Source organism: Nitratireductor sp. (assembly GCF_017794765.1).
Taxonomy (GTDB): domain Bacteria; phylum Pseudomonadota; class Alphaproteobacteria; order Rhizobiales; family Rhizobiaceae; genus Nitratireductor.
Window position 1 is genome coordinate 1,655,367 of record NZ_CP051236.1, and the last position, 57,671, is coordinate 1,713,037.

Consider the following 57,671-nt stretch of genomic DNA (forward strand, 5'->3'; position numbering starts at 1 on the left):
GACGTATCGATCTTCAGCTCCTTCAGCTCACGATCCGTAGAGAACGGCTCGAAACAGAACTGATCGAGGGCGAGAGTGTCGATTTTGATGCAGCGCTGCAGGGACGCCCCCTGGCCGGCCACGCAGCGCAATTCGTGCGGGATGAGCGGGCGATATTCGAAGCCCGCCGCAACGCCTATGAGCGCCAGCGCAACGCGCTCGACGAACTCGGTACGCTCTTCCGTGAGGAAATCCGGATTCTTGGCGAGAAGATGGTGGCGCAGGATCGGCAGATAAAAATCGCCGAGGAAGAACTCGGCAATGTCGCTCAACTGGTCAAAAGAGGCACCGTCACGAAATCGCGCGAAACCGGCCTTGAACGCATAGTGGCCGACCTGCAGTCCAGTCGGCTCGACCTTGCGGTGGCCTCGATGCGCGCCCGGCAGAGATTGAGTGAAACCGATCGTGATGCGCTCAGTCTCGAAGGCTCGCGGCGCACGGAAATCGGCGCCGAGCTGCAAAGGGTCAACCTGGAAATCGACGACCTGGAACTGCGCCGTGGAATGACGGAGCAGCTTCTTCAGGCAACCGGGGCGTCGATCCTGCGTCGTGAGGACAGGGCGTTCGAGCAGCAGCCGCTGCGGTTCAGCATCCTGCGCGGCGGTAGTGACAAAAAGCGTGTGGACGCGCTTGAAACGTCCGGGCTCGAACCCGGTGATGTCCTGGACGTGCAGCTGGATCTGCTGCGCGCCTCGATGCCGCGCGCTTCTCTTGAAAGCGAAATGAGACAGGCGCGGTCGCGTTAGAGAATTTTACAGCCAGACGGGCGGGGCAAACCATGGTGGTTCAGGAAATCAGGAGGCTGACCGGGACGGAGATGGCGTCCAGGGAAAGCGGGCGGCATGAGGACTATATTTCCTTTCGCGATATCTGGGCCTTCCTGCAAAGGCACTTTCTGGTCCTTGCCCTTGCGTCGGCCGCCGGCGTGGCGCTTGGCGCGCTCTACATCGCAAATACGGAACCTACCTATACCTCCATCGCCCGCATCGTCATCGATCGCGAGCAGGCGCGTATCGCATCGCAGGACGCTTCCACCGGCACCATCATCATCGAAACCGCGGAAATTGCCAGCGAGGTCGAGATCGTCAAATCGGAGGCAATTGCCCGCTCGGTGATCAGGCAGCTCAATCTGACCGAAGACCCTGAGATCCAGACGAGCAGCTCCTGGCGATCGGTCGTGCGCGGCGCGCTTGCAGCGACGCTCTCCATATTCGACCCGGTGACAGAGGACGGGGCGGAGATGGCGGGCGAGCCGAACGAAGAAGAGATCATGCGGCGCACCATGGCGGGTTTCCTGGGACGCGTATCCGTGCGCCGCGTGGGGCAGTCCTATGTCCTTGAAATCGGCTACACCTCCACCGACCCGGGCAAGGCAGCGCGCGCCGCAAATGCCATCGCCAACACCTACATGCAGTCAAGTCTCGATGCCAAATCGCAGATCATCGCGCGCGGAGCGCAATGGATCGAGGATCGGCTCGTGGAGATTGGACGACAAGCACAGGAAGCCGCTCTCAGTGCCGAGCAATACAGGAACAGCAACGATATCGCCCAGGTCGGTTCCTCTGGCCTTGATCAGCAGCAGCTAGCCGAGATCAGCAGCCAGTTGCTGGCGGCGCAGGCTGCGACCGCAGGCGAGGAGGCGCGGCTTGCCACAATCAACCGCATGCTGGCCGGGGAACTGCCTGACAGTTATGTAGGCGATGCGTTGAGCAACACCGAAATCAACCGTCTGAGAGCGGAACTCGGAGCGGCGCGTACGCGGCTTGAGACCTTGCAGACCCGCTATGGCTCCAATAGTGAACCGACCCTGGCGGCAAAGTCGGAGATCGCGCGGCTGGAAGCGCAGATCAACACCGAACTCGTTCGCATTCAAGGTGTCTACAAATCCAATCTCGACACCGCGCAGGCCCGCGAGGAACTGCTCAGGGAGCAGCTTCAGGCGATCAAGGGCAGTGTCACCGAAAAGAACCTGGCACGTGTTCAGCTTACTGAGCTCGAAAGCCGGGCAACCACCTATAGGCGCATGTATGAAAGCGTCCTTCAGCAACTCATCACGACACTGCAGAAGCAATCCTTCCCCATCGGTGATGCCCGCATGGTGACGGCGGCGACACCCCCGCTTGCGAAGAACTGGCCGAAAACCACGCTCATCATCCCCATGGCCCTGATGCTCGGTTTTGCCGGCGGTCTGGGGCTTGCGGGCCTGCGCGATGTGCTCGACCGACGCATCAGTTCGGGCGAGCGTCTGAGCCGTGAACTGGGCCTGCCGACACTTGGCCATGTTCCCTTCACCCGCTTTCAGCTGCCCGGCAGCAAGGGCGCCCTTCGGTTCGTGCTGGACGCACCCTATTCAGGTTTCTCCGAGGCGCTGCGTGGCGTGAAGAGCTCTATTGACGCGGCATTTCCTTCAGGTGGGCCGATCGTCGTGGGGCTCACTTCAGTCAGCGGCGACGAAGGAAAGAGCACCATCGCGGCCAATCTGGGCCAGCTCTATGCCAATGAGGGGCTGCGTGTGGTACTCGTCGATGCAAATTTCCGGAATCCGTTCCTGAGCTTGCAGGCGGCAAATTCCGGGCCAAAAGCTGGCCTTTCCGTTTATCACGGTGACGAACAGCCCGGTGACCCACCACCTGAGAAACGCAGGAAGGAAAAGCAGACTCCGATGGAGGATGGGTTGATCCTCCCGGTGCTTACCGTGGAGCAGATCCGAAAAGCTGCGCATCCGGGACATCGCTTTGGGCATCTGCCGGCTCTCAGGAAAAAGATCGAGGAACTCCGCCAGAACTACGATGTCATCATCGTCGATCTCTCGACCTTCGCCACATCGGCAGACACGCGGGCAGCCAGCGCCCATCTTGACGGTATCCTTTTGGTTCTCGGCAACCGGCGCAAGATGACCGTCGAATGGCTGGCGAGCGCACTCGCGACATTCGGCAAATCCCGTGTTGGAATTCTGGGTGTCGTCTTCAACAAGCGCAAAACCCGACAGTGGTGGCCTGCGATGGGGAGAAACCGGCTCGAAGCAGGAGGCCGTCATGCCGTTTGAACGTTATCCGGGCCGGACCGATCTTCGCATAGCAGTCGGCATCGCCACCACCGGGCGCAGGAGAATACTTCATTCGGTGGTGCCGCATCTGCTGGATCAGTCGCGTCTGGCCGATTGCATCGTCATATGCGCGGCAGACCGTGATGACGTGGACGCCGATGCGTTGGGCGCATTGCTTGATCGCACACGCATCGTGTTCGCCGAACGGGGGCTATGCCGGCAGCGAAATCGCATTCTCCAGGACATGGAAGACGTCGACATTCTGCTTTTTCTCGACGATGATTTCCTCATCGCACCGAACTATCTGGAAGAGACCGTGCGCATCTTCCGATCCTACCCCGACGTCGTCATGAGCACAGGTACGGTCGATGCCGATGGCATTCTCGGGCCGGGGATCCCGCTCGAAGATGGTTTGCGCATCATCCGTTCGCATTCGAAGACAACACCCACTGGCCGCGAAAAGCAGGTCTATAGCGGTTACGGTTGCAATATGGCGGTGCGCCTGTCGACCGTCCGCGGATATGGCCTTCGGTTTGACGAAAACCTGCCACTCTATGGCTGGCTCGAGGACGTGGACTTCAGCAGGCAGCTTGCGCGACACGGACGGATTGTAAGTTCTGAACGCCTCCACGGTGTTCATCTGGGCACCAAGTCAGGGCGAACCTCCGGCCTCCGGCTGGGTTATTCGCAGATTGCCAATCCCGTTTATCTGATGAGCAAGAAGACCATGAGCCCGCGTCATGCCGCTCCGCAGATCATGCGCAATCTCGTAGCCAACGCCGTCAAGTTTATCCGGCCCGAACCATGGGTGGATCGGCGCGGCCGGCTTCTCGGCAATATGCGGGCCGTCGGTGACCTGGTGCGCGGCCGCCTCTCACCCCGGAACGTGACCGTTCTGGAATAGGGGGGATCATGCGTCCGGGGCGGGTTGTCCTCATTAATGATCGGTCGGCGGAGATTGGCGGGGCGTCGAACCTGTCCTGCCTGGCTGCGCGGATACTGCGTGAGGCCGGCGTGCCGGTAACCTTTTTTGCTGGGGATGAACCTTCAGGAATGACGCAGCCGCAAGCGATTCATCTCAATGGAAAGCCGCTCGTTGAGCGTGGGCGTCTGTCTGCCCTTGCGGGCGGGCTTTATAACCGGGATGCCTACAAAGCCCTGAGGGGCTGGGTCGCCGGACACGACAAACCTTCGACCATCTATCACGTGCATGGATGGTCCAAGATTCTGTCGCCATCCATCTTTCGCGCCCTGATGCCCGTGCGCGAGCGGGTGGTGCTGCATGCACATGATTATTTTCTCGCCTGTCCCAATGGCGGCTTCATCAACTATCCGGCATCGTCCATTTGCACCCTCGATCCCATGTCGCTTCGCTGCCTGACAACCCAATGCGACAAGCGTGGCTATCATCAGAAGGCCTGGCGCTCCACGCGGCACCTGCTGATGCAGCGCTTCTTCGCACTGCGCAGCCGGCCCGCCAATATCGTCCTGGTGCATGAGCAGATGCGGGGCTTCTTCAAACGCGCTGGAATTGACGACAGTCGCATGGCAACCATCCGCAACCCGGTCGCGCCGTTTCTGTCTTCAAGGACCCAGCCGCACACAAAACACGATTTCTTCTTCATCGGCCGGCTGGAGCCGGAGAAGGGATTCGAAGACGCAGCACGGGCCGCGCGCCTCGCCGGCGTTCCCCTGCAAGTGATCGGCGAGGGCGCTGGCCGTGCGCTTCTTGAGGAACGCTATCCGGAGGTGACGCTTCATGGTTGGTGCAATCGTGCCCAGATGGCGGACCGCCTGCGCGATGCACGATGCGTCATTATCTCTTCACGGGTACCCGAGCCGTTTGGCCTTGCCGCGCTGGAGGCGGTGGGGAGCGGCATCCCGGTGGTGCTTCCGTCCCATGCTTTGTTGGCTGCTGAACTGGCGGAGGCAGGCGCGGCATTCACGTTTCCCACGGGGGGCATCGAGGCTCTGGCTGCCAAGCTGCGCCGATTGGCCGACGACGACGATCTGGTCTTGGCGATGAGTGAAAGAGCCCGCTCATGCGCGCCGCATCTCGCCAACACGACGGAGAGCTGGCTGGAGGCGCTGTTGGCTCTCTATGCCAGGATTCTGGATGACGCGATCAAGGCACGGGCGCCGACGCAGGCGCCGAAAGAGCGAACGGGTGCGCAAGCTTTCGGAACAGCCGGCACCGCCCGGGAAGCCGGGGCTTGATTCTAATGCTTTTGGCCACGCAGCCAGCCAGTCAAATGAAGCCGGTTAGTCCGGCTGCGCTGCAGGGGTAGTCATGGTTCGATTGTGCGGTGGATTGCACCTAAATGGCCCCGCCCAATACCCCGATGGAGTTATATCACGGGCTTTGCGGGGCCTTATAATGATCGACGGCGAGGCAAACAAAACACCCAGGGGCGGGTTCATGCTGTACGCATATGATGATTCCGTAAAGCAGGGACTGGAGCTGCGGAAAGTCAGGCATTTCCGCTCTTACGTCATTTTGAAGAGAACGTTCGATGTTGCATTCAGCATCCTCGTGCTCATCATTCTTCTCCCTGCGATTGCGCTCATTTCTCTTGGCATTCTGATCAGCGACGGACGGCCTGTCTTTTATCGGCAGAAGCGGATCGGACGCGACGGCAAGGTGTTCGACTGCTTGAAGTTTCGCACCATGCGACGCGATGCGGATCGCTTGCTCAGAGAGCTACTCGACCAGAACCCGGTTCTTCTCCAGGAATGGCGCGCCTGTCAGAAGCTGCGTAACGATCCGCGCATTCATCCCATCGGCCATCTTCTGCGGATGTCGAGTCTCGATGAGTTGCCGCAGTTCGTGAACGTGCTGCGCGGTGAGATGAGTGTGGTCGGTCCGCGCCCGATCGTCGAGGACGAGATGGTACGCTATGGAGAGCGGATAAACGATTATCTGTTGATGAAACCCGGCATCACCGGTCTTTGGCAGGTGTCAGGACGCAGCGACACGTCTTACGCCGAGCGGGTTCAACTCGATGTCCAGTATTTTCACGACCGCACGACTTGGCTCGATCTGAAGATTGTCTGGCGCACCGTCGGTGTCTTTCTGTTCGACCGCAATGGCTGCTGACGAAAGGTAAGGCGCAGAGAGGATGACCCTCTAGAAAAGGAAGAACAGCAAAACGGCCAGCCAGACGACGAGGCAGAAAACAACAACGAACCAGCGTATTGAAACCTTGGCGCTGATTGCCTTGAACGGCCGCGCAAGGAAACCATGGTTCAACTGGTCTTGTTTGCTTGCATCTCGCACTGGCTGCTCATTGTCCGCCACAAAGCATCGAAACTGGAAACCAGACTAGGGAAAACACACAAATTCGCGTCCCCGCATCGGGCATTAGGCCGTATCGAGCCTCGTCATCCACACGGCCGCACACTCATGAACCCCATCGTCAAGGACGACGAATCATCAGTGTTCCAGAGGAAATCGTAGCGGAAGCGCCGGCACAGGTGAATAGCGGCAGGGGGGAAGGCAACGTGAAACCGGATCACAAACCACCGCAACATGATACACAACCGGGTGGATTTTTCGGATTGTCGGTCTCGACGCTCCTCGGCGGTGGCGTGTGGGTCATGGTGGCGCGGCTCTTTTCGCAGGTCGCGCAACTGGCGGCCTTTGTGGCCGCTGCCCGTGTTCTTTCGCCGGCCGAGTTCGGCTTTTTTGCGTTTGTGTCAGCCATCGCCTTCCTCTTTGTCGTCGTGAGCGAAGGAGGATGGGCGGAATTCATCATGCGCGCCGATCATGGTGAGCAGCGATTGCCGCAACTCACTGCGATTGCGCTTGCCAGCGGCTGTGGTTTCACCGCTGCCGGGCTGACTTTGGTTGTTCTCGTGGGCGCCTTCTGGTTCCCGGCCTGGCAGGCATGGCTCTTCGCGCTGTTTGCGCTCTGGTTTATACCTGCGGCACTCAACGCGGTGTACGACGGAATGCTGGTACACCGGAATCTTCTCAACAGACAGGCGGTGATCCGCATTTTTGCGGAAACGGTGGGGCTTGCGATAACACTGTTTGGCCTCTGGGCCGGGTGGAACATCGCCGCACTCGTGGTCGGGCGGCTGGCCACGCACATCTTGAGTGTCCTTGGCGGGGTCTGGGTGATCGGCTGGATCGCACCGAAAATCCCGAGCCGTGCGGTGTTCGCCGAGGTGATCCACTTCGCGCGCTATATTCTGAGTGTTCGGATCATCGTCTTTGCGCGATCCTATTCCGGCACGCTGGCGGTCGGCGGCTTGCTCGGCCTTGCGGATGCTGGCTACTACCGGGCGGCGGAGAGGATCGTGGCCGCCTTCTCGGAACTGGTTGGCGAGCCGGCCAGACTGCTTGCCTGGGTTGTTTTTCGCCGCGCAAACAGCCGGAACGCTCCTGCCACGGCAGTTGATCCGGTCACCCGTGCCGGCAGCTTTTTCCTCCCAGTTCTTTTCGCCATCGCAGCACCCGTTTATCTCGGTCTGGTTCTCGTCGCCGGGAATCTGGTGGACATTGCCCTCGGGGCAGCCTGGGCGCCGGTGGCACTGGTCGTCAAAATCCTCGCGATCCGCCAGCTCCTGATGTTCCAGGGATATGTAACGGAGCCGCTACTGGCGGTTCGCGGCGAGGTCAAACGGCTTTGGCCATTGTCGCTGTTCATCAGCTTCGCCTCGATCCTTATGATCGTGGTTCTCGCACCCTTTGGGCTTGTGTATGCGGCGCTCGGGCAATGCGTGGCGGCTGCCTTCGCGGGGGCGCTGTCGGTCTGGTTCCAAATACGCTACGGAAAGCTCGACTGGATGGGGATCTCCGCCAATAGTGGTCTCATCATGCTGGCGGCCGCCGTGATGTTCGTCGGCGTTTCGTCCCTTGCTCACTGGCCCACCGAGGCTCACATGCCGGCCTATTCGCAAATGGCGATGCAGGTTCTGGTGGGTGCACTGATTTATCTGGGCGTTCTTTATGCAAGCTGGAGATGGACAGGCTGGCTCAAGTCCGGCCGATAAAGCGCTGTCTGCTCACCCGAGAAGTCGCTTCTTGAGATGATCGGCAAGGCGCAGCGTCATGGCGATGATCATCAGTGTCGGATTGGCGTGGCCGGGGGTTGGGAAAACCGAGCTGCCGGCCACAAAAAGTCCTTCGATCCCGTGAACCCTGGCGTTCGGATCGACAACGCTTGTCTTCGGGTTCTCCCCCATGCGCGTGGTGCAGGCCGGGTGGGCCATGTCGCTGAAAGGGGCGTTCGCGAAATCTTCATCCAGGACCCAGGGTTCGAGTTTGGGCTGTGGCAGGCCGACCCGCCAGAATTCGGCCGAAATGAGTTCGGCGAGCCGCGCGAGACTGGCGGCTTCCGCCCAGCCGATCTTCCAGTCCACACGCGCCAGCGGTACGCCCAGACGATCACGTGCCGATGAGAGCGTTACGCGGCTGTCGCGGTCGGGCCTCTGTTCGGCCATGGCGTCGAAGCGCAGTTCGGTGAGCTGGCGTGGCAGGCCCCGTTTCATGATGAGCCGGCGGTGCAGGCCGGCTGCCAGTCCGCCGGGGGCCGCAAGTGCGGTCCTGAGATCATCGAGCCGAAACCGTCTCCTGCTGGAGTAAAATCGCTTGAGAGCCAGCCATGGGTCGTTCGGAGCCAGCACCTGCACCGGATAGGTGGCGCAGTTGAGCAGGCCCTCACGCGCCTGCAGACGCGGACTGAGGGCCAGTCCTCGCAGATAAAAATGCGTGCGACGGTTGTGACTGAGCCCGTAGAAGCCGAAATGCTCGGTCACATCCTGCAGCGTGTCTTTTCCAAAGCGGGCGATCACGGTTCGCGGATGGTCAGCCAGGTATCGGCCCACGCAGTCATGATCGTTGCCGATGCCCTGTGTGGCCACATTCGTGGATGCCAGGAGCATGCGCACATTTTCAATGCCGCCACCACACAGCACGATCACCGGTGCCCGTATCAAGGCGTCCACCCCGGAAAGGCTTCTGACATCGAGTGTTTCCGCCTTCCTCCCGCTTTCACATAGTCCAATGCCGGTAACGGTCGCATGTGTGAGAATATCAATGTTGTCCGCTGAGAGTCCTGCCGGGAGCTCCGAAAACCGCAATGGCTCGTGGCTCTTGGGCTTATGGCTGAATTGCCAGAAGAAAGTGCGCAGCAGGTTGTCATTGAGATCGATTTCAGCAGGCGGCGATTTCAGTCGGCGGAAAAGTGCCTTGTCGTAGATATTGGGACCGAGGTTGAGCAGCTTTGCTGCCCGGTCGAGCACATCCGCCAGATCGCGCCGTTGCAGAGGCCAGCCGGAATCGGGAACCCATTGACGCGCGTTGAAGTCGATCTCGTCGAATGCGGCGCATTTGCCAACCCAGGTGTGCGTGCTGCCACCCACCATCCGGTTGCGCAGTTCGAATGCTGGAATGTCGTTGAGCCAGGCGAGGTCACCTGTGTAACCTCGTTGAAGAGGCATGGTGCCCCGAGTGTTCGGTTCGCCGATATTTTCGACTCGATTGAGGAGCTGGATTTCGGAATCAAACTCCACGCCGCCGCTTTCGATCAGGAGTATCTTGAGACGTGTATCGGCAAATTCCCGCGCAAGCGTCAGTCCGGCCGGACCCGCCCCGACAAGAGCGAGATCGGTGTCAAACCGTGTGCCGGATGGCACGCTGCGCAAATCTAGAATGGACACACTGCCCCCTGAGCGGGCTACCAGAGCAACACGTCAGTTGCGAAGGAGTGAGTTCGCTGCGTCGTAAAGCCCCGACAAAAGGCTATCAAAATCCAGCGCCCGGCCGAACTCATCCAAATTGCATAGAAGGGGCAGCTTGCTAAGGGTTTTGGCCATTGCCGGGTAGGGCAAAACGCACTGCCGCTACATTATTGGATTATTTGAAAACCCCATGGCCCGGGCATACGCTTCAGGGACAATTGGGGCGCCGCGGGCGTGGCTCGCCCGTCGGCCAAGCGGGAAAACACCATGGCAAAAGTTGGTTTGCGTGAGTGGCTGGCCATCGGCGGGGTCATCGCCTCGGGGCGTCTTGCCCGATATGGTGGCCCCGGCGAGGGGCCGCTCGACCGGTTCGAAAAGGCCTTTTCCGAAAAGTTCGGCGTCAAACATGTGTTGACGGTCAGCAGCGGCACCGGCGCGTTGATCAGCGCACTGGCGGCCTCCGGCGTGGGGCCCGGCGACGAGGTACTCGTGCCCGCCTATACATGGATTGCAACGGCCGCTTCCGTGCTCGCGGTGGGAGCTGTCCCGGTCATCGTCGATATCGACGAGACGCTGACCATGGATCCCGAAGACATTGCGCGCAAGATCACCCCGCGCACCCGCGCCATTCTGCCGGTGCACATGGCCAACATGGTCTGTGACATGGCGGCGATCACAACACTCGCCCGTCAGAATGGGCTGATGGTCATCGAGGACGCCTGCCAGGCGGTGGGGGTGAGCTATCGGGGGCAGCGTGCCGGCACGATTGGCGACATTGGCGCTTTCAGCTTCAACCAGTTCAAGAACATGAACATCGGCGAGGGTGGTGCGGTGACCTCGCAGAGCGACCGGTATTTCGCCCGCGCCCGTATGTATCACGATGTGGGTGAACTCTTTCGCGGGCATCTCGACAACTACAACGAGCCGAGCTTTTTCGGCGTGAACTTCAAGGCCAGCCAGATACAGGGTGCGATGCTCAATGTGCAGCTTGGAAAGCTGGATCCCATGCTGCGCCGTATGCGCAGGCGGCATCAGGTCATGTCGCACATCCTGTCGGGCAGCGATGCCTTCCGGCTCGGACCGCACAACGACCCGCAAAACGCCGTCGGCCTCCATGTTCTGTTCGAGACGGAAGGCGAGGCCAAGGCCTTTGCTGCACGGAACCGGCGCGGCGTCTACCGTGTTTTCGATTCAAGTCGTCACGTCTGCACCCACTGGACTCCGATCCTGGAGAAGAGGGCATTCCATCCGGCCATGAACCCCTATGGCTGGGCTTCGACCGATGTGGAGTACGGGCCCGACATGTGTGCCCGCTCGCTGGATATTCTGAAGCGCACTTGCCGCATCAGCCTGGGCGAAAACTATCCCACGGCGCTGATGGCCTATCTCGCCCGCCGCATGGCCGGACGGAAAACGCCGGAAAGGCGGCTGTCCTATGCAGCTTAAACCCGTCAGCATCGGCGCCAGCACGATCGATATTTGGCAATGGTCCCTGGACGTATCCCTGGATGCGCTTCCACCGCTCGTCTCGGCACTCAACGAGGCGGAGTTCGCACGTGCCTCGCGTTTCGTACACGAGCAGCACCGGTTGCGGTTCATCACCGGGCGAGGTCGGCTGAGGGCGATCCTCGGGTCCTATCTAGGCGTGGCGCCAAACCGGCTTTCCTTCTCATACAATGTCTTTGGCAAACCCCGGCTTGCCGGGCGCGGTGAACCGCCGCTTCATTTCAATCTCAGTCACAGCGGCCCGACGGCGGTTCTCGCCGTTTCCGATCGCTATCAGCTCGGCATTGATATCGAGCGCGTCCTTCCGTTCCGGGAAAATCTCGCAGAGCACTTCTTCTCAGTGTCTGAGAATGAAGCGCTCAGGGCGGTGCCGGCGCAGGATTATCTGGGAGCATTCTTTCGCTGCTGGACGCGAAAGGAAGCGTTCGTGAAGGCGCACGGTGCGGGGCTTTCGCTGCCGCTTGAGTCCTTCGATGTGACCATCGATCAGACCGGCCAGCCGCGGCTGCTCAGGCTCGATGGCGTGGACGATGCGCCGGACCAGTGGCAGTTTCTCAACCTCACCCTGCCGCGCGGTTATGTCGGCGCGGTCGCGGCGCTCACGGCCGGCAACGCCGTCGCGCTCAACTATCGCGGCGGCACGCTTCAGCCTGCCCGGCGAGAAAGGCGCGGAGCCTGGCGGCCCACCGCGCGCATCGAGCACCATCAGGCGTTGAGCCGCGCATCCAGAATATAGCGTGAGCCGCTCGCATCGAAATGATGACAGCCGGTCAGCCCCGGTTTGAAATCGGGCAGAATGCGGCGCACGCATGTTTCCCGATAGTCGTCGATGTCGAGCTGCTCGATCTCCATGATATTGAGGCCGTAGCCATAGATGCCGTGCGCATTGTATTGCGCCGGTCGATAAAGCCGGCGATGGCGCGAGAAGATGCGGCCGCCATTGCGTGCCGTGGCGCTGCCCACCACCACGGGATTGAGGCGATGGGGAACGATCCGTTTCAGTTCCGGCCCGTCAACCTGAAACGCATAGAGCGCGGAACAGTGATCCTCGAACGCATGATGCTCCGAGAGATTGGTGAAAAGCCACCACTGTCCGCGATGTTTGAAAAGGGTGCTGTCGGCAGTCGACCACCCTTCGAAGGCCCGTGAATAGGGCTCCCAGATCAACGGAAAACTGACCGCACGCCAGATCTCGATACGCTTCCTCTGATGTGTTTCAGGCATAAGGAAGATCTCGTCGCCTTCCCGGAAGACGAAGGGAAAGGAGAGGTGCTCGTTGCCACCCAGCGCGATGCCTATTGGTTCGAAGCCGTTGCGCGTGATCTCGCCCACCGCGATATGTGCCCGTTCATCGCCACGCGCATAGTTCTCGTAGAAAAGGTAGGTTCGTCCCTCATGATGAAACAGGAAGGGGTCGGCCTTGATCGCCGTATCCGTCGGCGGGATCTCTATGGCTTCGCTGGGATCGAAATCGTCAATCGCGCCGCGCCCGCTGAAGAGTGTCCATACGGCGGTTTCCTGATGCGAGGCGCGGCGCATGCTTTTGAGCAAGCGCTGTGCGATGTTTCTTGTCAGTGAAGCCGCATAGCGCCCGGTCTTCAAAATGCCGGGTGGCCTCAGTGTGCGGACGGCATCGGGGGCGTTGATCGGTTTGGGCAGCCTGCCGGTTTCCGCCGCGCGCCTGAGTTCGCGCACGAGAAGCAGAACGGACTTTTCCTTGATGAAGGCGGAATTGCGCGCTGCGCTGAACTTCACGTTGAACTCGGCTTGCGCAACGACGTGTTTTTCTGGTTGTCGCGCCGTTTCGAGAAAAAGCGACAGTCTGCTGGTCGGAGTGCCAGCGGCGACGTCTGAGATTCCGTCCCAGCTGGCAGATCCCGACTGCGTGAAAACGTGGCTGAGCGACCACACACCAAGCGGGAGTGCATGAAGGATTGCTTCAGGCAATACTGCATTGCAATGGCGAAGGATCATGTCGAGTTGCAGTCCGTGCCGGTCGCCATTCTCCACGGCGTCGGCCAGCGGGATCATGAGTATGGCTTTTCGTGCGCGCTCGAACCGTTTCGCGCTATAGTCCGACTGGCGCGCGAAAAGCGCAGCGTCGAGCTGTGCCACCATTTTGGTGATCATGCTGGCCTTTGCGCCAGCCGGTTTCGAAGTTTCCAGGAACGCAACCAGACGGAAACGGCGGTCCGCAATCAGCCGTTCGATGAGCTGAAGTTCCCAGTTTTCGAACGGCTGCCCGGCCCGTCGCATGATGCCGATGCGCAAGGGGCCAGGCGCTGGCCTTTGCTTGCCCTTATGTTCAGGAGTGGTGTTCAGCGGTGCCTCCCAGTTCAAGACGTTCGCCGAGCACGGATGAAAGCTTGTCGATCCCCATTTCGCTGAGCGAATCCTCGTGCCAGCCACTGAGATCGAAAACCGACGATTCATCCGGCACGAAACCACGCCACCCGAACAGAAGCCGCCTTGCGCGCCGGTGCGTGGCCTGACTGCGGAAGAAGAGAACGGTTTCGCCGGAAAGCGCACGCGGACTGTAGCGCCGGGCCGCACGAACGAGATACTGGGTAACCGCTTCGGTGGTTTGCTCTTCCTCGTTCATGGCACGGGCAGGTGCGAAGCGCTCGACCAGCTTCAGCGAAAGGCTGAACTCCTTCAGGTAGGTAATCAGCGACATGCGCCCGCGTAAAAGCTTGCCGGTGAAATAGACGAGACGCTTTGCCCGTTTCTCGGTGTTCCAGCGCCAGCGCGTCATGGCCGGTTGCGAACGCACATAACCGGGTGCCCAGCTGTCGATCAGTGCGACAAAACTCACATCATGACCCTCAACACGAAGCTGCCGGGTCATCTCGGCAGCCAGGATGCCGTTGACGCACAGTCCCACCAGCGCGACGGTTTTTGGTGTGTCGCCAAGCTGCATGGCGTCCACCGCATCGCCGGCGATCTTTTCCAGCGGAAAGCCTTCGGTTTCTTCATCGATCCTCGCGTTGAACATGTGAAGATTGACGACGGAGGCATGGCCGGGAAGCGACTTCGCCATTCGGTAGTAGAGGAAGGGGTGATTGAGCGTATAGACCGCGCAGTCTCCGCTGCCCTGCCGGTAGATGGTGGTTTCCCACTCGACCGCAGCCAATGGAGAGATGTTCGGTTCTTCGATGGACGCAGTCTGAGAGCCAAAGATAGCGGACGCGAAGCCCGAGAGCGTCGGCTCCCTGAACAGGAGGGCGAGGTCAGGCTGGATGCCGAAGGCCTCGCGCACGCCGGAGAACATTCTGAGAGCCAGAAGCGAATGACCGCCCAGCGCAAAAAAATCGTCGTTTGCATCCACCCGCGGCACGTCGAGCACACGCGCCCAGATCCGGCCAAGCTCCGCCTGCCTGTCTGCCGGCGGGGCCGGGCTTCTGGCAGTAACCGGGGCAGGGACATTGACCGTGGGTGGCGGCACAGGAGAGGATACCGCCGGCAATTCCACTGCGCCGTCCGCCCGTCTCGGCAGGGAAAGAAGAACGCTGATTGCGGCGGGTAACTCTTCCTCTGGCAGCCGTTCTGCCAGATAGGCGTTCAGTTGTGCTGGAAGGGTCTCGAGCGGCACCATGAGCCCTGCACTCGGCACGACGAACGCATGGGACCGGCTGGACGGGCCGTCTCGCCGGACCGCGACATCGGCGACATCCGGGTGCGCGAGAAGCAGCGCTTCCAGCCGCGATGTCGGTTTCTGCTGCGCTTCTTTCGGCAAACTGCCGTCGCGAACCGGTCCTGACATCGCACTGATCTTCGCCTGTGGATCGTCGAGCGCAAAGGCATAGGCCTTCTGCCACAGATCGAGCAGCTCCCGCGCCGTCGCTTCGTCGAAGAGATCGGTGTTGTATTCCACCGACATGCGCCAGCCGGTCGGCCGGCCGATCATGATGAAGTTGAGATCATAGATCACGCCCGGCGATTGCGAGGGCGCGCTGATCAGCTCGAAATCGCCATAGCGCGTGTCTTCCAGAAAAGCCTTCTGCTGGTTGAAGTTGATCGAGACGAGTGGGTTGCGGGATGGATCGCGCACCGGGTTGACCAGCTCGACAAGATTGTTGAACGGCATCTTCTGGTGGTTGAGGGCAGCCCCCACGGTAGCGCTGACCCTCGAGAGGTGATCGGCAAAGCTCGACTCGTCGGCAATATCGAAACGCAGCACAAGATTATTGATGAAAACGCCGATCAGGCTCTCCAGGTCCACATCCTCGCGCCCCGCGATCTGCGTCCCGAACAGCACTTCGCGCTCGCCCGAATAGTGGTGAAGTGCAGCACTGATGACCGCCGCGCCATAGCTGAACAGCGATACGTGATGCGCCCGCGCCGCCGCCTCGATCCGCTCGCCGAATTCCAGCGGCAGCACGGCGGAAAAGATCTCCCCCCGGCTGGTTTTAACGCGCCCGCGCGGCCGGTCCGGCCTGATCTCGAAATAGGGCGCATCGCGCAACTGTTCTCGCCAGTAGGTCTTCTCCGCTTCGAAACCGTAGCTGTTGCGGTATTCTTCCTGCCACAGCGCGAAGTCGCCATACTGCAGCGCCAGCTCTGGCAGGTGCGGCGCGCGTTTCGCGTCGATGGCCGCTGCGAGTTCTCCCACTTCGCGGCCCAGAACGCGGATCGACCAGCCGTCGAAACAGCTCTGATGCGCGGTGATAAGAATGAAACCGCGCCTGTTCTCCACCATTAGCAGCGTGACGCGGAAAAGCCCCGGTTGGCCAAGGTCGAAGGGCGCTGCCGCCGTTTCCCTGCTTATCGACTGGATGCGCGCCTCGCGTTGGTCTTCCGGTACGTGGCGCAGGTCGATGACCGGCATGCGGAACTCGACCCCGCGCACCACTTGCTGCCGGGGTTGTCCATCCGTCTCCACGAAACGCGTGCGCAGGATCTCGTGTCGCCTGATGATTTGTCGGAAAGCCTCTTCGATGCTCTCGGTTCTGAAGTTCCCCCGAATCTCCCACCGCACGGCAACGTTGAGCGCGGGGCTTCCCGGATTAAGGCGATCCAGGAACCAGCAGCGCATCTGCGTCTGCGTGCAGGGAAACTCGCCGATGATGTCGCTCGCGGCGAATGCCTGCGGCCTGTGTTCAATGTCGCTCATCCGTGTGCCTCCATGCGGCGGCGCGCGCCGTGCCGGAAATCTTTCAGCGACGGCACATGCGGCTTGATCCCGTTGACCAGCTGGCTGCCCGCTTCATCGGCGATCAGCGCCAGCTCCCCGATCGTGGGGTGTTGCAGGAGGTGCCGCGCTTCCAGCGGCAGGCCGGCATCGATCATCCGGGCTGCGATGCGGAAGATGCTGAGCGAATCCGCCCCCAGCGCGTAGATGTTCTCCTCCACGCCGATTTCGGGAATGTTGAGCACGTCGCGCCAGATGGCCGAGAGTTTCTCTTCCATGGGCGTGCGCGGCGCGGTGCGGATGATGGCCGCCTCCTGCCGCGGAATGCCCTCCTTTTCCAGCGTCTTGCGGTCGAGCTTGCCATTGGCCGTCTGAGGCAGTGCTTCGGTATGGACCCAGAATGCGGGCACCATGTGGCCGGGGAGATGCGCCTTCGCATGGGCGCTCAGCGCCTTTGGGTCTGGTGGGTTCGCCGGATCATCAGGCACGGTGTGACACACAAGCTGCCGGTCGCCATTGCGGTTCACGGGGGCGACAACGGCGCACTGGCGCACGCCCTCGGCTTTTGCGATGACCGCCTCGATGTCGCCCAGCTCGATGCGGAAACCGCGCAGCTTGATCTGGTTGTCGCGGCGCCCGAGAAGCTGGAGCGACCCATCGGCCAGGCGCCGCCCCACATCTCCCGTCTTGTAGAGCCGCTGCGGAACACCACCAATCGACACATTGCGGAAAGCGGCCTGCGTCTGTTCGACATTGTTGAAATAGCCGAGGGCGAGCCCGTCGCCGCCGATGTTCAGTTCACCCGTTACGCCCACGGGCGCGAGCCGGTTGCGCGCATCCAGAATGTAAAGCTGCGTGTTGGCGATGGGGCGGCCGATGGTGATCGGCGCATCCGGATCGTCGATCCTCGCGACCGACGACCAGATCGTGGTCTCGGTCGGCCCATACATGTTCCACAATTCGCCGCCCAGTGCGCTCAGGCTCTGCGCCAGCGCTGCGGGCAGCGGTTCGCCGCCGCACAGCATCTTGAGAGATTTCCTCTCGCCGAGCCCCGCTTCGACAAGCATCTGCCAGAGCGTCGGCGTCGCCTGCAAAACCGTTGCGCCGCATTCGTCGAGACGCTCAACCAGCCGGAACCCGTCCTGCACCTCGATCCGGTCGGCGATCACCACGCGGCCACCGCAGATCAGCGGCAGGTAGAGTTCCAGCGCGGCGATGTCGAACGAAATGGTGGTGACGGCAAGCAGCGTGTCGTCTGCGGCAAAGCCGGGCTCCTTCGCCATGGAGGTGAGGAAGTTCACGAGCGCATTGTGCGGAACCTCCACGCCCTTGGGCACGCCGGTCGAGCCGGACGTGAAAATGATGTAGGCCGCAGCCTGCGTGCCATGAACCCGCTCCTCGAGCGGTGTCGCATCCCTGGCGGCAATGGCATCCCGTTCGTCATCGAGCATGATCGGGAGAACGTCATCACCGGCAAGGTCCGCGATCTTTTCATTCTTGCAGATCACCGCAGAGATTTTGGCTGCCTCCATGGTCTGCCGCAGGCGCGCTTCGGGATGGTCCGGATCGAGCGGCACATAAATGTGGTCGGCCTTCATGATCGCCAGCAGCGTCACCAGCATGTCTATCGAGCGGTCGAGCGCCACCGCGACACGGCAGCCGGGCACGAGCAGCTTTTCCTGGAGCAGGCGTGCCATTTGCCAGCTTCGCGCATCGAGTTCGCCATAGGTGATGCTTTCCTCGCCATGAGTGGCGGCAATGGCGTCGGGCGTTTCCGCCGTGCGGTCGCCAAACAGCTCGAAGGCAAAGCGCTCGTCGTCATAGGCGGCCTGCGTCTGGTTGAGCTCATAGGCAAGCCAGTCCATCTCGTCCTGAGACATGAGCGGCAGGCGCTCGATGGGCGTGCTCATATCCTTCGCAAGGGCCTCGGCGAGCGTAGCGAAATGGCCGAGCCAGCGTTCGATGGTCTCGGGATCGAACACGTCGCCATTGTAGTCGACATCGATGCGGATGCCGTCCTCGCTCTCGATCATGTTGGCGAACATGTCGAAATTCGAAAACGCCTTGGGGTTGGGGACGACATCCGCGGAAAGCCCGCCAAAATCCATTCCCTTCGTCACCCGCTCGAGGTTGAACTGAATTTCCGTCAGGGGCAGGCGGCTCGGATCGCGCTTCAGGCCAAGCTTCCGCACCAGCGTTCCATAGGTAAAGTCCTGATGCTCGAAAGCCTGAAGAACCAGTTGCTGCGTGCCCTTCAGATGCTGGGCGAAGGACCGTTCTTCATCAAGCGCCTGCCGCAGGGGCAGAAGGTTGACGCAATGGCCGACCAGCGTTTCGGCATCAAGCAGGCTCTGGCCTGCCGAAGGCACGGCGATCACGATGTCGTTGCTGCCCGAAAGCCGCCCGATCATCACTTGCATGGCTGCGAGCAGGGTGGAAAACAGTGTCGCGCCGTTCTTCGCGCCGGCCTTTTTAAGCCGCCTGTAGACATCGCCGTCGATATACGCGGTCACGGTGCCGCCGGCAAAGCTGCGCTGTTCTGGGCGCGGTCGGTCTGTCGGCATGTCCGGCAGGTCTGGCACGGTCTCGAATTGCGAGAGCCAGAACCGCTCCGTTTCTTGATTGTCTTCCGTCCGGCTCGCGCGCGTTTGCGCATAGGTTGAAAAAGCCAGTGCCGACGGCAGGTCAGGTGTGTCGCCCCGAGCAAGCGCGCTATAGGCCGTTGCCAGTTCATCGATCAGGACATTCGCCGACCAGCCATCGCAGACGATGTGATGGGCCGTGAAAACAAGCACGTGCCGGTCGTTTGAAAGCCGAACGAGTTCTGCGCGCGCCAGCGGACCGTTGACGAGATCGAAGGGGGTCCGCGCCTCGCGCTCAACGATCTGTGCAAGCGCTCCGCCATCAGAAACCTCCGTCAACGGCATGTCGATGCGGAAGTCAGGCGTCACCTCGAAATGCTTGCCCGTCCGCGCAAAACGGATGTGAAGCGCATTGTGTCGCGCAACGATAAGATCAAACGCCTTGCGGAATGCCGCTTCATCCAGCGCGCCATCGAGCGTGAGATTGAAGGATTCATTGAAGGAGCAGGAGGCTTCGTCACCGGCCTGGGCTGCAAGCCAGATTTCCTTCTGCGCTTCGGTCAGCGGTGCCTGTTGCGGCGTCTCCTGCACGGGCCTTGCGGTGGGGCGCTCCGCCCGCCCGTCATCGGCGGTCAGAATGCCGGCCCCCTGAAGCGCGTCGAGCGTCTCGCCGAAGACCGTTGCAATGCGCGAAAAGTCCTCTTCCGAATGCGCGGTCGTCAGGAAACAGGGGTAGCCGTCCTGGACATGCAGGCCCTGCATCCGCGCATAGGGATAAAACAGCGCGCCGAGCGGGTCGGCATTGCCAAAATCTGTCACGAACCAGCTCTTGTAGCCATGGATCTGCGTCGCAATCCCGCGATCCGAAAGCTGGCCGTTCAGCTCCGTGACGAGCGCTTCCGTACGGGTGGCCACCCCGTCGTAGAGCGCACGGCCTTCGCCCTTGATGTGCTCGAGCACGGCGCGTGTCGCCGCCAGCACGACAGGATGGCGCACGAATGTGCCTGCAAAGAAAGTCGGCGCGACCATTGGCACGCTGTCATCGCCATAATCCCAGTGACCGCCATCGAGCGCATCCATATACCGGCTGTTGCCGGCCAGAACGCCGATAGGCATTCCGCCGCCCAACACCTTGCCATAGGTGGCGAGGTCGCCGCGTATGCCCCAAACGGCCTGCATGCCGCCGGGGTCGACGCGGAAGCCCGTCACCACCTCATCGAAGACCAGCGCGAAATCGCGTTCCGTTGCGAGCGCGCGCAGCGCACGCACGAATTCGACCGGCTGCAGCTCCGGATGGCGGCTCTGCACCGGCTCGATGATGACGGCCGCAAGCTCGTCCGCATTGGCGCGGATCCAGTCGAGGCTCTCGACCGCGCCATAGGGCAGAACCGTGATGTTCGACAGGGAATCTGTGGGAATGCCGGCGGCTATGGGCAGGGTGCGATGCTGCCCCGCACGGCTGCGGCCCTTGACCAGAACCTCGTCGAACTGGCCGTGATAGTCGTTGCCGAAAACGACGACGCGGTTGCGGCCCGTCACGGTGCGGGCAACCCGCATGGCGGCCATCACCGCTTCCGATCCGGTGTTGCAGAAGGTGACGCGGCTGTGCCCGGTCAGTTCACTGATCAGGTCCGCCACCTCGCCGGCGAGCGGTGTCTGCGGGCCAATGGCAAAGCCCCTGTCGGTCTGGGCGCGGATCGCTTCGACCACGAAATCGGGGGCGTGGCCGAAGGCGGTTTGCCCCATGCCGTTCACGAGATCGATATATTCATTGCCGTCGATGTCCCAGATGCGCGATCCCTTCGAGCGGTCGGAGACTATCGGAAAGACCAGTTCCTTCCAGTCGGCGCGAAAGCCGGAGGCCGCGCGTGGATCGGCCAGATGCGACCGGTGTTCCTGTGTGAACGCTTTGGAGCGGGCGTTCCTCTCGCAATAGCGGGCAACCAGATCGTTGATGAAGGCGCGTTTTTCCTCCGTGAGCGCCTGTTCGCCGGCCTGCGCACCGGGCTTGTACACGCGGATGCGGCCGCCGCCGATCTCACTCTCGTCACCGCTCGTGTCCGGCGCAGGCGCGGCGGCTGGAGCCGGTGCAACCTGCGGCGCCGCCGCCGGCACGGAGCCGCCAAGCGACTGGATAGCCGCGAACTGCTGCGCGAAAAGTTGCTGCGCCATCTGCAACTGGGACTGGAAAAGCGCCTCGAGCCCATGAGGTGCCTGTGGAGTTCCATTCGCCACTGAAGATGGCGCAGCAGACGCGACGTCCGGCGTGGGGGGGACCTGAGCCACCGGAGAAGGTGACACCGCCCGCACGGCATCCGCCGGCAGTTCGGTGTCGAGGTGTCGCGCCAAATCATGAATGGTCGGAATGTTGCCGAGCAGTTCGCGGAAGGAGAGCTTGATCCTGTATTCCTTCTCTACTTTCTGAGCGAACTGGCCGATGAAGAGGGAATCGAAGCCAAGCTCCAGAAAGGTCGCTCCGGCTGCATCGTCTGGCAGGTCTTCGCCTGAAAGGTCTGAGAGCAGGGCGGTCAGGGCGCGTTCCAGTGTGGCGCGCCGGTCGGTTGTCGCAGGTGCAGCGGTCATTGGGCTCATTCCGTCTGTCGGGATTGCTTGTACCGGTGTTTCGGGCAGCGTATGGGCAAGTGCCGCATGCGCCCGGTTCTCCGGCGTCGGTGCGTCGATCCAGTGCATCTGGCGCTGGAAGGGATAGGTCGGCAGCGGAATTTTCCGCCGCGCGGTCTCTGGCAGGGCCGGCCAGTCGAGCTCGCAGCCGGCGATCCACGACCGCGCATGGGCTTCGGCGAAAACCTCCTCACCAAAGGATGCGCGGTCGTGTTCGGGCAGGGACTGGATGATGGCGGCGATGTCATCGCGCTTCAGCGTCTGCGCGGTGAAGACAGAAAGCGTGCGGCCGGGGCCGACCTCGATGAAGACGGGCCTGCGCTCGCGCGCAATGGTCGTGATGCCGTCGGCAAAGCGCACCGCATCGCGGCAGTGGCGCGCCCAGTAGGCGGGCGAAGCGCCCTGGGCGTCCGTCTGCCAGTCGCCGCTCACACAGGAAATGTAGGGAATGGTGGATGGACCGTATTCGACCTTTGCCGTCTCTTCTTCGAGCGCCCTGGCAGCCTCATCCATCATGGCCGAATGGAAGGCATGGGAGGTGTGCAACAGGCTATAGGCGATGCCCGCGGCGTCAAGCGCTGCGCATGTCTCATCCATCGCGTCGAACGTGCCGGAGATGACGCTGAGCTTCGGTGCATTGATGGCGGCGATTTCTACCCCGTCGCAAAGATGCGCGGCCACCGTTTCCGTATCCGCTCGCACGGAAACCATGGCGCCCGTCGGCTGGCTCTGCATCAGCCGCCCGCGCGTTGCGACGAGCCCGAGCGCATCCTCGAAGCGCATCGTGCCCGAAAGCGTGGCCGCAACGAATTCGCCCACGCTGTGGCCGATCATGGCGTCGGGTACCAGGCCACGGCTCATCCAGAGCTTTGCCGTCGCATATTCGACGAGAAAGAGTGCGGGCTGGGCAATCTGCGTATCGCGTAGTGCTTCGGAAAGCTCTTCCGGCGCGTCGCCTTCCGGCAACCGGATGAAATCGCGAATGTCGCGGCCAATCAGAGGCTCAAGAAGATCAGCACCCTTGTCGATCCATTCGGCAAAGACCGGTTCGGTCCCATAAAGCGCGCCGCCCATGCCCACATGCTGCGCGCCCTGTCCGGGAAACATGAAGACCACGGGCGGCGCATCCTGTGCTGCCTCGCCGCTGATCGGGCGTTCTGCTTCAAGCGCAGCAATCGCTTCGTCGCGCGTGCACGCAATGACAGCCGTTCGGTGCGAAAAAGCATGCCGCCCCTGCTGCAGCGTGTGCGCCACGGTGGCGAGCGGCTCTGTGCTCTCGCGCAGAGCTTCGGCCAAATTCTTGCGCATGGCGGCGAGCGCCGCCTCGTTTCGCGCCGAAAGCGGGAGAATGACCGCTCGGCCGGGCGATGTCTCCGAAAGAACATCTCTGTCGGGCGCCTGTTCGAGCACCACATGTGCATTGGTGCCGCCCACCCCGAACGAGCTGACACCGGCGCGGCGCTTTGCGCCCGCCGCTTCCCACGCTACGAGTTCGGTTGGAATGCGGAACGGACTGTTTTCCAGTGCCATATGCGGGTTGGGCGACACGAAATTCGCCACCGGCGGGATTTCGCCGTCGCGCACCACGAGTGCCGCCTTGATCAGACCCGTCACGCCTGCGGCTGCATCCAGATGGCCGATATTGCCCTTTACGGAGCCGAGCGCGCAGTGGCCTTCAGTGCCATCGCCGCCAAAAGCGTTCATCAGACCGTTGAATTCGATGGGGTCGCCGAGCGGCGTGGCAGTGCCATGGCATTCCACATAACCGATGCTTTCGGGGTCTATGCCTGCACTCGCAAGCGCGCCTGCAATCGCGTCGGCCTGTCCCGAAACGCTGGGTGCGGTATAGCCCACCTTGTCCGCGCCATCATTGTTGACGCCATAGCCGCGAATGACGGCATGGATCGTGTCGCCTTCGTCGATGGCGTCTTCGAGCCGTTTCAGAAGCACCACGCCGCCGCCGCTGCCGAAAACCGTGCCGCCTGCCTGCGCATCGAAGGGCCGGCAGAAACCGTCCGGCGAAACCATGCCGCCTTCCATGTGGATATAGCCGCGTTTCTGCGGCACCGAGATCGACACGCCGCCCGCCAGCGCCATGTCGCAGCCATAGGTCAAAAGGTTCTGGCAGGCCTGCGTCACCGCCAGGAGCGATGTGGAACAGGCCGACTGGATGGTGAAGGCCGGCCCTTTCAGGTCGAGCTTGTAGGCCACACGCGTCGCCAGCGTGTCGTTGATCGCGCCCACCAGTTCGTTGAACATGTCGACCTGATAGCCGGAGGTGAAGGCTTCGGCCTTTTTCCGGTCCGACAGGATGTTGTTGATGAGATAGGTGCTCATCGCCGAGCCGGCGAAGACGCCGATCGACTGTTTCGCGGCAAAAGGATCGCAGCCCGCGCTTTCCAGCGCTTCCCAGCAGATTTCCAGAAACAGCCGGAACTGCGGGTCGAGCACCGCCGCCTCGCGCGGATACATGCCGAAGAATTCCGCATCGAACATGCCCACATCGTCCAGATAGGGGCGGGAGGGCACATAGTCCGGCGAGGCGCGCGTCGCCTCGTCATAGGCGTCCTCGATTTCATCGGCTGCAAAGGTGCGGAAGGCGTGTCGCCCCTCGCGCACCATCTGCCACAGCGCATCGACCGAGGGCGCACCGGGAAACCGCCCGGCCATGCCGATGATGGCAACGCTGCCGATGCCCTCATCCAGTTCCGTCTCAGTCCCCATCGGCTGAGGCTGCATTGGAATATGCTCGCTCATTGTCTGCTCCGACGAAACTGCGACATGCCCCGTTTCTGCCGCGCAGCGCGGCTGCGGGCAGCAGCGCTTTGTTGAACGCTACCGGGTGTATTCTCGAGGAACCGCGCCAGACTGCGGATTTTCGGGTGTTCGAAAACGCTCACCACGTCGATGCTGCGGCCAAGCTCCTGTTCCAGCGCCGCATGCACCCGCATGAGCTGCATCGAGGTCCCGCCGAGATCGAAGAAATTCTGATCCAGGCCGCCCGTGTCGATGCCAAGCACCCTGCGCCAGTGACGCGCGATGATGGCTTCCATCCCTTCTGCCGCTGCCATCGCCGCCGGTGCTTCGGTCGGGGCCGGCAGGCGGGAGCGGTCGACCTTGCCGGCGCGGTTCATGGGGAATTCCTGCAGGACGATGGCCCGGCCCGGCACCATATGGGCAGGCAGGACACCCTTCAGACGTCGAAAAACCGCCGCGGCAAGATCAGTCTCGTCGAGCCCGGCCACAGTCTTTGGACGCAGATAGGCGACCAGTCGCTTTGCCGATCCGGCCTGATGGCACTCGACCACGGCATCGGCCAGATGGCCGTCGCGGCGCAGCGCATTTTCAATTTCATCGAGCTCGATGCGCTTGCCGTCGATCTTCACTTGTCGGTCACGCCGCCCTCGAAAATGCAGAAGTCCGTCCGCGTCCATCACGGCCCTGTCGCCGGTCAGATAACAGCGCAGGCTTTCGCCATTCTTCGCGGTAATCGCAACGAAACGCTCCTGCGTCAGCTCCGGTCGGTTCAGATAGCCGATGGCGAGCCCGTCGCCGGAAACTGCAAGCTGCCCTTCCTGTCCCGCCGGAAGTACGTTGAGGTCATCGTCGAGAATATGCGTCCCGTTGTTGGCGATGGAGTAACCGATGGGAACGGTATCCCCCGCGAAATCTGCCGGAATTTGGAATGCCGAAGCCATGCATGAAACTTCCGTCGGACCGTAGACATTGGTGAGAACGCAACCGGGACGGGCCGAAAGAAACCTTCGCGCATGATCGCTCGAGGCCACTTCTCCTCCGAAAAGGACATGCCGCAGCGAGGTAAGCTTTCCGCTGGGATGATCGACGAGAAGGTTGAAGAGCCCGGTGGTGAGCAGCATCACCGAGACGCGCTCCCTGTCGATCGTATCCGCGACGCGTTGCATGGAAAGCGTGCGGTCTGCGATGCCTGCGAGCCGCGCTCCGTTCAGGAGCGCTCCCCAGATCTCGAACGTGGCAGCATCGAAGGAGATCGTCGCCGTATGCAGCACCACGTCATTCGGGCGGAATTCGACAAAGTTCTGGTCGCACACCAGCCGCTGGATGCCGCGATGCGGTATGACGACGCCTTTTGGACGCCCCGTCGAGCCCGACGTGTACATCACATAGGCCGCGTCCCCGCCGCCGATGGATGGAAAAGCCACTCTCAGCTCGTCGCCTGCCGGTTCTGAAAGCGCATTGTCCGTATCGACAAGGGAACCTCGCGCTATAGGCAGACTGGCAGCGAGTGAAGCACTGTCCCGATCGATCATGAGTGCGCGCGGCGCGCTGTCCTCGACCATGTAGGAAAGGTGATCGACGGGATAGGCCGGGTCGAACGGGGCATAGGCTGCCCCCGCCTTGAGGATCGCCAGCTTGGCGATCAGTGTCTTTGCGGCACGGGGCAGAAGAAGACCGACGATGTCCCCCTTGCGCACCCCCATGGCGATAAGGCGGGCAGCGAGTTTGGAAGCCGTACGGTCAAGCACGCCATACGTCATCTCCACACCGCCGAACGAGATGGCCGTCGCATTCGGTTTGATGCGCGCGATCTCCGCCACGATGTGGTGCACCGCGACATCGCGGTCATAGGCGCGGCGTGCCGCTGGCCGTGTGGTGTGACCGGTGCCATTGAGGCCCGGTCGCTCAGCGTGTTGCTGTTTGTGATGCATGTAGACGCCCCGCCCGAAAAAGCCCGCGCCTATGTTTCAAGCATCCGAAAACGCTCACTGATTATAGGGGAGGCGCGGGAAAGAATTGGTTCTCATGCCTTCGAGAAGAAGGATTTCACGCAGGTCGACAAAGAGACAGATGGCCATCTGGATGATCTGCGGGTCGACCGGATGTCTTGTGCTTTTGTGCGTATAGACCATTCGGCGGGGAGGGTATTGGGAGACGGACGATGCCTATCCCAAAGCATTAGAAATCTCAGTCGAGGCGGTAAGCCCGCACATAGTCGACGATCATGTGCGAAGGGTCTGGAGTGGCGTTCTTCGTTGGTCCGTCCACCAGGGCGAGATTGAGTAGAATATAAAGTGGCTGCCTGTGTTCCGGCTGGGTCTCTGTCTTCCAGAGGAATTCACGGTCGAAGTAAAAACGGATCCAGTCGGGGTCCACCTTCACCCCATATGTGTGAAACGCCCTGGGCATCGCCTCCACGAAGACCGCGTTGCGATGAAAGCGCGAATAATGGCGTCCGTCCCGATGCCACACATGCACCACCGAGGAATAGCCGTCGGGTTTGTCGCCGTAGAACTCGAAAATGTCGATCTCAGCAGTTGCCTTCGAGCGATCCTTGCCAATAAGCCAGAAGGCTGGCCAGACACCCGGCCCCTCTGGCAATTGGGCGCGCATTTCGAAATAACCGTATTGCTGTGAAAACCCGTTGCCGTCCGGGTCCACCGAGGCGAGCAGTCCCGATTGCCAGTCGCCTTCCGGATCCCGCTTTGCTTCAATGCGCAATTTGCCGTCCACAATACGGAACGGCGATCGCTCACCGGGATTGGCAAAGCGCGCGCCGCCGAAATCTCCCGCCCATGGTGTGTGTGCGATCCAACGCGTACCCGGTCCCCAGGCCGAAACGTCAAGTGTGGAGAAATCCTCGTCGAAGGAGACCTGCATTGCCCCCACATTCAACATGTCAGCCGGGGTTGGGAATTGATCCTCGGCGCGGGACGAGGCTGGTGCAATTGCGGTGACAAGAGGCACGCTTAAAACCGCCGCGCCGCCGACGAGTGCGCGCCGGCGTGTGAGACGAGGCGGTTTTCCGGTGGCGAACGGCAATGCAGCTACCTCCTGTCAGACAGAATAGCATTGCCCTGGTTCGCCTCGGAACTCGTCCAAATGCTGCCCTACTGGCCATAAGTGGTACCCGGCACAACGGGACGCTCAATCGCTTGCGTGGTATTCTTAGCCGGTTTTACGCCGCCTTTGCGGCTAAAGGCGAGGCGCCCCATGCGCATCGAACTGTTGGGATTTTTATCGCTGTTTCTTGGGGCGGTCGTGCTTGTTTCACCGCCTCGGCTGGCCTTTTACGTCATCGTCGTGTCGACCCTGTTTGGTGCTGCAGCCGCTTTCAGCGTACCGGGTCTGGGCGGGGCTTCGATTCTCGTTCCCAGTCTCCTGCTCGCCTTTTATTGTCTGCGTTTTTTCATGGCTTTCGGCGAAAAACCGGTTTTTGCGGCGGTATCTTCGGCGTCGCCCGGCATCTGGTTGTTGCTGCTCACCGTCTACGGGGTGTTCTCGGCACTTTTTCTGCCCCGTCTGATGGAGGGCGTGACGGACACGATGATCGTGCTTCGGTCCTCGGCTGGCCACCGGATCATCGATCTCACGCCGTTGTCATTCTCCAGCAACAATATCACCCAAACGATCTATGCGCTGGGCGGCCTCTTCTGCTTCGCTTTTACCTTTGCCTATCTCAAATGCGGCGGCACCGCCCGCGACGTGATCAACGCGATGCTGTTTCTCGGTGTCGCCAATCTCGTCTTTGCGGTTCTCGACGTGGTTACATACCGAACAGGCACGGCGCATTTATTCGATTTCATTCGCACCGCCAATTATGCCCTGCTGACCGGGTCGGAGAAGGCGGGTTTCAAACGCATATCCGGGACGTTTCCCGAGGCCTCGGCCTTCGCCGGTTACACCATTGTGCTGTTTGCATTTACAGCCAGTTTGTGGATCGACCGTATGCGCACGGTGGCTACCGGGCTTGTCGCCGGATTGCTCTTGCTTGCACTTCTTCTCTCGACGTCGACAACGGCGTTGGTCAGCCTCGCCATGGTGCTGGTCTTTCTTGTCTGGCGGGCATTGCCGGCGTCCTATGGAAGACATGCCACTGGCCGCCCTGCTGCCATTGCACTTGGGCTTCTGGTCGTGCCGCTCTCGTTCATGCTGGTTCTCGTGCTGATGCCGGAGTTCGCGAAGGCCGTGCAGGAATTTCTCGATGAGACGCTTTACTCCAAACTCAACAGCCAGTCTGCGCGTGAGCGCATGCAATGGAATGCGGTGGCTTTTCAGGTCTTTCTCGATACATGGGGATGGGGTGCGGGGCTCGGCAGCGCGCGTGCCTCAAGCTATGCGCTCGTACTCCTGTCGAATGTAGGCTTGATCGGCACTATCCTGTTCGCCCTTTTCATAGGCAACACACTGACAATGAAGAGCGCCGGCGGGGCCCAGGAGCACACCACGATGCGGGCCGCCAAGGCGGGTGTATTCGCGGGGCTGTGCGAGGCGATGATCTCGGGAACCGTCTACGATCTGGGGCTTCTCTTTTTCGTTCTGGCAGGCAGCGCCGCTGCGCTGCGCTGGGTGCCTGCGGAAGCACGGGGACACCGACCGGGCGCGGCGGAGGCGGTGCCATGAGGATCGTCATATTCAATGTCCGGTACCTGTCTCTTATACACATCTAGATGTGTATAAGAGACAGATCTGGGGCTTCTCTTTTTCGTTCTGGCAGGCAGCGCCGCTGCGCTGCGCTGGGTGCCTGCGGAAGCACGGGGACACCGACCGGGCGCGGCGGAGGCGGTGCCATGAGGATCGTCATATTCAATGTCCGGTACAGCCCAAATCTCGGAGATGGAATTCTGGCCGAATGTCTGGAGCGGCAATTGGGTTTTGCTTTGCCCGGCGCTGAAATCGAAACCCTGGATCTGGCCGGGCGCACGTCCTACGGGGCTGAGGACACGGGGCGTTCGCAAGCCCTGCGCCTCTTGCAGACCATGCCTCCGCCCCTCCGCCGCATGGTCGTTGAGCGCGTGATCGGTTCAAGGTTGTCCGCTCTACGAGATATTTGGCGGCAAAAGATTGCCGGGGCTGATGCGGTGATCATCGGGGGCGGCAATCTCTTTCAGGATGATGATCTGAATTTCCCTTTGAAAATCGCGCAGGTGCTGGAGCTTTGCTGTGAGGAGGGGCGCCCGGTTGCGGTTCACGCCGTCGGGGTCGGGAGACACTGGTCGCGCCGTGCTGCCATGCTCTTCGAAACGCTCCGCAGATGCAGACTCATTCGTGTGACCGTGCGCGATCCTGGGGCGCGGCAGAACTGGAAGGAGCATTTTCCCGACTGGCCAAGTCCGGGCATTGCGCCCGACCCGGCACTGACGCTGGCACCGGCACGTTATGCCGTGCGCACGCACGTTCGTCCGCTGGTCGGTTTGTGTGTGACGAATCCACTTGTTCTCAAGCGGCACGCCGGCCCGAGGCGGGATGTACCTCTGGCGACCGTGGCGGACTATTTTGCTCTGGCTGACACACTGCTGGGTGCTGGGTGCGATGTGCTTTTTTTCACCAACGGTGCGGTGGAGGATCAGGCCTGTCTGGAGCAGATCGAGAACAAGCATGCCCAAACGGAAGTCGCAGGCTCCGCCCGATGCCGCTTTGCCAGGCGGCCGCGCACCCCGCAGGAACTGATGGCCCTGATCGGCACACTCGACGTGGTGGCTGCCCACCGGCTGCATGCCTGCATCACGGCCTATGCGCTGGGTATTCCTCCGGTCGGTCTCGGATGGGATGAGAAGGTGGAATCCTTCTTCCGGATGATCGACCGTGAACCTTTTTTCGTCCCGGCGCACAGAGGAGGGGTAGGAAACATTTCTGAGCGCGTTCTGGCAGTGTCAGGACAAAAAGGTGATGCTCTCTTCCGGCACCACTGCAAGGAAAAAGCAAGGGAGGCAATCGAGTGTCTGGCAGAAGAACTGAAGCGATCGTCCCGCAGGCCGCAACGTGAAACGGCGTGAGGATCAAGCACCGGATTGGGTGGGTGACGGCGAAGCCGTTGCGCACGAGAACATCGTTTGTCGCTCAAGTGATGCTGGTTCGTGTCGTCCACGTTGCAAGCCAGCTAACGTATTTGTGATTTGGGCAAAGAGCTGTGTTGTCTAGTGTTATTCCGGTCCCGGTGCAGAATTTTCTGGAGTATTATCGACCGCTGGGGACTATAAGCAGAGCTGGGGTTCTTGATGGAACATCTAAACCTCGGGTATTTGTCCCATGAGTACTTCGGGTTGCAACGGTAGCAAATCCGCGAGTGGTCGGGCGCGCAGGATGCGGGGTAGTATGCCGGTTGGGGGCACCGAAAATTACAGGGAGATCCTGCATTATCTGGAGGCCGAAACGGCTCGCGGCATGTTCGGCATGGGGGCGAACAAGTCGAGCCGCTCCGGATTGCGCAAGCGCATCTACTCAAGCGGTGACACGATTGCTGATATGGATGGCCAGAAGCGCGCCGTCCTTCTGGTGGTCTCTGGCTGGGTTTCCAACGGGAAGGAGCTTGAAGACGGCTCACGCACAGTTGTCGACTTTTCCCTGACCGGTGATGTCATCACGGTCGGGACCACCGAGTGGGCGCGAGAGGAGGTGAGGGCACTTACGGCCGTCACACTCTTTGAATTTCCTGGCGCGATCTACGAGAATCTGTCGACCTACCCGCGTCATGTGCGCGAGTTCGTTCTCAAGGGAATGGCGCGGCGTTACGCACGCGCGGCGGAACATTTTGTCAACATCAGCCGGCGTGGCGCGTTCGAGAGAGTGGCGCATCTTCTTCTCGAACTCTCGTTTCGCGTCGGCGTGTATGAGGGGCAGGGCGCGAGCTCCTTCGCCTGCCCTCTGACTCAGGTGGACCTGGGTGACGCTCTCGGTCTCTCGGTCGTGCACGTCAATCGTGTTTTGAGGAAGCTTCGCGAAAGCGGCTACGTGTCCTTCCGCAGCGGCGTGGTGACGTTTCAGAACCGCGCGGGGCTGATCGAGGCCACAGGCTTCGAAGGGTCCTACCTTGCGATTGCTGATCCCCTCGTGTCCTGAAATCTATTCTTTATCTCGACAGTATAACTGGTTATATCAGCTTGAATGAAATGCCTGTGATTACACCCTCTGGGTGCTTGCCAGGCCTGACGCGGCTTCATGTAGACTGTAAAAACCGAATACAGATGCGGTGCTGAGTGGCCAGAAAACCAGCCTTTGCAGTCAAACCGGGCAATATATTCCGGAGATATCCGGATTTTTCAATTTCTGATGGCAAGTTTCGCGCTGCACAACTTTAATAAAGTAATTCGCAGTTATAATCATATTGAATGATTCCTGCATAAAATTGATCCATGTTAATGCAAAATGTCCCCAATCGTGGGGATAATAAATCTCCAAGTGATAATCCTGTTGAGGGCCTCTGAGAGGGGTTCGCGCCGCCGTTAAACTTTTCGGTGGAGGGTGGGTCGTGCGATAAGAACAAGAATGCGCTTCTCCAATATCACTGGGGTTTGTCTTGGGTGAGTGTTGGGGAGCATAGTCATGGAACATGCGAAGATAGGACAGAACAGCAGCAATAACCTACACGGAATAATGAAAGCATCGGCTGGCGCGCTGGCAGCGCCCGCCCCGGAAGAGTGGGACGAAGCACGAGACGAAAAGGATCGGGAACTCGTCCTTTTGATTGACCCCAGGGTGTTGGACAGGGAGTGTCTGGCCCGCAGTCTGGAAACGCAGAACCCGTCTCTCGACATTTTCGCCGTCGGATCTTCGGACGAGTGGCACAGGATCGCCGGGGGGCGTCAGCCCAAGGCTGTCCTGCTTATCGTCGGCAGCCGCAAGATTACCGAACAGGGTATCTGCAACGAAATCCACGATCTTGCCGAAGAATTCGAAGATCAACCGGTCATCGTGATTGCCGATACGGACGATCTGGGTCAGATCCTCAAGGCTCTGGAAGCCGGTGCCAAGGGGTACATACCCAGCAATGTCGGCGTCGATGTCGCCGCGGAAGCCATTCTTCTGGCACGGGCTGGCGGTGTTTTCGTTCCTGCCAGCGGTGTTCTGGCGATGCGCGATGTGATCAACTCGAACAGCAGTAGGGTGGTCGGGCTCGGAAATCTCTTCACCGCCCGCGAGGCAGAGGTGGCCGAGGCACTCCGGCGCGGCAAGGCCAACAAGATCATCGCCTATGAACTGCAGCTATGTGAAAGCACGGTCAAAGTGCATATTCGCAATATCATGAAAAAGCTCAATGCGACCAACAGAACCGAGGTCGCCTATAAAATTCGTGAAATGCAGTCCTGACGGCCACGAAGCACGACCATAATGGTCTAGCGAAACACTCAGGCCAGCAAACGTCTTTGGGTCGGTCGAAAGATCGGCCCTTTTTTTGTCCTTCAGTCTTCGAGATTCACATAAGTCTCTGGCGTGAAGCGCGGTGTGCAGACGCAATAGAACTCCAGATCCTCTGTTCCGGTGTTGACGATGCGCTGCGCCGCACCAGCCGGAATGATTGCCTGGTCTCCAACGGACAGGGCCTGCCGCTCCCCGTCGATCTCCACAACACCCTCGCCCCTGCGCACGACATAGCGCTCGCACACGCCTGTCAAACTGTGCAACTGGGTGGTCACACCAGGCTCGACTCGAGCGATCGCCAGTGAGGTTTCGGGCGAGACGGGCGTGTTCATCAACTCGGTGATGAAGCACCGTTCCTCCGTCCAGAACTCCGCCTCACCGGCATTTTTCACAAACCATGAAGGGGACATGACCAACCTCGTTCACTCAAACTTCCACAATGATCAGTCAGCTTGACAATTGTCAAAGGCCTGTCTGTGCGTCAGTATGCATTCAACTGGAGCATCGGACCGAAAAGTGGCGTCCGGTTTTCGGATTATTCCGATGCTCCAGCAATTATCTAGATCGTCCTTTGTGCGTCCGGATGGACGCACGGCGATCCAAAGACCAAACAGGGAGTGGTGGCATGAGGGGTTTGAAAAACTGGTTGGCGGTGGGGCTTCTGGCGACGACAGCATTCACCGTACCTGCATCTGCAGCGGATAAATTCTTCGTCTACGTGTCTCCCGATCAGATCGGCGTCAACGCCTTCCTGAAGCTCGGCCAGTCCGGCATTGAGCAGGCTGGCGAGCAGTATGGCGCCGAGGTGGAAACCTATGAAAGCCGCACGGCGGCCGACCGTCTTGAAAACGTCAACGCCGCCGTCAACGAGGGTGCGGACATCGTCGTGCTCCTCGGTTTCGAGTTCAACGACATCGTCAAGCAGGTCGCGCCCACCGCGCCCGACACGCAGTTCCTCATTGTCGACCAGTGCATCGACGACCGGCCCGACAATGTGCATTGCGCGGTCTTCCGCGAATATGAGGCGAGCTATCTCGTTGGTGTCGCTGCCGGCATGCTCACCGAGAGCAATAAGGTCGGCGTTGTCGGCGCGCTCGATATTCCCTTCCTGCATCGCTACACGGATGCCTATGCCGATGGCGTCAAATCGGTGAATGCCGACGCCTCGGTCGACATTCGCTGGGTGGGTGGCGAAAACCCGTTTGCCGATCCGGTGCGCGCCAAGGAGCAGGCTGTGGCCATGAGTGCTGCCGGCGCCGACCAGATTTTTACGGCCACATCAGGCGGTGATTTCGGTGTCTTCGAGGCTGCGAAGGAAAAGGATTTCCAGGTCTATTCCGTCGATGTGAACCAGTGCCCCAATGCGCCCGGCCACGTGGTCGATGTCACGCTGAAGCGCGTCGACAACGCCATGGTTCAGGCCATCGGCGCGATCCTTGAAGGCGAGAAGAAGCTCACCATGGCGCTCGGCCTCAAGGAAGGCGGCGTGTCGACCATCGCGCTCGAGGAAGACGAACTGGCCGACAGCGGCTGCCTCATCGCCGATCATCCGGAGGTCGCGGAGAAAATGCGTGAGGTCGCAGGGCAGATCGAGGATGGCTCGCTAAAGCTCGAAGACCCGATGTTCACAAAATAAGCGCGCCAGAGCAGCACGCATCATGCGCATCGACCTGCAGGACGTCACCGTCCGCTTTGGCCCTGTCACGGCCGTGGACAGTGTTTCGCTCGGCATCAAGCCGGGCGAAATCCACGCGCTTCTGGGCGAAAACGGCGCCGGAAAATCCACCCTGATGAACGCTCTTTTCGGGCTGGTTACGCCGGAAAGTGGCACGATCAGTCTGGATGGTGAGGCGCGCCGCTGGGCCTCACCGCAGGATGCCATCGCCCATGGGCTGGGCATGGTGCATCAGCACTTCATGTTGCAGGAAGAGATGACGGTGCTGGAAAATATCGTCTTGTGCGCAGAGCCGGTGGGTCGCTTCGGCTTTGTCGATTTCGCCCGCGCCCGGTCGCGCCTCGATGAGATCGCGAAAACCCACGGTGTCGCCCTCGATCTCGACCAGCGTGTCGGCCGCCTTTCCGTCGGGGAGCGGCAGGCGGTGGAAATCCTCAAAGTGCTCTACCGCGAGGCCGAGGTGCTGATCCTCGACGAGCCGACCGCCGTGCTCACCCCGCAGGAGAAGGACCGGCTTTTCGCTACGCTCAAGAGCTTCCGCGAGGCGGGCAAGGCGATTGTCTTGATCACCCACAAGCTCGATGAGGTGATGGAGATTGCCGACCGGGTGAGCGTGATGCGGGCAGGGCGTCTTGTCGCCTCCTCACCACTTGCCGAAACCTCGAAGGACGAGATCGCGCGCGGCATTGTCGGCGGCGATCTGCCGGCGGCCAGAACCCGGAAGGCCCATTCGCCCGGCAAAACGGTGCTTGCCGTCGATCACCTCACCGTCGCGCGGCGGGGCCGCGATGTCGGCCCCGTTTCCTTCGACCTGCGGGCAGGCGAGATCGTTGGCATTGCCGGCGTCAGCGGCAATGGCCAGGCTGAGCTCATCCGCGCGCTGACAGGGCTTGAGCCGGCGCGTTCCGGCTCCATCACCCTGTGCGGCAATGAGATACAAAAACTGGATGTGGAGGCCCGCCGGCAGGGCGGCATGAGCTACATCCCTGAAGACCGGCAGCGCATGGGGCTCGCCCTTCGTGCCTCCGTCAGTGAAAACGCCAATGCGGGCCGCGACGATGCGGGTGCTTTCACCGCCGGCCCCTTCCTGAAACACGGAGCCATGGCGCAGTATGCGCGCTCCCTGATCGAGCGCTACCGCATTCGTGTGGCCGGTCCGCGCGCTTCCGCCTCCACCATGTCGGGCGGCAACAAGCAGAAGCTCGTGGTCGGGCGCGAACTTTCGCGCAACACGCCGCTGGTGATCGCCGAAAACCCCACTTGGGGCGTCGATATCGGTGCCATCGATTTCATCCATGGCGAGTTGATGCGCATGCGCGATGCGGGCCACGCCATTCTTCTGGTCTCCACCGAGCTCGACGAGGTGATCGCTTTGTCCGACCGTATTCTGGTCATGTATGACGGCGCCATCGCCGGAGAGGTGGATGGCGGCGAGGCCAGTCGCGAACGGGTCGGCGCGCTGATGACCTCACGTGCCGCCGATGCGCTGGGCGCGGCTTCGCTAGGAGCTGCTGCATGATGGCTTTCGATGCCGGCAAGGCCACCCGCAGCGCGCTGCCATGGCTCTTCACCTTCCTGTGGATCGCCGCGATCATTCTGGCGCTGCTGCTTTTCGTTGGCGCGCCGGTGGGCGAGGCGCTTTCGGGCTTCTGGAACGGCGCGTTTGGAGGGCGCAGAAACGCCTATCTTATGGCGACGCTCAGCCGCTCGGCGCTGATTGTCGGCATGGCGCTTTCGGTCATGCTGAGCTTTCGCGCCGGCCTGTTCAACATTGGCGGCGAGGGGCAGCTTGTCGCCGGCGGGCTGGTCGCAGCCCTCGTTGCCGTGCTCATGCCGGGGCCACCGCTGCTTGTGCTGGTCGTGGCGATCCTCGCTGCCATGCTGGCCGGTGCCTTGTGGGCGCTGCTTGCCGGTGTGCTCCAGCTCTTCATGGGCGTGCCGCTGCTTGTCGGTTCGCTTCTCCTTAATTATCCGATCCGCTATATTGCTTCCTATCTGGTGGCGCACCCTTATCGCGACGTGCAGTCGGGCATGGTGCAGTCGCATCTCGTGCCGCAGGAAACCTGGTTTGCCTATTTTCCGGGAACCCGGCTCGACATCGGCATCCTCTTCACGGCGGTGGCGGCTGCCTTTGCGCTGATCTACAGCTACTGGACAGTCCACGGCTATCAAACGCGGCTCAACGGGCTTTCGCCCGAGTTCGCCCGCACGGTCGGCCTGCCGGTGCGCCGGCTCACGCTCCAGACGCTGGCGCTCAGCGGTGCCATTGCCGGCATGGTTGGCGCAATCGCCGTGTTCGGCATTCACCACCGCTATATCGACGGCATGCTGGTGCAGCCGCTCTATGCGTGGACCGGCATCATCGCGGTGCTTCTGGTCGGCATGGTGCCCTGGGCGGTGCCGATTTCCGGCTTCTTCTTTGCTGCCGTCCAGACGGGGGCGGCCGGCATGGAGCGGGCGGCCGGCGTCCCCAAGGAGATCGCGCTTGTCGTTCAGGCGGTCATCATCCTCTTTGTCGCAAGCCGTGTTTCCGGCGCTCTGACAGCATCGAGGAACGATGGAGACGGCCATGTTTGAGCTGATCGCCGATCCATCCTTCGCCGCCTCCATTCCGCGCTTTGTCACGCCCATCCTTCTGGCCGCCCTTGGTGGCGCGCTGTGCGAGCGGGCCGGTGTCTTCAACATCGCGCTGGAAGGCTTTCTGCTCGTGGGCGCTTTCGCGGCGGTGTTGGGGGCCTATTTCTCCGGCACGCCCTATATCGGCGCGTTGACGGCCATGGTGGCCGGCATGGCGCTCGGGCTTGTCTTTGCGGAGTTCAATGTGCGGCGCGGCGGCGATTCCATCGTCGTCTCCATCGCCATCAACCTTCTGGCAGCGGGTCTCACGACCTTCTTCCTGCGCGCCATTTTCGATGTCACGGGTGCCTTCAGCGATCCGGCGATTGCCGGCTTTTCGCCCATCCGCCTGCCTTTCATCGAAGACGTACCGCTTCTCGGCCCGATCCTGAGCGGCCAGTCGCTGCCTTTTTACCTGGCGCTTCTCAGCGTTCCGTTCCTGCATGTGTTTCTCGCTCGTCACCGCCTTGGCCTGCGCATTCGCGCGGCGGGTGAAAACCCCCAGGCGCTTCGGGCGGGCGGTGTCAGTCCAAAGCGTGTCCAGCTTCTTGCGCTCGTCGCCTGCGGCGCGCTCTGCGGTCTGGGTGGGGCGCAGCTTTCCATCGCCAATGTCAATCTATTCGTTGAAAACATGAGCGCCGGGCGCGGCTGGATCGCCGTTGTCGCTGTGCTCTTGACGCGTGGCCGCCCGTGGCCGCTCTTCTTCATCGCGCTTCTGTTCGGTGCCGTCGACAGCCTGTCCTTCCGCGTGCAGGGTCTTGGGCTTGCCCAGCAGTTCACCGACATGATGCCGTATCTGGCGACCCTTATCGTGCTGGTTGCCCTGTCATGGTGGCGGGCAAGACGCGCAAAAGGAGATGCTTCATGATCGTCGATCTGGTTGTCAAAAACGCCATTGTCGTGACCTGCGATGAAAAGCAGACGGTGATCCGGGATGGCGGCGTTGCGGTCTCAAATGGCCGCATCACGCAGATCGGTGAGAGCGCAGCGCTCGAACAGGCCGCGGGGAATGCCCGCAACGTCATTGATGGCAGCGGGCACATCCTGATGCCGGGGCTGATCAACAGCCATTGCCATGCCGCCGACAGCCTGTTTCGCGGTCTGGTGGAGGACCTGCCGCTGGAACCGTGGCTTAAGAAGGTGTGGACCGCCGAAGGCGCGATCCTCAACCCGCAAACCTCGCATCTCGGCAGTCTTCTGGGCTTTTCCGAACTGCTTCTGTCCGGTGTCACCAGCACGATGGACATGTTCTGGTATCCGGTGGAGACGGTTCGCGCTGCGCGCGAAGTGGGCATGCGGGTGTCGACGGGAGGCATCTTCTTCGATGGGCCGGGTGTGGACGGCGCGACGCTCGATGACCGCATTGCCAGCGCCGAGGCCTTCTTTGAAGAGTTTGCGGGCGCAGACGATGTCTTCCCGGCAACCATGCCCCACGGAGCCTATACGGTGGGGCCCGAAAACCTGAAGACGGCAAAGGAAATCGCCGAGCGGTATGGCGGTCTCTTCAGCACGCATGCGGCGGAAACCAAGGCCGAACAGGCTGATGTGGAAGGGCGCTATGGCAGTTCCGTCATCCGCCATCTCGACTATCTGGATCTGCTGGACGAGCGCGTGACGCTCGCCCATTGCGTCCATCTGGACGATGAGGAAATCGCCATTCTGGCGCGCACGGGCACGACCGTCTCCCACAACCCGATGTCGAACCTGAAGCTCGCCTCCGGCATTGCCCGCATTCCCGACATGCTGGCCGCCGGTGTCCATGTCGCACTTGGCACCGATGGCGCGATCAGCGGCAATGATCTCGACATGTGGATGGCGCTGCGGCTGGCGGCCACGCTGCACAAGGGCGCGAGCCAGCGGGCCGATGCCGTCTCCACCCATCAGGCGCTGGCCATGGCGACACGCTCCGGCGCGCGGGCGCTGGGCGCGGCCGACAGGCTGGGCAGTCTCGAAAAAGGCAAGCTCGCCGACATGATCCTGATCGATGTGAAGCGCCCGCATGCGGTGCCGATGTTCGATCCCGTCACCCATCTCGTCTATTCCACCGCCAGATCCGACGTGCGCCATGTGTTCGTCGGTGGCGAGCAGGTGGTGCGCGATGGCGTGCTCACCCGTCACTCGATCGACGACACGCTGGACGCAGTGGCAGAGCTCGCGCCGCGCATCGCCGCCACCGTGACCTGACAGAAAAACCCTGGGAGAATGAAATGAGCGAAAGCCAACTCGCGCGTCTTGAGCGCGCCCATGCATCCATCGCCAAGCGGGCAGGTGCGCCAGCACCCATCGCCATCATGCTGGGTTCGGGGCTCGGCCAGCTTGCCGACCGGGTGGAGGATGCCGTCACGATCCCTTACGGAGAGGTCGAGGGCTTTCCGGTCTCAACCGCACCCGGCCACAAGGGCGCTTTCGTGATCGGCAACCTGGAGGGCCAGCGCGTGATCATGATGCAGGGCCGGCTGCATCTTTATGAAGGCTGGTCGCCGCGCGACATCGCTCTTGCCGTCTATCTGCTCAAGCGCCTCGGTGCCGAAACGCTCATCGTCACCAATGCCGCCGGCTCGCTCAATCCCGATTACGATCCCGGAGACGTGATGCTCATCGAGGATCACATGAATTTCACGGGGCTGAACCCGCTGGTCGGGCCCAATGACGATGAGATCGGTCTGCGCTTTCCCGACATGTCGCGCGCCTATGATCCAGACCTGCTCGAGCTCACGCGCAAAGCGGCGGATGCGGCTGGCATTGCCGTCCAGCAGGGCATCTATGCGGGCGTTCTGGGACCGTCCCTCGAAACGTCGGCGGAACGCCGCTATTACCGCGCTTCGGGTTCGGATGCGGTCGGTATGTCAACGGTGACCGAGGTGATTGCCGCCGGCCACGCATCGCTGCCCGTCATCGGGCTTTCGGCCATCACCAACAAGGCGACCGGCGGTCCCGACCAGCAGCCCGACACGATCGAAGAGGTGTTCGCCAATGCCGAGATTGCCGGGCGCAAAATCGAGGCGATCCTGGCCGCGCTTCTGCCCAATCTGAAAGGAGCCTGATCATGGCTGCAACCATCCCACCCGTCGCATCATTGCTTGATCTCACCGGTCGCACGATCATCGTCACTGGCGCGAGCGGCGGTATTGGCGGCGGCATCGCACGGCGGCTGCACGAGGCCGGCGCAAATGTGGTGTGCCACTACAATGGCAACAAAGGCGCCGCCGAGGCGCTTGCCGGAGAACTGGGCGAGCGGGCTTTTGCTGCCGGCGGTGAGCTTTCGAAGGAAGCCGAAGCGGTTTCTCTCATGCAAGCGGCGCTCGAAAAATTCGGAGCTGTTCACGGCGTGGTCAACAATGCCGGCTTCCAGCCCGTCGAGGCTTTGCGGGAGATCGACGAGGCCGGCTGGGCGCAGATGATGGCGATCAACACGGGTGCTCCGTTTCTTCTGACACGCGCTTTCGCCGACCATGTCGAGGCGCGCGGTGGCGGTGGTGCGATCGTCAACATTGCTTCCATCGAAGGGCATCAGCCGGCCCCCGGCCATGCCCATTATGCGGCCTCCAAGGCAGCGCTCTTGATGTTCACCAAGGCGGCAGCATTGGAGCTTGGCGGGCTTGGCATTCGCGTCAATTCCGTCTCGCCCGGCCTGATCCACCGCGACGGCATCGAGGAAGGGTGGCCCGAAGGGGTTAACCGCTGGAAGGAGGCGGCACCGCTTGGCCGGCTCGGCCAGCCGGAGGATATCGGCGACGCCGCGCTCTTCCTTCTCTCGGAAGCTTCGCGCTGGGTAAGCGGAACGAACATCACGGTGGATGGCGGCGTCAGCGCCCGCTCGACCTGGTAAGAAAACCAAACTGGAACAGACAATTACAACAAGAATCGGACTCAGCCTGTGAGGTTTGGTCCGAAGAATGACAGGGGCTTGGAATGAAAACACTTGAAGGCAAGGTCATTGCGGTGACCGGGGCAGCCGGCGGCATTGGACGGGGCATCGCTCAGGCAATCATCGAGGCGGGCGGGCGCGTGGCGCTGCTCGATCTGCCGGGGCCAAAACTCGAAGCGGCACTCAAGGATCTGGGCGGCGAACCCAATGTCATGGCGGCTGCAAGCGACGTGACCGACAGCGCCAGCATGGAGGCCGCATTCGCCGAGGTGGTGGCCCGCATGGGCAGGCTCGACGGGCTGGTCAACAATGCCGGCGTCGTGCGGCTCGGGCCCGCTGACAAGCTCACCGGAGACGACGTCGATCTCGAAATGGCGGTCAATGTGAAGGGCGTTCTGCTCGCCTCGCAGGCCGCAGCGCGTCAGATGGAAAAGGGCGGTGCGATCGTCAACATAGCCTCGAACGCCGGCAAGGTCGGCTATCCCAACATGGCCGGCTACAACGCCTCCAAGGCAGCGGTGATCAACCTGACCCGTTCGCTCTCGCTCGAATGGGCGGCGCGCGGCATCAACGTCAATGCCGTGTGCCCGGGCGGTGTGGCAACCGACATGCTGAAGACGGTGGCGGACTTCATCGTCGGCGGCGATGCGGCGAAGTCGGAAGAGATGATGAAGCAGATGGTTCCCGCACAGCTTGGCCGTCACATCCAGCCGGTCGAGGTGGGGCGTGTGATTGTTTTCCTGTTGTCCGATGCGGCAACGATCATCCGCGGACAGTCCATCACCATCGATGGTGGCGACACGCCTTATTGATGTAAAAAACCGCCGCTTTGGTTAGTGCCAAAGCGGCGGTTTCCAGTTTTCCGGAAAATGCCCGAAAGTTCCCGAAAACGATTCAGAATCAGGTGATTTTCCTGGATTTCTGAATCGTTTTCTGAAATTCACGCAGCGTTCGATTTTGCCCGGTCGGGGAAGAGTTTGGCGAGCCCTTCGGGTGAGGCATCGGCGATGCCGCGCTCGGTGATGAGGCCGGTGACAAGCCGCGCCGGCGTCACGTCGAAGGCGGGATTTCCGGCAGGCGATGCCTCGGGCGAAATCCGCACCTGCCGAACCTTACCGTCTTCGTCCTTGCCCCAGACGAGCGAGACCTCGTCGCCCGAACGTTCCTCGATGGGAATCTCCTTCACGCCGTCATGCACCGTCCAGTCGATGGTGGGCGAGGGCAGCGCGACATAGAAGGGGACATTGTTGTCCTTTGCCGCCAGCGCCTTCAGATAGGTGCCGATCTTGTTGCAGACATCGCCATCGGCAGTGGTGCGGTCGGTGCCGACGATCACCATGTCCACCATGCCGTGCTGCATGAGATGCCCGCCGGCATTGTCGACCACCAGCGTGTGCGGTACGCCATGGCCGGCCATTTCCCAGGCGGTGAGCTGGGCGCCCTGGTTGCGCGGACGGGTTTCGTCCACATAGACATGAACGGCAATGCCTTCTTCCACCGCGTGGTAGATGGGCGAGGTGGCGGTGCCGAAATCGACGGTGGCCAGCCAGCCGGCATTGCAGTGGGTGAGAATGTTGACCGGTTCGCCGGGCTTCTTGCGCGCGGCGATCTGGCGAATGATTTCGAGACCGTTCCGGCCGATGCTGCGGTTCAATTCCACATCCTCGTCGGCGATCTCGGCGGCGCGCCTGTAGGCAGCCTCGGCGCGGTCGGCCTCGGGAATGTCGCGCAGGAAACCGCGCATTTCATCCAGCGCCCAGCGCAGATTGATCGCGGTGGGGCGCGTCTCGTGGAGCTGTTCCCACACCGCATCAAGTGCGGCATCAGAAGCATCCTCGCGCATGCGCATGGCAACGCCATAGGCGGCGGTGACGCCGATCAGCGGCGCGCCGCGCACCCACATGTCGCGAATGGCCGTGGCAATGCCGTCGACGGTGCGCACGTTCTCGATGCGCAACTCGTGCGGCAGCCAGCGCTGGTCGATGAGATCGACAGACCAGCCATCCTCGTTCACCCAGATGGTGCGGTAGTGCTTGTCTCCAACCTTCATGACAGTTTCCCCTGATCAAGTGCTTCGGCCAGCCGGTCAAGTTCGGCCAGCGATTGAATGTGATTGCGGTTGACGACGATATGGCGACCGAACTTCAGCGCCGGTGCCTCGCAGGCAGCGCGAAGGCTCTCATCGGCGATGTCCTCGAAATCGGCATTGTGGGCAAGGCCCAGAATGCGGCGGTGCATCTCGATGCCGGCAAAGCCAAGCATGTCGGTCCACAGATCGTGGATCACGTGGTTGAGCGCCTGTTCGGAGCCAAGTGCATCACCCTCGTCTTCATAGAGCGATGCCTGATAGAGCATGCCGCTGCGCTCGGTGCGCCACAGATGGGCGAACTCGTCGCGGAAGGTGGTCCAGGTCTCGGAGATGACGCCCAGAAGATAGGCGCGCATGGAGGCGCGGCTGCCGTTTTCCTCATGCCCGCGCTGGGAGAAATAGGCCATCCAGTAATTGGCGATGAGCATGCCGACATCGAAGGCCATGGGTCCGTAGAAGGCAAATTCCGGATCGATGACGCGGGTATCGTCCTTCGTGACCATGACGGAGCCCGAATGCAGATCGCCATGCACCATGGTCTCGGCTTTTGAGGCAAAAAGGTGCTTCATGCGCTGGGCGGCGACCTTCAGATCGCGGTCTGAACGCAGTTCCTTCACCAGTGCGTCGAGACCGGGCGTGTGCCGGTTCATCGGCGCTTCAAAGTAAGGATCAGAAAAGACGAGATTTTCCGTGATGTCACAGAGGTCGACATTGTCTGCAAAGAGCGCGAGATCCGCCTTGCGGTCCGCCGCTTTAATGGAAAGGTCGGACCCGCGGAAGAGGGTGCGGGCCATGAAGAGGCCGAGGTCCCTGCCGATCTTCGGCAGTTCCTGCCCCTCGATGAGGGCGCGGCGAAGAATGATGTGTGGAGACAGGAACTCCATGGCGATGAGGGCCTGCGCCTCATCGAAGTAATAGACAGCAGGCACGGTGCCCGGCGCGCGTTTTTCCTGGCGGGTCAGCGCGTGATATTCGAAGAAGGAGCGCTTCAGGGGAAGCGGCCAGCTGTCGCCGACGAGCCGCACATAGGGCAGCGCCTGCTTGATGATAAGCGTTTGCGCCTCACCTTCCACGATGAAGACGAGATTGAGATTGCCGTCGCCGACTTCGCGGACCTTCCAGCCTGTGGGTGCGCCGCCGAGACGGTTCGCAATCTCGGGGATGCTGCCAAGGCGATGCGGCAGACTTTCAACCGTCAGAGCCTCGAAGGCGTTTTCTTTCATCTCTTCTGTCTCCTCCCATTCTCGCCTGAGCAAGAGGCGTATGGTTCGCGTCCTATTGTTGCCCGTGTTCCCGCACAAATTTTCCCTTTCGAAGGGAGAAGAAGCACGAGGCCAGCCTGTTCATCCCACACCCCGATCCTGCAGAAAAGGCGCGCGCGAATGGCACAGGCCGAGAACGGGGGCACCATACTTTCCTCCCGTCAATTCTGATGCCACGCTACCAAGGCTCTGTCATTTGTCAATCGTGTTGACAAATGCTTGTTACCTGCTAGCGTCACATTGGGAGGAGATTATGGGCGACACTGCCGTTTTTCGAATTGCCGGCCTGACCAAGGCCTTTGGACCGAATGCCGTTCTGCGCGGTGTCGGTCTCGATCTGCGCGCTGGCGAGGTCACGGTTCTGATGGGCGCCAATGGCGCCGGTAAATCGACTCTCGTCAAGATCATGAGCGGCGTTCACCGCGCCGATCGCGGCGTGATGATGCTGGGCGACAAGCCCTTCTCCCCTGCCACCCCCGCCGAAGCGATGCGGGCCGGCGTGGTGACGGTTCACCAGAACATCAATGACGGTGTCGTTGGCGCGCTCGACGTCGCGAGCAATCTTGTGCTCGACCGGTTGAACGGTTCTGGCAGCGGTTTTTTCTTCAATCCGAGAAAGGTGCGGCGTGAGGCGCGCGACGTGGCCGATCGCATGGGGCTGGGGATCGATCTTGGCGCGGAAGTGACCGACCTTTCGCTCGCCGACCGGCAGATGGTGGCGATTGCGCGCGCCATGTCGCATGAGCCGCAGGTGATGATCCTTGATGAACCCACCTCTTCGCTTTCCAGCAATGAGGCCGAACGGCTTTTCGCGCTGATCGACCGGCTGAAGGCGCGTGGCGTTGCCATTCTCTATATTTCGCACCGCATGTCGGATATCCGCCGTCTGGCCGACCGGATTGTGAGCCTGCGCGACGGCGCGATTGTCGGCCAGTTCGAAGACAAGCCGCTTGATTATGAAGGCGCGGTCAATGCCATGCTGGGGCAGAATCTCGGCCGCCACAGCATTGATGTGCGTGCGGCGGGGACGCCGGTCTTTTCGGCGCGTGATTTGAGGATCGCACAGGGTGCCAAGCCGATCTCGCTTGAACTGGGTGCGGGCGAGATCGTGGCGGTGACGGGCCTTGTGGGCGTGGGCAAGACGCAGCTAGCAGAGACCCTTTTTGGTATTCATGCGCCTCTGTCGGGCACGATGGAGCTGGACGGCAGGCCCTATGCGCCAAAGACGCCGCAGCGCGCGATCCGGGATGGCGTTTTCCTCGTCGCCAAGGACCGCGCCTCCACGGGCATCGTGCCGGAATTCAACATCTATGAGAATATGAGCCTGCCCTTTCTGCCGCGTTTCGCCAATGCGGGCGTGATGCGGCGGCGCAGCGAGCGCCAGACGGCGCGTGACCAGATTACGGATCTGAAGATCGTCTGCCGCTCCGAGCGCGACGATCTGGCAACGCTTTCAGGCGGCAATCAGCAAAAGGTGACGGTGGCGCGCTGGCTGACGCAGCCTTCGCGCTTGCTGATCCTCGACGAGCCGTTTCAGGGTGTCGACATTGCCGCCCGCCATGACATTGCGGCCAAGCTGCGCGAAAGTGCTGCCGACCGCGCGACGTTGATTTTTCTGACCGAACTGGATGAGGCGCTGGAGACGGCAGACCGCATTCTCGTCATGTCGGAAAACACGATTGTGGGCGAACACCGTAATGCCGATGTGGATATGGACCGGCTTCTGGCGGAGGTTGCCGGACAGCGTTTGGAAGTAACAGGGAGCTGAGTGAGAATGGACAGCCAGACGGCACAGGAGAGCGCAGTGGAAGCCAAGGCAGATGCGCGGCCAAAAGACGGGCTTTCAATGCGCGAGCTGGCCATCCGCTATGGCTTTCTAAGCCTGCTTGTGGGGCTTATCATCTTCTTCTCGCTGGCCACGCGCGGCTTCACCTCGCCGCAGGCGGCGGTCTTCATCCTGCAATCGGTGTCCATCACCGGCATTCTGGCGCTCGGCGTGACGGCGACGCTGGTGGTGGGGGGCTTCGACCTTTCCATCGGCTCGATTGCCACAAGCTCCATGATGGCGGCGGCCTATGTGATGGTGGTGCTGGAGCAGAATGCGCTTGTGGCGGTTCTAGTGTGCCTTGCCATCGGCGCGCTGGTCGGGCTGATCAACGGTTTAATCATCTGCTACATGCGCGTGCCCGATCTTCTGGCCACGCTCGGCATGATGTTTCTTCTGATCGGCCTGCAGCGCATCCCGACCGAAGGGCGCTCCATCGCCACCGGCATGACATTGCCCGACGGCTCGACGGCTGAAGGCACGTTCAGCCAGGCCTTTCTGGCGCTCGGGCGGCATCGGTTCGATCTCTTCATAGAAAACCTCGTCCCGGCCTCGGTGGTGGTGCTGATCGTGCTTGCCATCCTGATCTGGTTCTTCCTCGAATACACGCGGTTTGGCCGCATGATGTATGCGGTGGGGTCCAATGCGCGGGCTGCGGAATTTGCGGGTGCGCCGGTCAAGGCCTATCGCATCTGGGCCTATGTGATCTCGGGCGTGTTCGCTTCCATCGGCGGCATTCTTCTGGCGGCGCGCCTGGGGCGCGGCGACATCGCCTCGGGCAACAATCTGCTTCTGGATGCGGTAGCGGCGGCACTCATCGGTTTTGCGGTGCTGGGGGCTGCCAAGCCGAACGCATTCGGCACGGCCATCGGTGCGCTTTTCGTGGGCGTGCTTTTGCAGGGGCTCACCATGATGAACGTGCCTTATTATACGCAGGATTTCGTCAAGGGGGCGGTGCTCGTCATCGCGCTGATCTTTACCTTTGCGCTTCTGGGGAGGAACGCCCGATAGCGCGGAACAAGAGCAACAGGCAGTGGAGGAGAAGAACATGAACATTTCACGCAGATTTCTGGGCAAGATGACCGCGGCACTCGCCGGCGCCACCATGCTCCTGCCGGCTGGAGCCGGCGCACAGGACAAGCCCGCGCCATTCGACAACCCCGGCGACGTGGAAATCGCGCTGGTGCGCTATCTTTCCACCGGCGACTTTTTCCAGGCCTATCTCTCGGGCGTGGAGAAGCAGGCCGAGGCTCTGGGCGTAAACCTGCGCGTGCTCGACAGCCGGCAGGACGCAGCCCTTCAGGCCGACATGGTGGATCAGGCGATTGCATTGGGTGTTGACGGCATCATCATCCAGCACGGCCTGACCGAATCCATGAAGGAAGCGGCCCAGCGCGCCGTCGATGCGGGCATCAAGGTCGTGGCTTTCGACGTGAATGTCGAGAATGATGCGATCCCGCAGATCGAGCAGTCCGACCGGGACCTGGCGCGGCTGGCGCTGGAACAGGCGATCAAGGACAATGGCGAGGAGTGGAAGGCGGGCTATGTCTATGTGGCCGGCATTGCGCCGCTCGACCGCCGCGACGAGACCTGGCGCGAGTTCAAGGAAAAATATCCGGGCATCGAGGAAGTGGCGCAGTTCGGCACGCTGGACAATCCGATCGCCAATTCGGTGGCCAATCAGGCGCGCTCGGTGGTGACGGCGAACCCGGACATCCAGGTCATGTTCGCGCCCTACGACGAGTTCGCCAAGGGCGTGAAGATCGCTGTGGACGAGGCCGGCCTTTCCGACAGCATCAAGATCTATTCGGCGGACGTTTCGACGGCCGACATTTCGGCCATGCGCGAGCCCGGCAGCGCCTGGGTTGCGACGGCTGCCACCAACCCCGCCGTTGTGGGCGAGGTTTCGGTGCGCGCGCTTGCCATGCTTCTGGCGGGTGAAGAGCCGGGCAAGAGCGTGATCGTCCCGCCGACGCTGATCACCCAGCAGGCGCTGAACGACGGTGACATCAAGAACATGGACGATCTCTCGGCGAAGATGCCGCAGTTTGCCCATGCCGATGTGGCCGTGCCGGACTGGATGCCGCTGCCTGAGCGCGACTGAGGCCGCGCTAGAATGGATCGACGAGGGCGGCTTTCGGGTCGCCCTTTTTGTTTTGCGCGGAGATGATGGTGCGTGCCCTTTCCCTTGGCCCTTCGCCTTTCGACAAGCTCAGGATGAGGGAAAGGGCAGGGACATTGGGGGCGCTTGAACGGGGTACGTGGCTCGCGGTGAAGTGGTAACGAGAGCCCTCATCCTGAGCTTGTCCAAGGGCGAGGGCGGAATGGAGGGCGACCTTTGCAGTGTTGGCGCTCGCCCCTCATCCTCTTGCCGGCTCTCTATATCAGCGCAGCGCTGCCGCGATATTGCCGCCGTCTACGGTGGTGACGTCGGCGGTGGTACGCTCGGCAAGGGCGTGGTTGAGGAAGGCCTGTGCCACATCCTCGGCGCGCACCTCAAGGCCCAGAAGATTGCCGCCCATATAGTCCTTCTCCGAGACGCCGCGCGCGGTGGAGCGGTTGGCGATCATCTCGTTGGTCAAGAGGCCCGAACGGATGCGGTCGGCATTGACCGCATTGGAGCGCACGCCGATGGAGCCGTAATCCAGCGCATATTGGCGCGACAGGAAGAGCGTTGCCGCCTTGGGCAGGCCATAGGCGCCGAAATTCGCACCCGGATTGACCGCCTGCTTGGAGGCGTTGAAGAGGAGCACGCCGCCGGTGCCCTGCTGCTTGAAGAGGCGCACCGCGTTCTGCGCCACACTCTGATGGGCGAAGAAATTAAGCTCGAAACTCTTGCGCAGCGTGGCGTCTTCCAGTTCGCCGATCTTGCCTTCCCATGCGGCACCCGCATTGGAAACGACGATGTCGACGCCGCCGAACACATCGCGTGCCCTGTCGAAGGCGGCGCGCACGGCTGTCGCGTCGGTCACGTCGGCACCGATTCCGATGGCGGCATTGCCGATTGATTTCGCGACCTCTTCGGCCTTGTCGGCATGCATGTCGACGACGACCACATGGGAGCCCTGCGATGCGAAAAGCTTTGCCGTGGCGGCACCGATGGCACCCGCGCCGCCGGTGACCAGCGTGACCTGGCCGGAGAGCGGCTTGGGCTTGTTGGAGGCGAGCTTGGCCTGCTCAAGCGACCAGTATTCAAGCTCGAAGAGATCCGACAGCGCCAGCGGGTGGAAGGAGCCGATGGCTTCGGCACCGGTGACCGCTTCCACCAGCATCTCGCCGACATCAGCGGCGATCTTCGCCTCCTTCATGCTGCGGCCATGGCCGATGAGGCCGAGACCGCGCACGAGTGTCAGGCGCGGCATGGTGTCGAGCATGGTGCGCTCGACATCGTCGGCGGCGTTGTTGGTCTCGAAATAGTCCTTGTAGCGAGCCGAGAACTCGGCGACCTTTTCGCGGATCACCTTACCATATTCATCAAGTTTGCCTGCTTCCGGCGCGGGCAGAACCATGGGGCCGGTCTTGATGCGGATCGAAAGGTCCGGCGTCGAGACGCCGCGTGTGGCGAGCTCTTCGGCCGTGTCGGCGTTCACATAATCGAGGATTTTCGGTGAGGTGCGGAAGTCGCAGACCATGCGGCCATATTTGCCCTCGCCCTCGCCCTCGTCAATGGCGATCGCGCCGCGCAGATAGGGCATGATCTCGGACGGGGTGGCAAGTTCCTTGGGAAGCGCCACCGGCTTGAAGGGAGCCTTGCCGTTTTCGGCGACATAATCTTCCGCCATGGTGACGAACTCGATCATGAGATCGTAGGCCGTCTTGGCATCTTCGGCGAAGGTGAAAATGCCGTGCTTGTCGAGGATCAGGCCTTCCACGGCGGGGTTCTTGTCGTAGATGTCGGCGGCTTCCTTGGCGAGGTCGAAGCCCGGTTTGATGTAGGGTACGAAGCCGAGCCGGTCGCCAAAGACCTTTTTGCAGAGCGCTTCGGAATCTTTCTGATCGACCAGCGCGAGAATGGCTGTCGAGTGGGTGTGATCGACGAATTTGTGCGGCAGAAAGGCGTGCAGCAGGGTCTCGATGGAGGGGTTCGGGGAACCCGGATCGATGAGATTGGCGCGCTGCATGGCGACCATGTCTTCGTCGGCCAGCGCGTCGAGCCTGCGGGCGGCAAGGAGCGCGTCCATCTTCACCGCGGGAAGGCCCTGCGGCTCGATCACGCCCATGTCCCAGCCGCTGCCCTTGACGCACAGAACATCATATTCGCGGCCCAGAATATCGGTTGCTTTGCTCTTCAGCGAGGTGTTGCCGCCGCCATGCAGAACAAGGCGCGGCTCGCCGCCCAGAAGTCGGGTCGTGTAGACGCGCAGCGCCAGATCGCGGTCGACGCCCTTTGCGGCGTAGTGCTCGACGAGCTTTTCGGCTTCGCTGTCTTTCCAGAGGTTCTGCATGTCGGTCCTGTACTGTCTTGAAGGGTTGCGCTTGCCGGCGGGGTTCAGGCCGGCGTCGGTTCACTGGCGGCGTGGTGCTGCAATAGCGCGGCCGCCATGGAGGAAGTGGTCACCAGATGGGTGAAAAAACGGCCGGCGATGGCGGCCTTGAGAGGTTCGAGCTTCTCGTCCTCCTGCACCACCATCAGGCGCTTCGGAATGGCGCGGATGGCGTCGAAATCGGCCGAGATCATGCGCCGGTTGTAATCGCAGTCGAGCAGTTTGCCATCGGCGGTGATGATTTGTCCCGCAATGACGCCGGTGGCCCCCATCGCTTTCAGCCGCCCAAGCTCTTCGATGCTGAGCGCGCCGCATTTTATGACATGGCTGTCGGTATCGAGCGCTCCGACCGTGAAGAGGGCCAGATCGCAGGCGCCGATACCGTCGAGCTGTTCGCGGATGACCGGCTCTTCGCGCAGAGCCTGAGCCAGTCCCTCGGTGCTCAGGACCAGCGGTGCGTAGAAGTTGAGCCCCTTGGCGTTGAGCCGGCGGGCGATCTCCATGGTGCACTGGTCGGGACGGTAGGCATAGGGCGAGCCGAGATTGCCGCACATTTCCACGACGGTCACGCCTTCGCGGTCGGCATAGCTCATCGCGTCGGCGATGTCGTAGACGGTGCGGCCCCAGGCGACGCAGACCCGATTCCCGTTCTCGACCATTTCGAGAAAGACATTGGCAGCCAGCGTCGGAATTTCGGAGGCTGGGGAGGGTGAAAGGGAATCCTCCCCCACGAGCCACACGGTTTCGAGGCCGAACGTATCTTCCATCTGGCGCGCGAGGCGCTCGCCGCTGAAAAGATGCGTGGAGGTGGAGATGTTGACGATACCGGCCTCACGGGCCTTGCGCAGATAGAGCGCCACGGATGCGCGCGAGATGCTCAGCCGCTGCGCCACCTCGTCCTGACGCAGGCCATGCGTGTAATATAGCCAGGCGGCCTTGTGTATGATCTGCTCTGCAGGACGATAAGCCATTCCGCGCCTCCTTTCGACATTATTCATGGCGATTGACAAAAGTCAATTCGCAGCCGGGAAGAACCGGGAGACCGGGGAAGGCGGTCCCGTCAAGGCGCGGCTCGCTTGTCCTTGGCGGACGGTTGACGCTTGTCCGTAGCGGACGGTTGATCGGGTCGCACGGGGGGATGCAGGTATGAGAAAGGCCGGGATGCGCGATGCATCCCGGCCTTTGCCGTGTTGTCTGCTGCCAGGCAGCGCAGGCTGCGCTGCCGGACGATCAGTAACCGCGCGGGCAACGGGCCTCGTAGCGGCGGCCGTATTCGTCGCGATAGATGCAGCGGTTGCGGTTTTCCGATGCGCGACCGACCAGAGCGCCGGCCACCGTGCCGATGGCACCGCCGATGATGGCGCCTTCGACCTTGTTGCCGGAAGCGAGCGCGCCGATGGCCGCACCGCTGGCGCCGCCAAATGCCGCGCCCTGTTCAGTCGGGGTGCAGGCAGCAACACCGAGAAGCAGTGCCGGCACGAGAAGCAGTGACTTTTTCATGTGTCCTCTCCAAATGGTTTTCATCATAAGCTACAGACATCGATTTGGTTCCATCTGAAGCTATGCAGTTAATGGTGTCCCTATAGCCGTATAACATGGACATAAAATCCGGCAAAAGTCCGAGAGACAAGCGTAGTTTGTGTCGATTTCTCGTCTTGTTGTGTGAAAATGACCGTTGATTGCGGGCTATTTGCACGCCTCGCCAATGGAATTTGGCGATTTCCGGGCGGAATTTTGGTGAAAAAGGGTTCCATCCGTCTCCGATTTGCGTGAGTCTGGTCTCAATCCGCACGGACAAGGTCGCATACAGACCATGCGCGATCATGTGTTTTGGTTCACGGTCCCGAGTGTGGAGGAATGTTCCGGGGACGGGCGGCCATTCTGTCATTTGCTTCCAGCCTCGGACAGATATGGAGTGAGACATGTCCAATGAAATCGTTGAGGAGGACCACGGGCTCGAGCCCGGGCAGGATAACATTCGGCTGCTTGGTCTGGACGTTCACAACCCTGTTTTCTTCGTTTCCGCTGTTCTGATCATTGCCTTCGTGATCATCGCCCTGATGTTTCAGGAAGCGTCGGGAAGTGCACTTGGCGGACTGCGGGTCTGGCTGACTTCGACCTTTGACTGGGTCTTCATGCTGTCAGCAAATCTATTCGTGGTGTTTTGTGTTCTTGTCGCGGCAACGCCACTGGGCAAAGTCAGGCTGGGCGGCAAGGATGCAGTGCCCGAATATTCCTATTCCGGCTGGTTCGCGATGCTCTTTGCGGCTGGCATGGGTATCGGCCTGATGTTTTTCGGCGTGCTTGAGCCGATGTATCATTTCAACAACCCGCCGCTTGGTCTGGAGGCACCATTGGCCGATGGCGAACTCGTGGCGAGCGCGGTGCCGGCGGCCCGTGAAATGGGCATGGCGGCAACCATCTTTCACTGGGGGCTTCATCCCTGGGCGATTTACGCGGTTCTGGCGCTGTCGCTCTCGCTTGCCGCTTACAACAAGGGGCTGCCGCTATCCATCCGCTCGGCGTTCTACCCGATTCTGGGCGAACGGGTGCGCGGCTGGCCCGGTCACCTGATCGACATCATGGCGGTTTTCGCAACACTCTTTGGCCTTGCAACGTCGCTCGGCTTCGGTGCCTCGCAGGCGCTTGCCGGCTTGAACGAGCTATATGGTGTTCCGAACACTGACACGATCAAGGTCCTGCTCATCATGGGGATCACCGGCATTGCTTTGATCTCCGTCGTGGCGGGACTGGATGCGGGCGTCAAGCGTCTCTCCGAGATCAACATGGTGCTCGCCATTCTTCTACTTCTGTTTGTGATCATCTTCGGTCCCACACTGGCGATCATCACTGGCTTTTTCTCCAACACATGGTCTTATCTGAAGGAGTTGCCGGAACTCTCGAACTGGGTCGGCCGCGAAGACACGGGCTTCATGCACGGATGGACCACCTTTTACTGGGCCTGGTGGATTTCCTGGTCACCTTTCGTGGGCATGTTCATCGCCCGCGTTTCCAAGGGGCGGACCGTGCGCGAGTTCATCACCTGTGTTCTGATCATTCCCACACTCGTATCGATCCTCTGGATGACCACGTTCGGCGGCACTGCAATGGAGCAGTTCCTGGCCGATGGATACACGGGCGTTCAGGAGACAGTGGTCGATTACGTGCCAGAACTTTCGCTGTTTGCGATGCTGGCCGACCTGCCGCTGGCCGGTGTGAGCTCGCTCATCGGAATCATTCTGGTCATCGTATTTTTCGTTACGTCGTCGGATTCCGGCTCGCTGGTCATCGACACGATCACGGCCGGCGGAAAGATCGATGCGCCGATAGCGCAGCGTGTCTTCTGGGCCATTTTCGAGGGCCTGGTCGCAATCGTTCTGCTGCTTGGCGGTGGACTGGCCGCACTTCAGGCCGGTGCAATCGCGACAGGTTTCCCGTTCGCGATCCTGCTGACCATCATGCTCTATGCCACTTTCAAGGCGTTGCGGCACGAGCGGGAAATCGGCAACTAAACGGGCGCGAAAAAACGCTGAAGATGAGCCTCGGCAAGAAATGCCGGGGCTTTTTCGATCAGGTTCCGCCCTGGACCGGAGCTTCGGCTTCGGAGATGGCTGCCAGGTAATCACGGTAGCTCAGGCATTTCACATCGTCCCTGACGCAAACCTCGCGCGCAAAGCGCTCCAGCGCATTCCAATAGGCACCATCGTTCATGAGGGTAAAATGGAAGCCGAGCTGGACCGGGGTGCGGCGTCCGTCATATTCCCTGTCGAACGTCGCCATAAAGGCATCATAGGCCCGCTGCTCAAACGCGGACGCTGCCTCCGGCTTTTCCCTGCCGCCGGAGTGGCGCACATAAAGGTTGTAGTCCATGGCAATCACCGGCCTGTCGCGAGGGCCCTCCGGTATCAGTGGGAGAGAAAAATGCGCGAGGCCATTGCGGGTTCTGGGCAACTCCGGACCGCGTGAGACAGCGCTGGCGTCATAGGCAAAGCCCTTCTTCTCAAGCGTCTTGAACAGTCCCTTGCTCGTTGAAAGGTATGGCGCTCTGAAACCGCGTATTTCCTTGCGCGCGAAATCCCGCCAACCCTCGGGCTCACCCTTGATCCCGTTGACCTTCCAGGCGTCTGTGACAATGGCCGCGAACTGATCGAACTCCTGCGCCCAGTCGTCCGCGCTCCAATTTTTCCCATCGAAATGACCGCAGCCATGACTTGCCAGCTCGTGCCCTTCGGCACGGGCGGACCAGATCTGACCGAGCCGTTCCTCGACATCCTCCTGCGAATACCCGCTGCCGACATTCGAGCGGCCCCGGGCCATGCCGGGTGCCTGATAGGTTTTGCGCGTCTCCGGAGACAGGAGGTAAACGCAGGAAAGGAAATAGGTGAAGTGCGCGCCTGTTTCCCTGCCAAGCGCACGGCTGCGCTCCCACTGTTCCAGATGCAGGGCGCCGTCAAAGGAGATGATCACGTATTGCGGCGACTTCGCCTCTTTCGTGTTCCCGGCAAAGCAGGAACCTGTCAACGCCAGTGCCGTTGCACCGGCGCAGAGAAATTTGAGCATGATCACGTAATCCGCTATGCAATTCGAAGGGCAGGGTTACTGGCCAAATATGGCCGAGTTTGGAAAGCAGTATCGTTTTACGGCATCGGGCGTTGGCGCCGAATCAACAGAATCGGAACGAAATGACAGCCCCCCCTTCCATGGCGGCAAATTTCGTCTAAAAAGCCGGAAACCGGAAAAGCGCGGGAAGTACCCGCCAGGCATGGGTCGCATATGTCCGACGACAGTTTCATTCGCGAAGTCAATGAAGAGCTTCGCCAGGATCAGTTCAAATCTCTGTGGCGTCGTTTCGGCCCCATTGCGATCGGCGCAGCCGTTCTGCTCGTCATCGCCACGGCCGGCTATGTCGGCTATGAGCGCTGGACATCCTCCCGCGCAAATGCTTCTGGCGATGCTTTTTCCCAGGCACTGGAGCATGCCCGCCAGGGCGAGAACGATGAAGCGCTCGCCGCTTTCAAAGAACTGGAAGAGAGTGGCTATGGCTCCTATCCGCTTCTGGCGCGCATGCGTTCTGCCACCGTTCTGGCTGCCGATGGCGACGCGGAAGGTGCCGTGGCTGCGTTCGATGCAATTGCGGCGGACCGTTCGGTAACCGATGTGATCGCCGACATTGCTCGCCTTCGGGCAGGGCTTCTTCTGGTAGATCACGGATCCTATGCGGACGTTTCAGCACGTGTTGAAACATTGACGGCGGATGGAAACGCGCTGCGCCACACGGCGCGCGAGGCGCTTGGTCTTGCAGCATGGAAGGAAGGCAAGCGCGACGACGCGCTTCAGCTCTTCCAGCAGATTTCCGGCGATGCCGAGGCACCCCGCAACACGCGCCAGCGCGCCGAGATGATGATCGAGCTGATCCTCGGCTCAAGCCCGGCGGAATAGCCGGAGACCGGTGAGCCAAGATGGCCTTCAAGCTTGCAATCATCGGCCGGCCGAATGTCGGCAAGTCGACACTGTTCAACCGGCTTGCCGGTCGGCGTCTGGCCATTGTCGATGATACGCCCGGTGTAACGCGTGACCGCCGCTCCCATACTGCCCGCCTTCAGGACCTCAAGTTTGAGGTAATCGACACGGCCGGTCTGGAAAGTGCTGCAGCGCCGACACTGGAGGGCCGCATGCGTGCCCAGACCGAGCAGGCGATCGAAGAGGCCGATATTGCGCTTTTCATGATCGATGCCCGCGCCGGTGTGATGCCCGATGATGCGACCTTCGCCAATCTCCTGCGCCGCAGCGGCAAGCCGGTTGTGCTGGTCGCCAACAAGATGGACGTGAATGCCGCCCGCAGCGGGGTTCTTGACGCGTGGGAACTGGGGCTGGGTGATCCGGTCGAGGTGTCGGCGGAACACGGTCTCGGCATGTCCGATCTGCGTGACGCCATCGTCGAGGCGCTTGGCGAGGACCGGGCATTGGCGGAAGATCCGGAAGAGGCCGTTCTCACGACAGACGAAATCACGGTCGGCGAGGATGTGGAGCCCGATTCGGAAGAAGAGGCAGTCTACGATTCGTCCAAACCGTTGCGGATCGCAATTGTGGGGCGCCCCAATGTCGGCAAGTCGACGCTGATCAACGCGTTGCTTGGCGAGGAACGCATGCTGACGGGCCCCGAAGCCGGCATCACGCGCGATTCGATTTCCGTCGACTGGCAATGGCGTGGCCGCAAGATCAAGCTGTTCGATACGGCCGGCATGCGACGCAAGGCACGCGTACAGGAAAAGCTGGAAAAGCTCTCCGTCTCCGACGGGCTGCGCGCCGTGCGCTTTGCCGAAGTGGTGATCGTGGTTTTTGATGCGACCATCCCGTTTGAGAAACAGGACCTGCAGATCGCCGACCTGATCATCCGCGAGGGCAGGGCGCCGGTCATTGCCTTCAACAAATGGGACCTGATCGAGGACCGGCAGGAGACGCTCGCCGAACTGCACGAAAAGACGGCGCGGCTTCTGCCGCAGGTGCGCGGGCTGCAGGCGGTTCCAATTTCTGCGGAGACCGGGCGCGGCTTCGACAAGCTTATGGAAGCGGTGGAAAAGACCCATCGCACCTGGAACAGCCGCATCTCGACGGGCCGTCTCAACCGGTGGCTGGAAGGCGCGACGGGGCAGCATCCGCCACCGGCCGTGGCCGGACGCCGGCTCAAGGTGAAGTACATAACGCAGATCAAGACACGGCCGCCGGGCTTCGTTGTCTCCTGTTCGCGGCCTGAAGCAATGCCGCAATCCTATGTGCGCTATCTCATGAACGGCCTGCGCGAGACCTTCAATCTCTACGGTGTACCGATACGTGTGGCGCTGCGCACCTCCGATAACCCCTATGCGGGTAGGGCGAAAAAGCGCCGTTGAGCGCGGTCTCCAGATTTCCGGTCAGGCAGATGACGGGCTTTGCATGGCAAGGCCCGTTTTTGTTTGCTCTGATGTTCTGCGAGCGGGAGAAGCCTCTCCGTTAACCAGTGATCAAGGTTAACCAAATATGGTTTTGGAAATCGGGTTGAGTTGCGTAGCGGAGAGTGTGGGTGCTTCGTCGGAGTGGAAGAATACCGCGCAAGGCGGTTGATGAATCGCGTTCCTTTCTGGCGC

General features: G+C 61.3%; 40 protein-coding genes (2 of these 40 cut by a window edge). 27 read left to right on the top strand and 13 right to left on the bottom strand.

Going from position 1 to position 57,671, the window contains the following annotated elements; all coding sequences use genetic code 11:
* The 6 genes from HF949_RS07845 to HF949_RS07870 all read left to right on the top strand — a co-directional run.
* Positions 1-785, top strand: partial view of a polysaccharide biosynthesis/export family protein gene (locus tag HF949_RS07845; RefSeq protein WP_292899639.1) — the 3' portion only. The gene continues 547 nt to the left of window position 1, outside the view; only the last 785 of its 1,332 coding nucleotides appear in the window; its start codon lies off the left edge, out of view; it ends in the stop codon at positions 783-785.
* 32 nt (positions 786-817) lie between these two features.
* Positions 818-3,085 (top strand): GumC family protein, encoded by a 2,268-nt coding sequence (locus HF949_RS07850; RefSeq protein WP_292899641.1) that lies wholly within the window; start codon positions 818-820, stop codon positions 3,083-3,085.
* Positions 3,075-3,989: a glycosyltransferase family 2 protein gene (locus tag HF949_RS07855; RefSeq protein WP_292899643.1), complete on the top strand. Its 915-nt coding sequence runs from the start codon at positions 3,075-3,077 to the stop codon at positions 3,987-3,989. The genes HF949_RS07850 and HF949_RS07855 overlap by 11 nt, the downstream gene beginning before the upstream one ends.
* 8 nt (positions 3,990-3,997) lie before the next feature.
* Positions 3,998-5,302 (top strand): glycosyltransferase family 4 protein, encoded by a 1,305-nt coding sequence (locus HF949_RS07860; protein WP_292899645.1) that lies wholly within the window; start codon positions 3,998-4,000, stop codon positions 5,300-5,302.
* Between the two features lie 202 nt (positions 5,303-5,504).
* A complete protein-coding gene (locus tag HF949_RS07865; protein WP_292899647.1) occupies positions 5,505-6,182 on the top strand; it encodes a sugar transferase in 678 nt (225 codons plus the stop codon).
* Positions 6,183-6,643: 461 nt separating this feature from the next.
* Positions 6,644-8,083 (top strand): oligosaccharide flippase family protein, encoded by a 1,440-nt coding sequence (locus tag HF949_RS07870; RefSeq protein WP_292899649.1) that lies wholly within the window; start codon positions 6,644-6,646, stop codon positions 8,081-8,083.
* A gap of 12 nt (positions 8,084-8,095) precedes the next feature.
* On the opposite strand, the gene HF949_RS07875 is transcribed toward HF949_RS07870, so the two are convergent.
* Positions 8,096-9,751, bottom strand: coding sequence for a GMC oxidoreductase (locus HF949_RS07875; RefSeq protein WP_292899651.1), 1,656 nt, complete (start codon positions 9,749-9,751; stop codon positions 8,096-8,098).
* Positions 9,752-10,039: 288 nt separating this feature from the next.
* On the opposite strand from HF949_RS07875, the gene HF949_RS07880 reads away from it, so the two are divergent.
* Together HF949_RS07880 and HF949_RS07885 are read left to right on the top strand one after the other, a co-directional pair.
* Positions 10,040-11,218: a DegT/DnrJ/EryC1/StrS family aminotransferase gene (locus HF949_RS07880; RefSeq protein WP_292899653.1), complete on the top strand. Its 1,179-nt coding sequence runs from the start codon at positions 10,040-10,042 to the stop codon at positions 11,216-11,218.
* Entirely contained in the window at positions 11,208-12,014 is an 807-nt protein-coding gene (locus tag HF949_RS07885; protein WP_292899655.1) for a 4'-phosphopantetheinyl transferase family protein, read from the top strand. The genes HF949_RS07880 and HF949_RS07885 overlap by 11 nt, the downstream gene beginning before the upstream one ends.
* On the opposite strand, the gene HF949_RS07890 is transcribed toward HF949_RS07885, so the two are convergent.
* The 5 genes from HF949_RS07890 to HF949_RS07910 form a co-directional block, all read right to left on the bottom strand.
* Positions 11,984-13,534 carry a glucosamine inositolphosphorylceramide transferase family protein gene (locus HF949_RS07890; protein ID WP_292899657.1) on the bottom strand — a complete coding sequence of 517 codons (1,551 nt, stop codon included), beginning with the start codon at positions 13,532-13,534 and terminating at the stop codon, positions 11,984-11,986. The genes HF949_RS07885 and HF949_RS07890 overlap by 31 nt on opposite strands.
* A 49-nt stretch (positions 13,535-13,583) precedes the next feature.
* Positions 13,584-16,391, bottom strand: coding sequence for a condensation domain-containing protein (locus tag HF949_RS07895; RefSeq protein WP_292899659.1), 2,808 nt, complete (start codon positions 16,389-16,391; stop codon positions 13,584-13,586).
* Positions 16,388-24,370 carry a non-ribosomal peptide synthetase/type I polyketide synthase gene (locus HF949_RS07900; RefSeq protein ID WP_292899661.1) on the bottom strand — a complete coding sequence of 2,661 codons (7,983 nt, stop codon included), beginning with the start codon at positions 24,368-24,370 and terminating at the stop codon, positions 16,388-16,390. Before HF949_RS07900 ends, HF949_RS07895 begins: the two co-directional genes overlap by 4 nt.
* Complete coding sequence (locus HF949_RS07905) at positions 24,367-26,301, bottom strand: non-ribosomal peptide synthetase (protein ID WP_292899662.1); 1,935 nt, start codon at positions 26,299-26,301, stop codon at positions 24,367-24,369. Before HF949_RS07905 ends, HF949_RS07900 begins: the two co-directional genes overlap by 4 nt.
* A gap of 256 nt (positions 26,302-26,557) precedes the next feature.
* Complete coding sequence (locus HF949_RS07910) at positions 26,558-27,412, bottom strand: glycoside hydrolase family 16 protein (protein WP_292899664.1); 855 nt, start codon at positions 27,410-27,412, stop codon at positions 26,558-26,560.
* 171 nt (positions 27,413-27,583) lie between these two features.
* Between HF949_RS07910 and HF949_RS07915 the strand changes: the two genes are divergently transcribed.
* From HF949_RS07915 to HF949_RS07930, 4 genes are all read left to right on the top strand, one after another.
* A complete protein-coding gene (locus HF949_RS07915; RefSeq protein WP_292899666.1) occupies positions 27,584-28,993 on the top strand; it encodes a hypothetical protein in 1,410 nt (469 codons plus the stop codon).
* A gap of 167 nt (positions 28,994-29,160) precedes the next feature.
* A complete protein-coding gene (locus HF949_RS07920) occupies positions 29,161-30,366 on the top strand; it encodes a polysaccharide pyruvyl transferase family protein (protein ID WP_292899668.1) in 1,206 nt (401 codons plus the stop codon).
* Between the two features lie 319 nt (positions 30,367-30,685).
* On the top strand, positions 30,686-31,429 hold the full coding sequence (locus HF949_RS07925) for a Crp/Fnr family transcriptional regulator (RefSeq protein ID WP_292899670.1): 744 nt from the start codon (positions 30,686-30,688) through the stop codon (positions 31,427-31,429).
* Positions 31,430-31,963: 534 nt separating this feature from the next.
* Positions 31,964-32,677, top strand: coding sequence for a response regulator transcription factor (locus tag HF949_RS07930; protein ID WP_292899672.1), 714 nt, complete (start codon positions 31,964-31,966; stop codon positions 32,675-32,677).
* Positions 32,678-32,769: 92 nt separating this feature from the next.
* On the opposite strand, the gene HF949_RS07935 is transcribed toward HF949_RS07930, so the two are convergent.
* Positions 32,770-33,138 carry a cupin domain-containing protein gene (locus tag HF949_RS07935; protein ID WP_292899674.1) on the bottom strand — a complete coding sequence of 123 codons (369 nt, stop codon included), beginning with the start codon at positions 33,136-33,138 and terminating at the stop codon, positions 32,770-32,772.
* Between the two features lie 215 nt (positions 33,139-33,353).
* Between HF949_RS07935 and HF949_RS07940 the strand changes: the two genes are divergently transcribed.
* The 8 genes from HF949_RS07940 to HF949_RS07975 all read left to right on the top strand — a co-directional run bounded on the left by HF949_RS07940 (position 33,354) and on the right by HF949_RS07975 (position 41,699).
* On the top strand, positions 33,354-34,364 hold the full coding sequence (locus HF949_RS07940; RefSeq protein ID WP_292899675.1) for a BMP family ABC transporter substrate-binding protein: 1,011 nt from the start codon (positions 33,354-33,356) through the stop codon (positions 34,362-34,364).
* A gap of 22 nt (positions 34,365-34,386) precedes the next feature.
* Positions 34,387-35,922, top strand: coding sequence for an ABC transporter ATP-binding protein (locus HF949_RS07945; RefSeq protein ID WP_292899677.1), 1,536 nt, complete (start codon positions 34,387-34,389; stop codon positions 35,920-35,922).
* Positions 35,919-36,980, top strand: coding sequence for an ABC transporter permease (locus tag HF949_RS07950; RefSeq protein ID WP_292899679.1), 1,062 nt, complete (start codon positions 35,919-35,921; stop codon positions 36,978-36,980). Before HF949_RS07945 ends, HF949_RS07950 begins: the two co-directional genes overlap by 4 nt.
* Positions 36,973-37,887, top strand: coding sequence for an ABC transporter permease (locus HF949_RS07955; RefSeq protein WP_292899681.1), 915 nt, complete (start codon positions 36,973-36,975; stop codon positions 37,885-37,887). The genes HF949_RS07950 and HF949_RS07955 overlap by 8 nt, the downstream gene beginning before the upstream one ends.
* On the top strand, positions 37,884-39,203 hold the full coding sequence (locus HF949_RS07960) for an amidohydrolase family protein (RefSeq protein ID WP_292899683.1): 1,320 nt from the start codon (positions 37,884-37,886) through the stop codon (positions 39,201-39,203). Before HF949_RS07955 ends, HF949_RS07960 begins: the two co-directional genes overlap by 4 nt.
* 23 nt (positions 39,204-39,226) lie before the next feature.
* Positions 39,227-40,063 carry a purine-nucleoside phosphorylase gene (locus tag HF949_RS07965; protein WP_292899685.1) on the top strand — a complete coding sequence of 279 codons (837 nt, stop codon included), beginning with the start codon at positions 39,227-39,229 and terminating at the stop codon, positions 40,061-40,063.
* Between the two features lie 2 nt (positions 40,064-40,065).
* The gene (locus HF949_RS07970) at positions 40,066-40,848 is read left to right on the top strand and encodes an SDR family NAD(P)-dependent oxidoreductase (protein ID WP_292899687.1); all 783 of its coding nucleotides are present in this window, start codon (positions 40,066-40,068) and stop codon (positions 40,846-40,848) included.
* Positions 40,849-40,931: 83 nt separating this feature from the next.
* The gene (locus HF949_RS07975) at positions 40,932-41,699 is read left to right on the top strand and encodes an SDR family NAD(P)-dependent oxidoreductase (RefSeq protein ID WP_292899689.1); all 768 of its coding nucleotides are present in this window, start codon (positions 40,932-40,934) and stop codon (positions 41,697-41,699) included.
* Positions 41,700-41,827: 128 nt separating this feature from the next.
* Here HF949_RS07975 and mtnA read toward each other — a convergent pair whose 3' ends face one another.
* Both mtnA and mtnK read right to left on the bottom strand, forming a co-directional pair.
* Entirely contained in the window at positions 41,828-42,937 is a 1,110-nt protein-coding gene (gene mtnA, locus HF949_RS07980; RefSeq protein WP_292899691.1) for an S-methyl-5-thioribose-1-phosphate isomerase, read from the bottom strand.
* Positions 42,934-44,199 (bottom strand): S-methyl-5-thioribose kinase, encoded by a 1,266-nt coding sequence (gene mtnK / locus HF949_RS07985; RefSeq protein WP_292899693.1) that lies wholly within the window; start codon positions 44,197-44,199, stop codon positions 42,934-42,936. Before mtnK ends, mtnA begins: the two co-directional genes overlap by 4 nt.
* 292 nt (positions 44,200-44,491) lie before the next feature.
* Between mtnK and HF949_RS07990 the strand changes: the two genes are divergently transcribed.
* From HF949_RS07990 to HF949_RS08000, 3 genes are all read left to right on the top strand, one after another.
* On the top strand, positions 44,492-46,006 hold the full coding sequence (locus tag HF949_RS07990) for a sugar ABC transporter ATP-binding protein (RefSeq protein ID WP_292899695.1): 1,515 nt from the start codon (positions 44,492-44,494) through the stop codon (positions 46,004-46,006).
* 78 nt (positions 46,007-46,084) lie between these two features.
* On the top strand, positions 46,085-47,074 hold the full coding sequence (locus tag HF949_RS07995; protein WP_223022569.1) for an ABC transporter permease: 990 nt from the start codon (positions 46,085-46,087) through the stop codon (positions 47,072-47,074).
* Between the two features lie 37 nt (positions 47,075-47,111).
* The gene (locus HF949_RS08000; RefSeq protein ID WP_292899697.1) at positions 47,112-48,167 is read left to right on the top strand and encodes a substrate-binding domain-containing protein; all 1,056 of its coding nucleotides are present in this window, start codon (positions 47,112-47,114) and stop codon (positions 48,165-48,167) included.
* Positions 48,168-48,447: 280 nt separating this feature from the next.
* Here the strand turns inward: HF949_RS08000 and HF949_RS08005 are convergent, their stop codons facing one another.
* The 3 genes from HF949_RS08005 to HF949_RS08015 all read right to left on the bottom strand — a co-directional run bounded on the left by HF949_RS08005 (position 48,448) and on the right by HF949_RS08015 (position 52,047).
* A complete protein-coding gene (locus HF949_RS08005) occupies positions 48,448-50,508 on the bottom strand; it encodes a bifunctional aldolase/short-chain dehydrogenase (RefSeq protein ID WP_292899699.1) in 2,061 nt (686 codons plus the stop codon).
* Between the two features lie 44 nt (positions 50,509-50,552).
* Positions 50,553-51,518 (bottom strand): sugar-binding transcriptional regulator, encoded by a 966-nt coding sequence (locus tag HF949_RS08010; RefSeq protein ID WP_292899701.1) that lies wholly within the window; start codon positions 51,516-51,518, stop codon positions 50,553-50,555.
* A gap of 259 nt (positions 51,519-51,777) precedes the next feature.
* A complete protein-coding gene (locus HF949_RS08015) occupies positions 51,778-52,047 on the bottom strand; it encodes a YMGG-like glycine zipper-containing protein (RefSeq protein WP_292899703.1) in 270 nt (89 codons plus the stop codon).
* A 422-nt stretch (positions 52,048-52,469) separates the two neighbouring features.
* Between HF949_RS08015 and HF949_RS08020 the strand changes: the two genes are divergently transcribed.
* On the top strand, positions 52,470-54,059 hold the full coding sequence (locus HF949_RS08020; protein WP_292899705.1) for a BCCT family transporter: 1,590 nt from the start codon (positions 52,470-52,472) through the stop codon (positions 54,057-54,059).
* A 58-nt stretch (positions 54,060-54,117) separates the two neighbouring features.
* On the opposite strand, the gene HF949_RS08025 is transcribed toward HF949_RS08020, so the two are convergent.
* A complete protein-coding gene (locus HF949_RS08025; protein ID WP_292899707.1) occupies positions 54,118-55,107 on the bottom strand; it encodes a polysaccharide deacetylase in 990 nt (329 codons plus the stop codon).
* 213 nt (positions 55,108-55,320) lie between these two features.
* Here HF949_RS08025 and HF949_RS08030 point away from each other — a divergent pair, with 213 nt between their 5' ends.
* The 3 genes from HF949_RS08030 to HF949_RS08040 form a co-directional block, all read left to right on the top strand.
* Complete coding sequence (locus HF949_RS08030; RefSeq protein ID WP_292899709.1) at positions 55,321-55,986, top strand: tetratricopeptide repeat protein; 666 nt, start codon at positions 55,321-55,323, stop codon at positions 55,984-55,986.
* 20 nt (positions 55,987-56,006) lie between these two features.
* Positions 56,007-57,437, top strand: a complete 1,431-nt coding sequence (der, locus tag HF949_RS08035) for a ribosome biogenesis GTPase Der (protein ID WP_292899710.1) — start codon at positions 56,007-56,009, stop codon at positions 57,435-57,437.
* Between the two features lie 170 nt (positions 57,438-57,607).
* A protein-coding gene (locus HF949_RS08040) for a cell wall hydrolase (RefSeq protein ID WP_292899711.1) crosses the window boundary here: on the top strand, positions 57,608-57,671 show its 5' end (the start). 1,121 nt of this gene lie beyond the right edge of the window; only the first 64 of its 1,185 coding nucleotides appear in the window; it begins with the start codon at positions 57,608-57,610; its stop codon lies off the right edge, out of view.

Bases quoted from the DNA above. Each gene is read 5' to 3' on its own strand.
- HF949_RS08030 (WP_292899709.1), top strand. From the start codon at position 55,321: ATGTCCGACGACAGTTTCATTCGCGAAGTCAATGAAGAGCTTCGCCAG.
- HF949_RS07915 (WP_292899666.1), top strand. From the start codon at position 27,584: ATGCGCATCGAACTGTTGGGATTTTTATCGCTGTTTCTTGGGGCGGTC.
- HF949_RS08025 (WP_292899707.1), bottom strand. From the start codon at position 55,107: ATGCTCAAATTTCTCTGCGCCGGTGCAACGGCACTGGCGTTGACAGGT.
- HF949_RS07970 (WP_292899687.1), top strand. From the start codon at position 40,066: ATGGCTGCAACCATCCCACCCGTCGCATCATTGCTTGATCTCACCGGT.
- HF949_RS07955 (WP_292899681.1), top strand. From the start codon at position 36,973: ATGTTTGAGCTGATCGCCGATCCATCCTTCGCCGCCTCCATTCCGCGC.
- HF949_RS07935 (WP_292899674.1), bottom strand. From the start codon at position 33,138: ATGTCCCCTTCATGGTTTGTGAAAAATGCCGGTGAGGCGGAGTTCTGG.
- HF949_RS07855 (WP_292899643.1), top strand. From the start codon at position 3,075: ATGCCGTTTGAACGTTATCCGGGCCGGACCGATCTTCGCATAGCAGTC.
- HF949_RS07925 (WP_292899670.1), top strand. From the start codon at position 30,686: ATGCCGGTTGGGGGCACCGAAAATTACAGGGAGATCCTGCATTATCTG.
- der (WP_292899710.1), top strand. From the start codon at position 56,007: ATGGCCTTCAAGCTTGCAATCATCGGCCGGCCGAATGTCGGCAAGTCG.
- HF949_RS07920 (WP_292899668.1), top strand. From the start codon at position 29,161: ATGAGGATCGTCATATTCAATGTCCGGTACAGCCCAAATCTCGGAGAT.
- HF949_RS08000 (WP_292899697.1), top strand. From the start codon at position 47,112: ATGAACATTTCACGCAGATTTCTGGGCAAGATGACCGCGGCACTCGCC.
- HF949_RS07950 (WP_292899679.1), top strand. From the start codon at position 35,919: ATGATGGCTTTCGATGCCGGCAAGGCCACCCGCAGCGCGCTGCCATGG.
- HF949_RS07895 (WP_292899659.1), bottom strand. From the start codon at position 16,391: ATGAGCGACATTGAACACAGGCCGCAGGCATTCGCCGCGAGCGACATC.
- HF949_RS07850 (WP_292899641.1), top strand. From the start codon at position 818: ATGGTGGTTCAGGAAATCAGGAGGCTGACCGGGACGGAGATGGCGTCC.
- HF949_RS07945 (WP_292899677.1), top strand. From the start codon at position 34,387: ATGCGCATCGACCTGCAGGACGTCACCGTCCGCTTTGGCCCTGTCACG.
- HF949_RS08010 (WP_292899701.1), bottom strand. From the start codon at position 51,518: ATGGCTTATCGTCCTGCAGAGCAGATCATACACAAGGCCGCCTGGCTA.
- HF949_RS07865 (WP_292899647.1), top strand. From the start codon at position 5,505: ATGCTGTACGCATATGATGATTCCGTAAAGCAGGGACTGGAGCTGCGG.
- HF949_RS07975 (WP_292899689.1), top strand. From the start codon at position 40,932: ATGAAAACACTTGAAGGCAAGGTCATTGCGGTGACCGGGGCAGCCGGC.
- HF949_RS07940 (WP_292899675.1), top strand. From the start codon at position 33,354: ATGAGGGGTTTGAAAAACTGGTTGGCGGTGGGGCTTCTGGCGACGACA.
- HF949_RS07960 (WP_292899683.1), top strand. From the start codon at position 37,884: ATGATCGTCGATCTGGTTGTCAAAAACGCCATTGTCGTGACCTGCGAT.
- HF949_RS07885 (WP_292899655.1), top strand. From the start codon at position 11,208: ATGCAGCTTAAACCCGTCAGCATCGGCGCCAGCACGATCGATATTTGG.
- mtnA (WP_292899691.1), bottom strand. From the start codon at position 42,937: ATGAAGGTTGGAGACAAGCACTACCGCACCATCTGGGTGAACGAGGAT.
- HF949_RS07860 (WP_292899645.1), top strand. From the start codon at position 3,998: ATGCGTCCGGGGCGGGTTGTCCTCATTAATGATCGGTCGGCGGAGATT.
- HF949_RS07900 (WP_292899661.1), bottom strand. From the start codon at position 24,370: ATGAGCGAGCATATTCCAATGCAGCCTCAGCCGATGGGGACTGAGACG.
- HF949_RS07880 (WP_292899653.1), top strand. From the start codon at position 10,040: ATGGCAAAAGTTGGTTTGCGTGAGTGGCTGGCCATCGGCGGGGTCATC.
- HF949_RS08020 (WP_292899705.1), top strand. From the start codon at position 52,470: ATGTCCAATGAAATCGTTGAGGAGGACCACGGGCTCGAGCCCGGGCAG.
- HF949_RS08015 (WP_292899703.1), bottom strand. From the start codon at position 52,047: ATGAAAAAGTCACTGCTTCTCGTGCCGGCACTGCTTCTCGGTGTTGCT.
- HF949_RS07930 (WP_292899672.1), top strand. From the start codon at position 31,964: ATGAAAGCATCGGCTGGCGCGCTGGCAGCGCCCGCCCCGGAAGAGTGG.
- HF949_RS07890 (WP_292899657.1), bottom strand. From the start codon at position 13,534: ATGCGACGGGCCGGGCAGCCGTTCGAAAACTGGGAACTTCAGCTCATC.
- HF949_RS07990 (WP_292899695.1), top strand. From the start codon at position 44,492: ATGGGCGACACTGCCGTTTTTCGAATTGCCGGCCTGACCAAGGCCTTT.
- HF949_RS08005 (WP_292899699.1), bottom strand. From the start codon at position 50,508: ATGCAGAACCTCTGGAAAGACAGCGAAGCCGAAAAGCTCGTCGAGCAC.
- mtnK (WP_292899693.1), bottom strand. From the start codon at position 44,199: ATGAAAGAAAACGCCTTCGAGGCTCTGACGGTTGAAAGTCTGCCGCAT.
- HF949_RS07995 (WP_223022569.1), top strand. From the start codon at position 46,085: ATGCGCGAGCTGGCCATCCGCTATGGCTTTCTAAGCCTGCTTGTGGGG.
- HF949_RS07905 (WP_292899662.1), bottom strand. From the start codon at position 26,301: ATGCATCACAAACAGCAACACGCTGAGCGACCGGGCCTCAATGGCACC.
- HF949_RS07965 (WP_292899685.1), top strand. From the start codon at position 39,227: ATGAGCGAAAGCCAACTCGCGCGTCTTGAGCGCGCCCATGCATCCATC.